Raw genomic sequence first — 56198 nt, forward strand, 5'->3', positions numbered from 1 at the left:
CACAACGCTTCGGCCTGGGTCGCAGAGGCGCCGGGCGACGAAAGCCGTGCCTTTACCGACATGTTCAGCGTGCACATGCTTGCGCCGTACCTGATCAACCTGCATTGTTCACCCTTGCTGCAACGCTCGACACCTGCCGACATCGTGCACATCAGCGATGACGTGGTGCGCAAGGGCAGCCGCCAGCACATCGCCTACTGCGCCACCAAGGCCGGGCTCGAGAGCCTCACGCTGTCGTTCGCCACGCAGTTTGCGCCGCTGATCAAGGTCAACGGCATCGCCCCGGCGATGGTGATGTTCAACGAAGGCGACGACGCGGCCTATCGCACCAAGGTGCTGGCCAAGTCGGCCCTGGGCATCGAGCCTGGTCCCGAGGTGATCTACCAGAGTGTGCGTTACCTGCTGGACAACCCCTATGTCACCGGTACCACCCTGACCGTCAACGGCGGGCGGCATATCAAGTAAGCCGTTTGTGAGGATGTTGTATGACCTTATCTCTGCCCCACCATTACCGCGAGATCCTCAAGGGCCTGGGCGAAGACCCGGAACGCGAAGGCTTGCTCGACACCCCCAAGCGTGCCGCCAAGGCCATGCAGTACCTGTGTCATGGCTATGAACAGAACCTCGAGGAAATCGTCAATGGCGCACTGTTCGCCTCCGACAACGACGAGATGGTGATCCTCAAGGACATCGAGCTGTATTCGCTGTGCGAGCATCACCTGCTGCCCTTTATCGGCAAGGCCCACGTGGCCTATATTCCGACCGGCAAGGTGCTGGGCCTGTCGAAGCTGGCGCGTATCGTCGACATGTTCGCCCGGCGCCTGCAGATCCAGGAAAACCTCACCCGGCAAATCGCCGACGCCATCCAGGACGTGACCCAGGCCGCCGGTGTGGCCGTGGTGATCGAAGCCAAGCACATGTGCATGATGATGCGCGGCGTGGAAAAACAGAATTCAACCATGAACACCTCGGTGATGCTCGGCGCGTTCCGCGAGTCGAACACCACGCGCATGGAGTTCCTGCAACTGATTGGACGGAGCAAGTAGCAATGCCACAACTTCAACCAGGCATGGCGCGCATCCGGGTCAAGGACCTGTGCCTGCGCACCTTCATCGGTATCAATGAGGACGAAATCCTCAACAAGCAGGATGTGCTGATCAACCTGACCATCCTGTATGCCGCCCAGGAAGCCGTGCGCGACAACGACATCGACCACGCGCTGAACTACCGCACCATCACCAAGGCCATCATCGCCCACGTGGAAGGCAACCGCTTTGCCTTGCTGGAGCGCCTGACCCAGGAACTGCTGGACCTGGTGATGAGCAACGAATCGGTGCTGTACGCCGAAGTCGAAGTGGACAAGCCCCATGCGCTGCGCTTTGCCGAGTCGGTGTCGATTACCCTGGCGGCCAGCCGCTAACCCCTGAATTGTCAGTGAGCCCTATGAACGATCAACAACGCCTCGAACTCGAAGCCGCCGCCTTCCGCCGGCTGGTGGCGCATCTGGACAGCCGCAAGGATGTGCAGAACATCGACCTGATGAACCTCGCCGGTTTCTGCCGTAACTGCCTGTCCAAGTGGTACAAGGCCGAGGCCGACGAGCGCCAGATCGAGCTGAGCCTCGATGACGCCCGTGAAGTGGTGTACGGCATGCCGTACGCCGAGTGGAAAGCCCAATACCAGCAAGAAGCCAGCGCCGAACAACAGGCGGCGTTCGCCAAAGGAAAGACCCATGACTGATTTGAACACCCTGCGCGCCAGCCTCGACAGCGGCGCACACGTTTTTGCCGACACCCTGGCGTTTGTCGCTGCCGGTTACGATTACCAGCCGCAGGCCTTCACCAACGGCGATGTGGAAAACGCTGCCGGGCAGAACGAAGGTTCGTGCAAGACCTTGGGCCTGGCGCTGCTGGAAGGCTTGAGCGACCAGGAAGCGCTGCTGGCGTTTGGCGAGCATTACCGCTCGGTGGTGGCCACGCCTGAGGGCAGTGACCATGGCAATATCCGCGCGTTGATTGCCCATGGGTTGGCAGGTGTGAAATTCGCCGCCCAGCCACTGACCCGCAAATCCTGAGTCAGATGCAAATGTGAGAGAGGGCTTGTCCCTCCCAGATTTAAATTGCACCCATAAAAAAACCGGCCTCGCAGCCGGTTTTTTTATTTCAACAATTTAGAACGCAGCGTCCTTCAAACCGTCGAGGTAACGCTCGGCGTCCAGGGCCGCCATGCAACCAGCGCCGGCCGAGGTGATGGCCTGGCGGTAGACGTGGTCGGCCACGTCGCCGGCAGCGAAGATGCCTTCGATGTTGGTCGCGGTGGCGTTGCCTTCACGACCGCCTTGCACCACCAGGTAACCGTCTTTGGCTTCCAGCACGCCTTCGAACAACGATGTGTTCGGGGTGTGGCCGATGGCGATGAACACGCCGTCGACTTTCAGCTCGTCGAAGCTGCCGTCGTTGTTTTTCAGGCGAGCACCGGTCACACCCATGTTGTCGCCCAGGACTTCATCCAGGGTGGCGTTGAGCTTGAGGATGATCTTGCCTTCGGCGACACGGGCGTGCAGCTTGTCGATCAGGATCTTCTCGGCGCGGAACGTCTCGCGACGGTGAACCAGGGTCACGGTGCTGGCGATGTTGGCCAGGTACAGCGCCTCTTCCACGGCCGTGTTGCCGCCACCGACCACGGCGACCGGCTTGTTGCGGTAGAAGAACCCGTCACAGGTGGCGCAAGCGGAAACGCCCTTGCCCATGAACGCTTCTTCCGATGGCAAGCCCAGGTAACGAGCGCTGGCGCCAGTGGCGATGATCAGTGCGTCGCAGGTGTAGACGCCGCTGTCGCCGGTCAGGCTGTAAGGTTTTTTCGAGAAGTCGACCTTGTTGATGTGATCAAACACGATCTCGGTTTCAAAGCGCTCGGCGTGTTCTTTCATACGTTCCATCAGCACCGGACCGGTCAGGCCGTGGACATCGCCCGGCCAGTTGTCGACTTCAGTGGTGGTGGTCAACTGACCGCCCGCCTGCATGCCGGTTATCAGCAGCGGCTTGAGGTTGGCCCGGGCAGCGTAGACGGCAGCGCTGTAACCGGCAGGGCCGGAACCGAGAATAATCACTCGCGAATGACGGGTATCAGACATGACTCACTCCTATCGACCGCCCGGACTACAAGACGGCTGGAATAAAAAAGGGACCACGAAGCACTTGGGGAAGGCTTTAACTCGCAGGCCCTGAAAAATAATGGGTGCAGCGTATCGAGGGGGGCAAGATTAAGGAAATACGGAATAACAATCCAGCTCATAGGCGGTCTCTATGCAGTCAGGCCGATTAATCGACGCCTTTGTTACCGTTGATGTCGTCACACCGACCACGCTTTCGCCTTGAAGGCAAAGCCGGTAAGGTCGGCGCGTTCGTCATCCTGCTCGGAGTTCTCCATGCCCGCCCCTGTTCTTTCCGGCCCGCAATACCTGCGTGAAGGCCTCAAACTGGTGCTGAGCCCCGGCCTGCGCCTGTTTGTGTTGCTGCCGCTGGCGATCAACCTGGTGCTGTTCGTCGGCTTGATCTACTTTGCCGGCCATCAGTTCAGCCTGTGGGTCGACCACTTGATGCCGACCCTGCCCGGCTGGCTGAGCTTTCTGAATTACCTGCTATGGCCGCTGTTTGTGGTGCTGGTGGTGCTGATGGTGTTTTTCACCTTCACCATGCTCGCCAATATCATCGCGGCACCGTTCAACGGCTTTCTTTCCGAGAAAGTCGAAGTGGTGGTACGGGGTACCGATGACTTCCCGGCCTTCAGCTGGGGCGAACTGATTGAAATGGTTCCGCGTACCCTGGCCCGGGAAATGCGCAAGCTGGGCTACTTCCTGCCACGGGCCATCGGCCTGTTTATCCTGTCGCTCATTCCGGTGGTCAACCTGATCGCCGCGCCACTGTGGTTGCTGTTCGGCGTGTGGATGATGGCGATCCAATACATCGACTACCCGGCCGATAACCACAAGCTGGGCTGGAACGAAATGCTCGCCTGGCTGCGCCAGAAGCGCTGGCAGAGCATGAGCTTCGGCGGCATCGTCTACCTGGTGCTGCTGGTGCCGGTGGTCAACCTGTTGATGATGCCGGCGGCAGTGGCCGGGGCGACGTTGTTCTGGGTGCGCGAACAGGGCGCCGAGGCCATGGCGACGCCGAAAGTGGTCAAGTCATAAATCCATCATCTGCATGACACAATGGCGACATGGCCCACGGCGACACTGTGGGTCATGACGACAGCTTCGCTCCACATCACTCTCATCACCGAAACCTTCCCGCCAGAGATCAACGGGGTGGCCAATACCCTTGGCCGCCTGTGCGAAGGTTTGCGCGCGCGTGGCCATCAAGTTGAACTGGTTCGCCCGCGCCAGGGCGCCGATGCAAGCCGGCCCAGCGATGATGGCTTGCTGCTCTGCCGTGGCTGGCCGCTGCCGGGTTACCCAGGCCTGCAATGGGGCCAGTCGTCGATGCACAAGTTGCTGCGCCGCTGGACACGCCAGCGCCCCGACGTGCTCTACATCGCCACCGAGGGCCCGCTGGGGCTGTCGGCGCTGCGGGCGGCGCGGCGCCTGGGAATCAGCGTGGTCAGCGGTTTTCACACCAATTTCCAGCAGTACTCCAACCAGTACGGCCTAAGCCTGTTAAGCCGCATGGTTACGCACTACCTGCGTTGGTTTCATAACCGTTCGACCTTGACCCTGGTGCCCAGCGCCAGCCAACGCCTGGAACTGGAGCGCCGGCATTTCGAGCGACTGGGGATGCTGGCGCGCGGGGTGGACAGCCAATTATTCCACCCGGCCAAGCGTGACAACGCACTACGGGAAAGCTGGGGCCTGGAAAACGACGATATTGCCGTACTGCACGTGGGGCGCCTGGCCCAGGAGAAAAACCTCGGGCTGCTCAAGCGCTGCTTTGACGCGCTGCAGGCAACTTATCCACAGCGTCGGCTGAAACTGATCATCGTCGGCGATGGCCCGCAACGCCCGATGCTCGAGCGCGACCTGCCCGACGCGGTGTTCTGTGGCACCCAGCGCGGCGAAGAACTGGCGCGGCATTACGCATCCGGGGATGTGTTCCTGTTCCCCAGCCTGACCGAAACCTTCGGCAATGTGGTGCTCGAGGCCATGGCCTCCGGGCTGGGTGTGGTGGCGTACGACCAGGCGGCGGCGACCCAGCATATCCGCCATGGTTACAACGGTGTGCTGGCCATGCCGGGTGATGAGGACGCGTTTTGCGATGCGGCCAGATGGTTGCTGGAAGACAGCGAACATTTGCGCAGGGCCCGCCTCAATGCACGCCAACATGCGAGCCGCCAGGGCTGGCCGGCGATTATCGAGCAGTTCGAGAACCAGTTACGCGATGTGTGCGCAGAACATTTGGCAGCTTCAACACTGCCTGACATTCGTTGAACCCTCTACGAATGACGTAGGCCAATTCCCGGTCCTGCCTGCCTACCCCTTGAATATTGGTTTCAACGGTAGGAATCCCTGCTTGGGACTGCCTGAATCGGCACGCCACAACAGGATATTTCCGGAACGTCGAACGAATTATCACCACTGATATGACACCTGCCGTAAGAGGGGGTGTGTCCCTGTGAAACACACTCGAACGAGGCAGGTCATTCATGCTGAAAAACTAATAGAGAGCACTATGTCGACACTGATAAATGGATCAATGGCGCTGAGATTCCAACCATTCAACCCCTCCGCATGGGCATCCCCATCCGGAAGCGGTCAAAACCACCAGAACCACGCAAACACTGGCTGGAACCGCCCGCAACCTTCGCGCCCGCAAAACAACTGGCAAACGGCGCAGAATGACTGGCAACGCCCATCGCACAACCATGACAACCGCCCGCAGTCCACACGCCCGCAAAACGCCTGGCGGCCGGCGCAGAACGACTGGCAACGCCCACCGCACAACCATGACAACCGCCCACAGTCCACACACTCGCAAAACGCCTGGCAGCCGGCGCAGAACGACTGGCAACGCCCGCAGCCCACTGACCGCCTTCCACTACCTGGGGGTACGCGCCCAAACCAGGAGCAATGTTCCGTCAGGCCACCTCAATGGGCACGTTCCGACCAGACGGACAGCACTTCTAGCTTTAATCCATATGGACCAAGGACAAGGCAATAAGCATTGAGGCGAATGATGGCCTGAACACAAGCGGAAGGCCGGGTATTCAATACCCAGCCTTTCGCCTGAAACAGCTAAACCCTCACGCTCAGCCGTCGATAGTGAACGCAGGCCTGGGCTCCCCCCTACACCAGGGTCGTCAACGCCTCGCGACTGAACGGCAGAATGTCGACTTCACGACCTTCACGCACCTTCACGGCCCAATCCGGATCCACCAGCAGCGCACGGCCAACAGCGACCAGGTCGAACTCGTCGTTGTTCAAGCGCTCCAGCAGCTTTTCCAGACTGGCCGGTTGGGCAACCTTGTCGGTGTTGACCATGAACTGCAGGAATTCGCCATCCAGGCCGACACTGCCCACGGTGATCGTCGGTTTGCCCGTGAGTTGGCGGGTCCAGCCGGCGAGGTTGAGGTCGGAACCTTCGAACTCCGGCTCCCAGAAACGACGGGTGGAGCAGTGGAAAATATCCACACCGGCATCAGACAACGGCTTGAGGAATTCACCCAAGGCCTCGGGGGTTTGCACCAGGCGTGCGGTGTAGTCCTGCTGCTTCCACTGGGAGAAACGCAAGATGATCGGGAAGTCCGGGCCGACGGCGGCGCGGGTGGCCTGGATCAACTCGATGGCAAAGCGCGAACGGTTGGCCAGGCTGCCGCCGTATTCGTCGGTGCGCTGGTTGCTGCCTTCCCAGAAGAACTGGTCGACCAGATAGCCGTGGGCGCCATGGATTTCCACGCCGTCCATGCCGATGCCCTGGGCATCCTTGGCGGCTTGGGCGAACGCGGCAATGACATCCTTGATGTCCTGGGTGGTCATGCCGTGGACGACCACGTTGCCATCCTTGAGTTTTTCCATCGGGCCGTAGGCCGGCACACTGGCGTCAGGCTCGGTACCGATGCGGCGCACACTGCCCACGTGCCAGAGCTGCGGGACAATCTTGCCACCTTCGGCGTGCACGGCATCGACGACCTTCTTCCAGCCGGCCAGCGCCGCCTCGCCGTAGAAATGCGGGACATTCGGGTAGCCATTGGAGGCTGGGTGACCAACCACGGTGCCTTCGGTAATGATCAGGCCCACGCCGGCAGCGGCACGGCGGCGGTAGTACTCGATGACCTTGGAATCAGGCACGCCACCTGGGGAAAACGAACGGGTCATCGGCGCCATGACCACACGGGTCGACAGCTGCAGTGCACCGAGCTGGAACGGTTTGAACAAGGCTTGGACAGGCATGGGAGCACTCCGCGGAAGACGAGGTTTATGATGCGGATAATATGAGGAGTGCAGCGTGCCGAATAGCACTATTGATTTGGGTGATTAAGGGGTATGAAAGCAGCGGCCAGCTGCAAGCTTAAAGCTGCAAGAGCCGCGCATGTGCTTCTACTTGCAGCTTCAAGCTTACAACCTGAAGCTGCACCGACAGGTGCTCAATTCAGGGCTTTTTCGATAGCCTGCACGACCGTTGGATCATCCGGTGCGGTGCGCGGCGAGAAACGCGCGAGGACCCGGCCATCCTTGCCCAGCAGGAATTTCTCGAAATTCCAGGTGATATCCCCTGGAAACTCGGCGCCCTCGCCCGCCAGCAAACGGTACAGTTGGTGACGCTCAGGGCCGTTCACATCGAGCTTGCTGCCCAGGGGGAAGGTCACGCCGTAGTTCAGGCTACAGAACTCGCGGATTTCTTCCTCGGTACCCGGTTCCTGGCCTGCAAACTGGTTGCACGGCAGGCCAAGCACGGTAAATCCCTGGTCCTTGTACTGCTGATAAAGGTTTTCCAGCGCAGCGTATTGCGGGGTCAGGCCACACTTGGAGGCTACGTTGACCACCAGCACAACGTGCCCCTTGAAGGGCGCCAGCGGCAGCTCTTGTCCGTCCAAAGCTTTGAGTTTCAGGTCGTGGAAAGCACTCATGACGAACTCCAGATTTCCCATGTTCTTAGCAAAGCAGCGCTTCGAGATTACAACCCGCAAGCCTGCAATCATAGACGCCGATTGCAAAACTTGCCTGCGGATTACTGAGCGGTCGGCCACGGCAGAATAGGAATCGCCGTCACCGCGTTCTGCGGGCTGCCTTCGATCAAGCGGTCACTGTAGACCAGGTACACCAGGGTATTGCGCTTCTTGTCGAGGAAACGCACCACCTGCATGGTCTTGAACACCAGCGAGGTGCGCTCCTTGAACACTTCGTCGCCGTCCTTGAGCTCGCCCTTGAAGCGAATCGGGCCGACCTGACGGCAGGCGATCGAGGCTTCGGCACGGTCTTCGGCCAAGCCCAGGCCACCTTTCACGCCGCCGGTCTTGGCGCGTGACAAATAGCAGGTCACGCCGTCGACCTTGGGGTCATCGAACGCTTCGACCACAATCCGGTCGTTGGGGCCGACGAACTTGAACACCGTCGACACCTGGCCAACTTCTTCGGCCGAAGCCAGCAGCGGCAGGGCCAGCAGCAGGCCGAGCAATCCCTTCATCACGCGCATCGTGTATTCCCTTTGTTTAGACCAGAATCAGGTTATCGCGGTGAACCAGTTCCGGTTCCGCCATGTAACCCAAGAGTCCGACAATCGCGTCAGACGATTGTCCAATGATTTTCTGCGCTTCCAGGGCGCTGTAGTTGGCCAGGCCACGGGCGATCTCACGACCGTCGGGCGCCACGCACACCACCATCTCGCCACGGCGGAAGCTGCCCTGCACCAACTTGACGCCCACCGGCAGCAGGCTCTTGTGGCCCTGAGACAACGCCGACACCGCACCATCGTCGAGCACCAGGGTGCCGCGGGTTTGCAGGTGCCCGGCCAGCCATTGCTTGCGCGCCGCCAGCATGCCGCGTTCGGGCGACAGCAACGTACCGATGCGCTCACCCGCCTTGAGGCGATCCAGCACACGCTCCAGGCGCCCACCGACGATGATGGTGTGGGCCCCGGAACGTGCTGCCAGGCGTGCTGCGCGCAACTTGGTCTGCATGCCGCCACGCCCCAGGGCGCCGCCGACGCTGCCGGCCACGGCGTCGAGCGCCGGGTCATCGGCGCGCGCTTCGTAGATCAGTTGGGCATCGGGGTTGTGGCGCGGGTCGGCGTCGAACATGCCGTCGCGGTCGGTGAGGATCACCAGCAGGTCGGCCTCCACCAGGTTGGCCACCAGCGCGGCCAGGGTGTCGTTATCACCGAAACGGATCTCGTCGGTGACCACGGTGTCGTTCTCGTTGATCACCGGGATGACCTTAAGCTCCACCAACGCACGCAAGGTGCTGCGGGCGTTGAGGTAACGCTTGCGGTCGGACAGGTCATCGTGGGTCAGCAGGATCTGCGCCGTGTGGCGGCCATGCTCGGCAAAGCTGGATTCCCAGGCTTGCACCAGGCCCATCTGGCCGATGGCGGCGGCGGCTTGCAGTTCGTGCATCGCGCTGGGTCGCGCGGTCCAGCCGAGGCGGCTCATCCCGGCGGCAACCGCCCCGGACGACACCAGCACCAACTCGACACCCGCCTCATGCAAGGCCACCATCTGCTCGACCCAGACGCTCATGGCTGCACGATCCAGGCCTTTGCCATCTGCCGTCAGCAGCGCACTTCCGATCTTTACGACCCAGCGCTGCGCACCTGTCACTTTGCTCCGCATCATCTTCAACCTTAGATAGAGGGCCGCGCGACCCAGCGCTGGCCATAACGTTATACCCGGATACCAAAACGCCGCTCCAGGGAGCGGCGTTCGAGTTTATCGCAACCTATCAGTCGCGCACGTAAATGATTTCCGGACCGTCTTCATCATCCACGTCTTCTTCGTCCCAATCATCGTCGCCGATATCATGGACCGACTTCACGCCGCTGCGACGCAAGGCACGCTGGTCGTCCAGGGCCTGCAACTGGGCACGGGCCTCGTCTTCGATCTGCTGATCGAGTTCGGCGAGTTCGGCCTTGAATACCGGGTCGGCCGCCAGACGGTCGGCACGGTCTTCCAGGTAGCGCATGATGTCGCGGGTCAGGCGCTCGGTGCCTTCTTTGGCGATCGCCGAGATCACGTAGACCGGACCTGTCCATTCCAGGCGATCGACGATTTCCTTGACGCGCTCCTCGTGCTCTTCCTCGAGGATCTGGTCGCACTTGTTCAGCACCAACCAGCGATCACGCTCGGCCAGGGCCGGGCTGAACTTGGTCAGTTCGCTGACGATCACTTCGGCGGCGTCCGGTGCACTGGTGTCATCCAATGGCGCCATGTCGACGAGGTGCAGCAGCAAACGGGTGCGGGACAAATGCTTGAGAAAGCGAATCCCCAGGCCAGCACCGTCGGAAGCCCCTTCGATCAGGCCAGGAATGTCGGCGATCACGAAGCTTTTCCAGCGGTCGACGCTGACCACGCCCAGGTTTGGCACCAGGGTGGTGAACGGGTAGTCGGCGACTTTCGGCTTGGCGGCCGACACCGAGCGGATGAAGGTACTTTTGCCGGCGTTCGGCAGGCCCAGCAGGCCCACGTCAGCCAGTACTTTCATTTCCAGCTTCAGGTCGCGCTGCTCGCCCGGCTTGCCCGGCGTGGTCTGGCGCGGTGCACGGTTGGTACTGGACTTGAATCGGGTGTTACCCAGACCGTGCCAGCCGCCCTGTACAACCATCAGTTTCTGGCCGGCCTTGGTCAGGTCGCCAATCACTTCCTGGGTCGCGGAGTCGATGATCGTGGTGCCGACCGGTACACGCAGTACCAGGTCTTCGCCTTTTTTACCGGTGCAGTCGGTGCTGCCGCCGTTGGAGCCACGCTCGGCATCGAAGTGCCGGGTGTAACGGTAGTCCACCAAGGTGTTGAGGTTTTCGTCGGCCATCATGTAGATGGAACCGCCGTCACCGCCGTCACCGCCGTTAGGGCCACCGTTTTCGATGAATTTTTCGCGACGGAAACTCATGCAACCGTTACCGCCGTCGCCTGCTTTTACTCGGATGGAAACTTCATCAACGAACTTCATAACAAAACGCCTCTCGCCGCATGGACGAGCTTAAGAAACCAAGACATAAGACTCTTGCAAAAATGAGCGCAGGGACCTCAATCAACAGCCGCAAATCCAGCTGCTCGAGCCCATTACAAACAGCTTTGCAAGAGACTCACTCCACAAACGAAAAAGCCCCGTCGCAAGACAGGGCTTTTCCAGCGATCGCGCAATTAAGCGGCGACAACGCTCACGTAACGGCGGTTGAACGCGCCTTTTACTTCAAACTTGATCACGCCTTCGATTTTCGCGAAGAGGGTGTGATCTTTACCCATGCCAACACCGTAACCGGCGTGGAATTGGGTGCCGCGCTGACGCACGATGATGTTGCCCGGAATGATTTTCTGGCCGCCATACATCTTAACGCCAAGGCGTTTGGCTTCTGAGTCGCGACCGTTACGGGTACTACCACCAGCTTTTTTGTGTGCCATGAGTCAATTCTCCTAGTGAGGAATTAGGCTGAAATTAAGCCTGAATACCGGTGATTTTGATCTCGGTGTACCACTGGCGGTGGCCCATACGCTTCATGTGGTGCTTACGACGACGGAACTTGATGATGCGGACTTTATCGTGACGACCTTGGGAGATCACTTCAGCCACAACGGTAGCGCCAGCAACAACTGGAGCGCCGATGTTCACGTCATCGCCATTGGCGACCAACAGAACGCGATCAAAGGTAACGGATTCGCCGGTAGCGATTTCCAGTTTTTCGATCTTCAGGTATTCACCTGGGGCGACCTTGTATTGCTTGCCACCAGTAACAATTACTGCGTACGACATGGTATTTCTCCGATAATCCTGCTCACCCAGCGCTTTATAAGAAGAGGTATTGGCTGGCATGGCTGCATGGGATGGACGTCCCGAATGCAATTGCGTAAGGCAGGTGCTGCCCAGGAAGTTCAGGGTGCGCGATTGTACGCAAGGTAAATGGGTGTTGCAAGTGGCCGTCTATCGCGCCTTGACACCCGGGGGTCAGGGTCCTAGCATGCCGCGCAACCCTTCTGGAGCGACTGTCGCTGATGCAACCCCAAGCTTTCTACCGCGCGGTCGCGGACGATTTTAGCGCCGTCGACGGCATCATCAAGCAGCAGCTGACGTCTAAAGTGCCGCTGGTCTCCAAAATTGGCGACTATATTACGTCGGCGGGCGGTAAACGCCTGCGTCCTTTATTAGTGCTGCTGTGTGGCAAGGCCCTGGGCCGCGAAGGCGATGACCTGCGCCTGCTGGCCGCCACCATCGAGTTCCTGCACACCGCGACCCTGCTGCATGACGACGTGGTCGACATGTCCGGCATGCGCCGTGGCCGCGAGACCGCCAATGCGATGTGGGGCAATGCCCCGAGCGTGCTGGTGGGCGACTTCCTGTACTCGCGCTCGTTCGAAATGATGGTCGAGCTGGGCTCGATGCCGGTGATGAAGATTCTTTCCCAGGCCACGCGCATCATCGCTGAAGGCGAAGTGCTGCAGCTGTCCAAGGTTCGCGACGCCAGCACCACCGAAGAAACCTATATGGAAGTGATTCGCGGCAAGACCGCGATGCTCTTCGAAGCCTCCACACACAGTGCCGCCGCGCTCTGTGGCGCGACCGCCGAGCAGGCCGAAGCCCTGCGTACCTTTGGCGACCATCTGGGCGTGGCATTCCAGCTGGTGGACGACCTGCTCGACTACCGTGGCGATGCAGAAACCCTGGGCAAGAACGTCGGCGACGACCTGGCCGAAGGCAAACCGACCTTGCCGCTGATCTACACCATGCGCGAAGGCACGCCGGAACAGGCGGCACTCGTGCGCAAGGCGATCCAGAAAGGCGGGATAGAAGACCTGGAGGCCATCCGCGCTGCCGTGGAAGCTTCCGGTTCCCTGGAGTACACCGCGCAACTGGCGCGTGACTACGTAGCCCGTGCGATCCAGTGCCTGCAAGCCCTGCCGGCCAGCGAGTACCGGGATGCCCTGGTTGAGCTGAGTGAGTTTGCGGTCGCCCGTACTCACTAAGCCATACCTACAATGTGGGAGGGGGCTTGCTCCCGATCGCGGTGGATCAGCCAGTCGATATATCGGCTGGAACACCGTCATCGGGGCAAGCCCCCTCCCACATTTGGATTTCATACAGCCTGCAACATCACAAAACCCTATATAATGTGCGACTTTTAGTCATCCCTGAATCTCAAGGAGCTTTAGTGAGCACGTTGCCACCCTGCCCGAAATGCAATTCCGAATACACCTATGAAGACGGCGCCCAGCTGATCTGCCCGGAATGCGCCCATGAGTGGTCCGCCAATGGCGAGGCCGAAGCAGCCGGCGATGAAACCGTGAAGAAAGACTCTGTGGGCAACGTCCTGCAGGACGGCGACACCATCACCGTGATCAAAGACCTCAAGGTCAAGGGTACGTCCCTGGTCGTGAAGGTCGGCACCAAGGTCAAGAACATCCGCCTGTGCGATGGCGACCACGATATCGATTGCAAGATCGACGGTATCGGCCCGATGAAACTCAAGTCCGAGTTCGTGCGCAAAGTCTGAACCTGCTGCATCCATCCCGCGCCCGCGCGGGATGGCGTTTTGCCCTCCCTGTTGACCCCTCGCAATATCCGCACAGAAAAACCAGGAAACTGCCAATAGGCACTTGCTATTCTACGAATAAGAATTATTCTCATTGAAACCCATCAAGGAGATGTACCCATGACTTATTTGATAGATGCCTGGCTCGACCGCCCACACCCTTACCTGCGCATCCTTCATCGGGAAACCGGCGAAGTCTGTGCGGTGCTGGAAGAAGAAGCGCTGAATGAATTGCAGGATCAGGGTGACCTGGACGTCAACGGCCTGAGTTCGAGTGAACCAGGAGTGCTCAAGGAAGTGGTGCGTAATCTGTTTCTGTTCTGCTATGCCCGAGCGTTGCGCCCGGCGACGGAGCTCAATGGCAAATTTCATCCATGAGGAAACCAGCAAAACACTGTAGGAGCGAGCTTGCTCGCGAAGACCGCATAAACAACGCGCTCATCCAGGATGCCCGCGTCATCGTTGACGTTTTTCGCGAGCAAGCTCGCTCCTACAGGTAATCAAAAGCAGGTCTTACAGAACGTCGAGCAGTTCGACGTCGAATACCAGCACGCTGTGCGGCGGAATGCTGCCAACGCCTTGAGCGCCGTAAGCCAATTCGCTCGGCACGTACAGGCGCCATTTGCTGCCGGCATTCATCAGTTGCAGGGCTTCGGTCCAGCCGGCGATCACGCCGCCTACCGGGAATTCTGCAGGCTGGCCACGCTCGTAGGAGCTGTCGAACACCGTGCCGTCGATCAAGGTGCCGTGGTAGTGAGTACGAACCTGGTCTTCACGGGTCGGCTTGGCGCCGTCACCGGCGGTCAGCACTTCAAATTGCAGACCGGAAGCCAGGGTGGTGATGCCATCACGCTTGGCGTTTTCAGCCAGGAACGCCAGGCCAGCGCCTGCGGCGGCTTCAGCCTTGGCAGCAGCCTCGGCTTGCATGATTTCGCGGATGACCTTGAAGCTGGCGGCCATTTGCTCCTGGTCAACACGGCTTGGTTTGCCGGCGAATGCATCGGTCAGGCCAGCCAGGATCGCGTCCAGGCTCACACCCGGTGGTGGGTTGTCGCGCAGTTGGTCGCCCAACTGACGGCCGATACCGTAGCTGACGCGGGTTTCGTCGGTGGACAGATTAACTTCGGACATGAAGAGGCTCCGCTGTAGGGCAGCACTGGAAACAGTGATGTGCGCGCCGCCCTGAACTAAAAGGGCCAGCAGACTAGCACACAAGACCCGCTCGTGATGAGCCCTGCACGGCAGAGCGGCACCGGGATCGCGACGCTTCGTCGCACGCACGATAAAAGCGCTTCAGATTCAAACCCTTTCGCCGATACAGGCCTACACACCTTGGCTGGCTCAAACAACAACACCGTCCAGCAGACAAAAAATCACCTTCGCGGAGCATTCGATGAACAGCTGGTTCGGTAACATCAGCGTCAACCTCAAACTGGGCCTGGGCTTTGGCCTGGTACTGGTCCTCACCTCAATCCTGGCCTTCACCGGCTGGACCAGCCTCGGCAGCCTGATCGACCGTAGTAACTGGATGAGCGATATCACCCAGCTCAACGCGTCGCTGACCAAACTGCGCATCGTGCGCCTGCAATACATGCTCGCTAACGGCGACGAAGCCGTGGCGCAGAACGTGCAGACCAGCCTGGACACCTTCGCTGCCCAGCAACAGAAACTCCTGGACAGCTTCAAGAGCCCGGAAAACGTCAAGCTGCTCAACGAGCAGAAAGCCATCATCACGGCTTATCAGCAATCCCTGAACAAAATGCGTGAGGCTTACCGTAACGGTAATACCTCTCGCCAAATGATGGGCGACAAGGCCGATATCGCCAACGCCCAAATCGACGCGCTGGAAGCCAGTGTGAAGCAAATGCCCGACAGCGCGGAGCACCTTGCACAGTTCCAGGCCGTGGCCGACGCCAAGATGCAGTTCCAGTTGGCCCGCTATGAAGTACGTGGCTACACCGGCAACGTCAACCCGGATACCGAAGCCCGCGCTGCCGCACAAATCGAAAAAGCCATCAGTGGCTTGAAAGACCTCAGCGCCGCCTTCGGCGCCAGCCAGCAAAGCGCACTGACCTCTTTGGAAACCGCCCTTGGCGCCTATCGCAGCGCCGTGCAGAACTACAAGGCCGCCAACGCCAACATTGTCGCCGCCCGTGCTGAAATGACCACCCAGGGTGCCGACATCGTCACCATCAGTGACAAGCTCTACGACATCCAGTTGAACCGCCGTGACGCCGAAAGTGCACAAGCCCGTAGCCTGCAATTGATCAGCACCTTGCTTGCACTGCTGGTCGGCATCATTGCTGCCTGGGTGATCACCCGCCAGATCACCCGCCCGATCCAGGAAACCCTGGCCGTGGTTGAGCGCATCGCCTCCGGCGACCTGAGCCACAATATCCAGGTCACCCGTCGCGATGAGCTGGGCGTACTGCAACAAGGCATCCAGCGCATGGGCACCACCTTGCGTGAACTGATCAGCGGGATTCGCGACGGCGTGACCCAGATCGCCAGCGCCGCCGAAGAACTGTCGGCCGTCACCGAGCAGACCAGCGCCGGTGTGAACAGCCAGAAGATCGAGACCGATCAGGTCGCCACGGCAATGCACGAAATGACCGCCACCGTGCAGGAAGTCGCACGCAACGCCGAGCAAGCTTCTCTGGCCGCCGCCGACGCTGACGGCCAGGCCCGCGCAGGCGATAAAGTGGTGGCCGAGGCCATCGCCCAGATCGAACGCCTGGCCGCCGAAGTGGAGCGCTCCACCGACGCCATGGCGCACCTGCAACAAGAGAGCAACAAGATCGGCAGCGTGATGGACGTGATCAAGGCTGTGGCCGAACAGACCAACTTGCTGGCCCTCAACGCAGCGATCGAAGCGGCGCGTGCCGGTGAAGCCGGTCGCGGCTTTGCCGTGGTCGCCGACGAAGTGCGCGGCCTGGCCCAGCGCACGCAGAAATCCACCGAGGAAATCGAAGGCCTGGTCGCCGGTTTGCAGAACGGCACCCAGCAAGTCGCCAACGTGATGAACAACAGCCGCAGCCTCACCGACAGCAGTGTCGAACTGACGCGCAAGGCCGGTGTGTCACTGGAAAACATTACCCGCACGGTGTCGAACATCCAGTCGATGAACCAGCAGATCGCCGCCGCTGCCGAACAACAAAGCGCCGTGGCCGAAGAGATCAGCCGCAGCATCGTGAATGTGCGTGACGTGTCCGAGCAGACCGCCACCGCGAGCGATGAGACGGCAAAATCGAGCGTGGAACTGGCACGTTTGGGTAGCCAGTTGCAGCAGATGGTCAGTCACTTCCGGGTTTAAGAAACCAAAAAGCCGCTTCGGTATTACCCGAAGCGGCTCCACTTCTCAGACGTTAGCGGTCATCGAAGCTGTCCCGCAGGAACTTCCATACGTGATAAGCACGTAGGCAGTTCACTACGAGGTTCCATGTACGTCGTGCAAACTTAGACATACTCAGCCCTCCGTAAGTTGGCCCTTACCTCCAGCACACTTACCGGAACATGTGGGCCTTAGGATGCTGGTCATAGCTTCCGATGAGGCGGCCGGGCTTTGGTTCCTCCCGCATAAATCCGGCACGGATTACTAGCCCGTGGCGTTCGGTCCATAATTCCGCGCGCATACCCAGCCACCTACAAACGACATACTTGGAACGGGGGTGATACTAACCAACATCTTCATCGAAGGTGTGACGGGCGATGAGAAAACCCTCCGCAGAGCTCCGCTAATTTATTGCCAATTCTTGCCACCGTTTTTTTTAAACATTCAGTGAAATGCGTGAAAATCGTCGGCCTTGGCCAGTCCTTGCGGGGCGCGACAATCGGCAGTAGTATTCTTCTCGCTGGTCATAGCTTCCGCTGAATATGCAACCCCAGCTACTAACCGGGATTGCAATAAAAAACCGCCCTACTAAGGCGGTTTTTTATTGTCTGCGATTTGCCTCTCAGCCCTCACCTTCCTCAACAAACACCACCCGATTCCCAAACGGATCCTTGATGCTCATCTCCCGCGATCCCCAAGGCGTTTCCTCAACCCCAGGCTTGGCGTAACGGTAATCCTTGCCTGCCAACTGCTGCTGGTACGTGTCCACCCCTTGCGCCTGAATCCGCACCGCCGCGCCCGGCGAAGCATCGCCATGATGTTCGGACAGGTGCAGCACACAATCGCCCAGCGACACTTGCAGATAGAGTGGATAATTCGCCTCAAAGCGATGCTGCCAATCGACCTTGAACCCCAGGAAGTCGACGTAGAACTCCAAGGCCTTGGCCTCATCGAAAATCCGCAGGATGGGGGTAACTTTTCCTAAGTGCATGGCAACCGCTCCGTGTATGAAAGCGCCCACTATAGAGTCGAAAACCCACCACGCAAATCCCCACTGCGCGCCAGGAATCGCCCCGATCGCTGACCGTTCGCCCGACCATCGCTGTAGCTCAATACGCCGTTGACCCACACGCCATCAATGCCTTGCGCTGCACGCTGAGGTTCATTGAAGTCCGCCACATCCCGTACCCGCAACGGGTCGAACAACACAAGGTCGGCCCAGTGCCCTTCACGAATTTCACCACGCTCGGATAACCCAAAACGCGCTGCCGACAAGCCGGTCATCTTGTGCACGGCGGTATGCAACGGGAACAACCCGACATCCCGGCTGAAATGCCCCAGCACCCGTGGAAACGCCCCCCACAAGCGTGGGTGTGGAAACGGATCTTCGGGCAACCCATCAGACCCCACCATCGACAATGGATGCGCAAGGATGCGTCGCACATCCGCTTCATCCATCCCGTAGTACACCGCCCCCGCAGGCTGCAGACGACGGGCGGCGTCCATCAGGGAGACGTCCCATTCGCCGGCAATGTCCTGCAAGTCGCGCCCACCCACTTCCGGGTGCGGCGTCGACCAGGTAATCGTGATGCGAAACGCGTCGGTCACCTGCTTGAGGTCCAGGGTCGAGGAACTGGCCGCATAGGGATAACAATCACACCCCACCGGATGGGTTTTAGCCGCTGATTCCAACGCTGCCAACAGCTGCGGACTACGCCCCCAGTTCCCCGCTCCCGCACATTTGAGGTGGGAAATGATCACCGGTACCTGTGCGTGCCGGCCAATCAGAAAAGCCTCGTCCATCGCCTCCAGCACCGGTTCGAATTCGCTGCGCAAATGGGTGGTGTACACCGCACCGAAGGACGTGAGTTCTTCACTCAGTTGCAGCACTTCATCGGTCTCGGCACTGAACGCGCTGGCGTAGGCCAGGCCTGTGGATAAACCGAGGGCGCCGGCCTCGAGACTCTCGTGCAACTGCACGCGCATGGCGGCGATTTCATCCGGTGTGGCAGTGCGATGCAGGTCGTCCATGTGGTTACTGCGCAGCGCCGTGTGACCGATCAATGCCGCAACGTTGACCGCTGGATGAGCGCTTTCAACGGCGCTGCGATAGTCGCTGAAACGGGGATAAACAAACGCTGCAGCGCTGCCCAACAAGTTCATCGGGTCCGGCGGATCGCTGCGCAAACTCACCGGTGAGGCGCTGATGCCACAGTTGCCGACAATCACCGTGGTCACGCCCTGGCTGAGCTTGGGCAGCATCTGTGGCTGGCGGATGACCACCGTGTCGTCATGGGTGTGGACATCGATAAAGCCCGGCGCCAGCACACGGCCAGTCGCATCGATTTCATGCGCGGCCACCGCCGTCGATAAGTCGCCAATGGTCTCGATGCGCCCGTCACGCAGCCCCACATCGGCGACAAACCCTTCGGTGTTGCTGCCATCGATGATCAGCGCCTGGCGAATCAGCGTGTCGTACGTCATATCAATCTCCAAGCGGCAGGCTGTCAGGGCCGCCGCGATAATCGTCGAGGGCCAGCTTGATCCGGCGCAAACGTTCCTGGTTGTCGTCGGGCAGGGCCAGCGCCAGCTCGGTGGCGAGCAGGTCGATGGCCAGCAGCATGCCGTAGCGCGCCGCCGTGGGTTTGTAGATAAAACTGGTTTCGGCCGGTTGCAGCGGCAGCAGCACATCCGCCAACTGCGCCAGGGGCGAGTCGGCCAGGGTGATGGCGACGATGCGCGCGTCGTAGTTGCGCGCCAGCGCCACCACATCAAGCAACTCGGGGGTGAGGCCGGTGAGCGAGCAGACGATCAGCGCGTGTTCCGGCCCCAGGGTTGCCGCCGTGACACGCATCATCACCGGGTCGTGGCTGGCGGCAATCGGGTAGCCCAGGCGAACCAGGCGCACCTGCAATTCATCGCTGCACAAACTCGACGGCCCGCCCATGCCGAACGCGTGGATCATCCGCGCCTTCCCCAGCAGGTTGACCGCATCGACAAAACTCGCCTGGTTGAAACCCGACAAATGCTGGCGCAGCGTCGCCTCGATATCGCCAAGAATCTGCCGATGAAACGCCGACTGCTCAGGCAACCCCGCCGGGTCCAGGAAGCGGCTGCCGACGCCGCTGGCCTGGGCCAGTTGCAGGCGCAGGTCGCGCAAGTCCCGGCAACCGACACTGCGGGCAAACCGCGATAAGGTCGCGGTACTGACCTCGGCCCGTTGGGACAGCTCTTCCAGGCTGGCCGAGGCGGCAAAGCCCACATCCTCCAGCATCAGCCTGGCGATACGCCCTTCGCCGGCGCTGAAGGAATCCTGGCGGGCGCGGATCTGGTAGAGGATGTCCATGGAGGCTCCGGGTTACAAAATGCAGGACAGACCGTAAGTCAGACCGAAGGCAACCACAGAGATCAGGGTCTCCAATACGGTCCAGGTCTTGAAGGTCTGGATCACCGTCATATTGAAGTATTCCTTGATCAGCCAGAAGCCGCCGTCGTTAACGTGGGAAAAGATCACCGAACCCGCGCCAGTAGCCAACACCAGCAATTCCGGGTGTGGATAACCCAGGCCCAGGGCGACCGGGGCTACCACGCCCGAAGCCGTAGTCATGGCTACCGTGGCTGAGCCCGTCGCAATCCGCATCAACGCCGCGAACAGCCAGCCCATCACCAGCGGCGACAAGTGGAAGGCATGGGCTAGGCCGAGGATCTCATGAGTGACGCCTGCATCCACGAGGATCCGGTTCAGGCCACCGCCCGCGCCCACCAGCAAGGTGATACTCGCGGTCGGCGCCAGGCATTCATTGGTGAACCTGAGGATCGACTCGCGGTTGAAGCCCTGCGCCAGGCCCAGGGTCCAGAAACTCACCAGGGTCGCCACCAGCAGCGCGATCACCGAGTTGCCGATAAACAGCAGGAACTGGTTGAAGCCCGTACCCGGGGTGGAAATCACGTTGGCCCAACCGCCGATCATCATCAGCACCACCGGCAACAGGATGGTGCCCATGGTCAGTGCAAAGCTCGGCAAACGCTCACGGGGTTCGCGCTCGATGAACTGGCGTTCCAGCGGGTTTTCCGCCGGCAGGTGAATACGCGGCACGATGAATTTGGCGTACACCGGGCCGGCGATGATCGCCGTCGGGATACCGATGAGGATCGCATAGAGCACGGTCTGCCCCACCGACGCGTTATACGCCAGCACGGCCATCATCGCCGCCGGGTGCGGCGGCACCAGCGCATGCACCACCGACAAGCCGGCAACCATTGGCAGGCCGACCATCAGGATCGACACCCCCACGCGCCGCGCCACGGTAAAGGCGATCGGCACCAGCAATACAAAGCCCACTTCGAAAAACAGCGGCAGCCCCACCAGGAAGGCGATGCACACCATGGCCCAATGGGCATTACGTTCGCCGAAACGGTTGATCAGCGTGCGCGCCACCTGCTCGGCGCCACCGGACTCGGCCATCATCTTGCCGAGCATGGTGCCCAGCGCCACGACCAGGGCGATATGCCCCAGGGTTTTGCCGACGCCCGCCTCGTAGGAACCCATGATGGTGTCCGCCGGCATCCCGGCCATCAGCGCCAGGCCGATGGACACCAGGGTGATGACGATAAACGGGTTGAGCCGGTAACGTGCGATCAGCACGATCAAAGCAATGATGGCGATGGCAGCGTATGCCAACAGCCCGAAGCCCGGTGATGCGGCCATGCGGTACTCCTCGGAAAGGGTCACGTCGAGTTGGTTGTGAAACTCATAAATCATTACCGAGGAGCATTTTCAAATTTTATGAAAGTAACTTTCGCCCACAGATAAGCGCTGTCGCGTTGGGGTATGCCCAAGGGCCGCGCATGAAAATTCGGGGGGTGTTCTTACATGAAGTTCAGAGAAGGCTGGAAACTCAACGAAGAGGCTTGAGTCATAGAATGCACATCCACCGATGCCAGGAAAATCGAGCATGATTCGCACCACACTCGCCGCCGGCGCCCTGCTTCTCGCCGTGTGCGGCACTGCCGCCGCTGCCGACAACCCGGCGCTGAAAAAATGCATGGACGGCGCCAATACCACTGCCGACATGGTCAGCTGCAACGTCAAGGAAACCAAGGTGCAAGACACGCGCCTGAACAAAGCCTACAAAACCGCCCTCGCCGCCCAGGAAGGCAACCGCAGGCAGCAACTGCAGGACCTGCAGCGCCTGTGGATCAAGTACCGTGACGCCAATTGTGCCTTCGTCGGCTCGGCTACCGGCGGCACCATCGACCAGGTCAACGGCACCGGCTGCGTGCTGGACATGACCCAGACCCGCGCCCAGGAACTGGAAGACCTGGTCGGGCCGTAATGCAAGGCTGCATCGCCCTCTGTAGGAGCGAGCTTGCTCGCGAAGATCGCCAACGACAACGCGGGCTTTCTGGATGCCCGCGGCGCTCTCTGGTTTTTCGCGAGCAAGCTCGCTCCTACAGGGGTATGTGATCAGTCGTGGTGAACCTTGGCACGCTTGAGCAGCTTCTTGCAGCGTTCGGACAAATGCAGCACGCGCAAATGCTTGCCGGCCTTGCTGTAGCGCTCGCGCAGGGTCATCAGTGCGGCAATCGCCGAGTAGTCGACAAAGCTCAGGTGACGACAATCCAGCGTCACCTGGGCGGGGTCGTTGGCCGGGTCGAACTGGTTCAGGAACGGCGTCGTCGAGGCAAAGAACAGCGTACCGTGCAGGCGATAGAGCTTGCTGCCATCCGCTTCCAGATGCTCATCGGCGTACAGCTCACGGGCCTGTTGCCAGGCAAAGTTCAGTGCTGCGATCACGATGCCGCACAGCACGGCGGTGGCCAGGTCGGTGAACACCGTGATCACTGTTACCGCGATAATCACCAGCACATCATTGAGCGGCACCTTGTTGATCACCCGCAGGGACGCCCAGGCGAAGGTCTGCTGGGACACCACGAACATCACCCCCACCAGCGCCGCCAGCGGGATCCGCTCGATCAGCGGTGACAGAAACAAAATAAACAGCAGGATCATCACCCCGGCGAACACCCCGGAGAAACGTCCACGCCCGCCAGAGCTGAGGTTGATCACGGTTTGCCCGATCATCGCGCAACCGCCCATCCCGCCGAACAGGCCCGAGAGCATATTCGCCGCGCCCAGGGCCACGCTTTCGCGGTCGGGGTAGCCACGGGTCTCGGTGATTTCGTCGGTGAGGTTCAGGGTCAGCAGGGTTTCCAGCAGGCCGACCATGGCCATCAGGAACGCATAGGGGGCGATGATGCCGAGGGTTTCCAGGGTCCAGGGGATCTGCGGCAGCGCGAAGCTCGGCAGGCCGCCGGCGATGTGGGCCATGTCGCCGAGGGTACGGGTCGGCAGGCCGAGCAGGTACACGGCCAGGCCCACGCCAAGGATCGCCACCAGGGCCGGCGGCACCGCACGGGTGATGCGCGGCAGCAGGTAGACGATGGCCATGGTCACCAGCACCAGGCCCGTCATCACGTACAACGGCGTACCGCTGAGCCAGCGTTCACCGTTCTTGAAATGTTCCAACTGGGCCAGGGCAATGATGATCGCCAGGCCGTTGACGAACCCCAGCATCACCGGGTGCGGCACCATGCGCACCAGCTTGCCCAGGCGCAACAGGCCGAACGCGACCATGATCAGCCCGCCCAGCAGTACCGTAGCCAGCAGGTATTCCACGCCGTGCTGCACCACCAGCGCGACGATCACCACCGCCATCGAGCCTGCCGCCCCGGACACCATGCCGGGCCGGCCGCCGAACAACGCCGTGAGGGTGCAGATGATAAAGGCGCCGTACAGCCCCATCAGCGGGTTGAGGTGAGCCACCAGGGCAAAGGCGATGCATTCGGGCAGCAGCGCAAAGGACGTGGTGAGGCCGGCCAGGGCATCGGCGCGCAGACGAGTGAGGTTCATGAGGTACCAAAAAGTATAAGTCAGTAAAAACTTCAGCCATCAATGATGACAAACGCGATCCTGACTGATCGCCTTTTTTGAAGGGTGTGAAAATCGCGGGAATCTTAACAGCCGACGAAGACTACACAGCTCTGACATCCTGATCAAAGACATCGGCCTGGGTGCAAAGCTGACATACCCGCTTCCATCTACTCTGGACTAAAGGGGCTCTCAATATGTAGTCAGCTCGCTTGTTGATCCGGGACGCCTTGGGCAACTGAGCCAATACCGTTTTCATATTAAAATTGCATTCGATATCTGTAAGCGCAGTTGCAGTGGCCGGGAGGATGGCGGCCGCCAACCAAGACTCAATAGCCTTGGAGGGAATACAAATCACTGTCTTGCTTGTGGGAACAGGACTGCCTAGCCAGGACAGCAGGACGGTACGCAAAGCGGTAACCGAATCCTGTGCAACAGGACACGGCATCTGACACGGCAACGCGCCCCAACTGTGTTGCTGAGCAAGCTCTTCAAGCCTGGCATGCGCATACGTCATGCCAGCCACATCAGCGTCCAAATGAATGATGTAAAAGTCATACAAAAAAAGTGTTGGATCATCATGCAATACGCCCTCACCGCGCTCGACACTTTGATGACACCACTTGGCAACACCACCCCAGCCCTCACCCAGTTCACGTGAAGATGCTTCTGGTTGTATCAGTTTGAGAACAAACGGCTCTAATAAAATCGCCTTAAGAGCAGCCTCCACCACCACCAGGTCGGTTTTTCCTTCGGCGATCAACGCGATGCGCAAGTCAGACATTGGGCAGCGCCCCTAGGTGCCCCATCATCCATAGCCGGGACAGCGGATATTCTTTGTTCATTTTCAGTAGCTTTTCGGTTGGCTCTATCCGAATAACACTGGTATGGCCTTCACTATTGCGATCAACCGCAAATAAACGAATTTCATCATCCGAAAGGTCAAGTCCATCAAGTACGGCAGGGTTATGAGTTGTAAACAGTAGCTGTCTGCGGGCATCGTTTTTCTTCAACCAATAAGACAGTTTTTCAGTCAGCCGCATGGCAAGACGCGGGTTCAAGGCTTGGTCCAGATTGTCAATCGCAAGCACCATCGGCGCGGCAGGAGATAAACATAGAATTGCACTGAACAATACGTACAAAGCGCCCTCACTGGCGTCGTATGCCGTGAGAGAGTTGCGCCCACTTTTCATATATCGATCAGTAAGCTTTAGAACGCTTTGGCCAGTACGGGATACCGAGGGTGACAATAAAGAATTTGCCGTTGATACGGCGTCAATATCGACAACCCAGTCGATTAACTCCAGTACGGAGTCCATCAATTGCGGATCAGCGTCCAAAGCACTCTTGAGTTCAGCAAATGCGTCAGCCAGCCGCCCGCCCGACAACCCCAGCGGTGAACGCGTTTGCGGGTCAGCCACCATTGCCCGTAGGGTGGGTGTATTCGGGCTATAAATCGCGTAGTCCTGCAACTGCTGCATCAATTTGGCAGCCGGGTTATCCGGTGAAAGATCCACCAACTTAAGTGCCGCCAATCCAGCAGTAGGTTTCAAATTTTTCAAACTTCTGACACCGGCAGTCAGAATCTCAGTATTCGAATCTCGTAGATACTCTGTCTTGAACTCCCAAGCCGGCTCAGGCTTATCAATAGGGTTCAAAATTGAAGTTCGATATTCCTCACTTTGAGCACCTATGGCACTCAATCGAATTTCTGGCGGCGTTCTTCCGCCGGTGAACGACGTTTTGTAAAGTCTCGGCAAACCAGGTCTGACGCCACGTCGCAGAAGAGACTCCGAATCAACTACGCCGTTTGCTGCTGCGCCCAAAACACCAATGGCCTCCAAGATATTACTTTTACCGACACCGTTGGCGCCGATAAAGCAATTAACTCGTCCTAACTCTAGCGTCAACTCTGGAATAGACTTGAAGCCTTTAATCACTATGGTTTTTATCATTCGAGACTCCAAGTCTTTCATCGCCAAAAACCGCAGGCGGGCATAAGCCTGATAACAGAATCCTTGCATTCTCTAGGCTGGAAGCCTTTCACGCAATCCATGTACACGTTCATTCAGTCCATAAACACAAACGGCCGCCCAATGGCGACCGCTTAAGCTGCATACCCTCCGTGTCCCACCTCTGTTAAACCATCTCGTGGCGAATCCACTCGACTACGGACGTACGCTTCGGCGCCCAGCCCAGCAACTCGCGGGCATGCCTGCCGCGCACGCGGCTGTTGGAGCCCAGGCCATAGTTGGCCATTTCATAGCCCCACTCGGCCTCGGCCTCAGCCTCGGCCAACGGCCAATCCTGCGGCCGGCCCAGGTTCAGGGCTTGGGCAATCGCCGTGGTCATGTCGATAAACGAGGCCTCGCCGCTTTCCACAAAGTAGAACGTACCCGGCACGTTGCGGGTCAGTGCCAGCAGGTACAGCGCCACCACGTCTTCAATGTGCACGTTGGACCAGATGTTCTGCCCGGTGCCGACATGGCGCACCACACCGCTCTTGCGTGCCTGCTTGAGCAAGCGCGGCAGTTGCACGCTGTCGCGCTTCACACCGAGACTGTGGCCGTAGATCAGCGTGTTGCAGATCACTGCTGAGTTCACGCCGTCTTTTGCGGCCGCCAGGATCAGGTTGTCGATGGCCACGCGGGCAGCCTTGTCGACGGTCGGTTCCGGCAGGCTGTCTTCGAAATAGATGACATCGCTGGACTTACCGCCCGACGCATCCCCCACGATGCTCGAACCGCTGGTGTGCAGGAATGGCTTGTCCGAACCTTTCAGTGCGGCCAGCAGGGTTTCCACCGCAGCACGATGGTCGCTGCTCGCGGCATTGATCACTGCATCGGCTTTGTGCGCTTGCTCGGTCACCACAGCAGCATCGTCGAGGGTGCCGATCACCGGGTTGATGCCCAGGGCGGTCATTTCAGCCGCTTGCTCGGCGCTACGTACCAGGCCGGTGACCGTGTGACCGGCCTTGACCAGGCCGGTGGCGATGGAACCGCCGATAAAACCGGCTGCGCCGGTAATGAATACGTGCATGGAGAGTGCTCCTGACGGGGTAAGTGATGGGTCCATTGTTACGGACTCATCCCTGACGAATAAGCCCGCACCGCCCAATTCACTCTTGCGTGAGGGTCACGAATCAGCAGGCATACCGCGCCAGCTTGGCCTGGATAAAGTCCAGGAAGCACTGGATGCGCAGCGCCAATTGCGAGTTGCGGTAGAACACCGCGTGGATCGGTTGGCGATACCCGCTGTTGAACGCCTCCAGCACCGGCACCAGGCGCCCGGCATTGATGTCTTCGACGGTCATGAAGTTCGACAGGCAACAAATGCCCTGCCCTTCCAACGCCAACTGGCGCAGGGTTTCACCACTGGACGCGGCCACGCTGGGCTCGATCAGCCAGCGGTCACCTTCCACATGGCGCAGCGGCCAGTGGTTGAGGGTTTCGGTCTGGGTAAAGCCCAGCAGGGTGTGGTCAGCCAACTCGGCGACCGTCGTCGGCGTGCCGTACTGTTTGAGGTAATCAGGGCTGGCGAGGATATGCAGCGGCGTACAGCCCAGGGATCGCGCATGCAGGGTTGAGTCGGCCAGGGCACCGATGCGAATCGCAATATCGGTGCTCTGTTCCAGCAGGTCGATGATCAGGTCATCGCTGTTCAACTCCAGCTGGATCTGCGGGTACAAACGGCGGAATTCGGCGATGTAGGGCACGATCCCATGCAGCATGAACGGCACGGCGGCATTGATGCGCAGGCGCCCGGCGGGGTTCTTCTGACGTGACGACAGGCGCTCTTCCAGCTCGTCCATCTGCGCCAGGATGAGCTTGGCCTGCTCGAAGAAGTACTTGCCCTCCTCGGTCAGGTCCATGCGCCGCGTGGTGCGGTTGATCAGCGTGGTCTCAAGCTTGGCTTCCAGGCGCGACAGGGTGCGACTGACCGCCGATGGCGTCTGCCCGACCTGCTCCGCGGCGGCGGAAATCGAGCCGCACTCAATCACGCTGACGAAGATCTGTAGCTCATCGGATCGGGCTTTCACGGGCGGTCCTCGTTATCGGTGTACCGCAGCTTACACCGAGAGGTTGAACACCCGCGCCAGATGCTGTTCGTAGCGCGCCACATCCACCTCGATGGCCGGGCGTTTCATCACGTCCACGCACAGGAAGGTCGGCAGGCCGGTCATGCCGAGGAACTCGTTGGCTTTGTGGAACGGGAAGTACACCGCATCCACGCCCTTGGCTTCGAAGAAATCGGTCGGATCGTCGAAGGCTTGCTGCGGTGCATTCCAGGTCAGTGACAGCATGTAGTGCTTGCCCTGGACCAGGCCACCGCTGCCGTATTTCTGCGAGGCGTCGGAACGGGTGCGGCCATCGCTGGCGTACAGGCTGCCGTGGCCCTCGGTGAAGACTTCGTCGATGTACTTCTTGACGATCCACGGCGCGCCCATCCACCAGCCGGGCATCTGGTAGATGATCACGTCTGCCCAGAGGAATTTGGCGACTTCTTCGGCCACGTCGTAGCCTTCGTCGATATGGGTGACCTTGACGTCGATACCGCCTCGGTCCAACACCGCCAAGGCGGTGTCATGCAGGGTGGTGTTGTAGCGGCCATCGGAGTGGGCGAACTTTTTACCGCCGTTGAGCAGGAGTACTTTTTTCATGGGAGGCATCCAGAAGGTTGAAAATGTCTGGACGCAGACTATCCACCTCGGCCCTTCGGAATAAGCCGCCACCGGGCAAAATACTTTTGACCACAAGGCACGAATGGATCGCTAATTGTTAACCGCCGATCAGCAAATGCCCGCCCAGCAGTGCCATGCCGATAAAAAATACCCGCTTGAACAGCACCGCACTGATGCGCTGGCGCACCACCTGGCCCAGCCACATGCCCAGCAGCGCCGGCACCAAGGCCAGCAACGAGGCGTTGATTGCGCCAGCGCCCAACGTCCCGCGCCAGGCCAGACCGGCGGCCAGGGCCAGGGTCGATACCGTGAACGACAGCCCCAACGCCTGCACCAGTTGATCGCGATTCAAACCCAGTGCCTGCAGGTACGGTACGGCAGGAATCACAAACACACCGGTGGCCGAGGTGATGAGGCCGGTGATCAGCCCGCACACCGGGCCCAGCCAACGCTCGGTCCGGGCCTTGACCTTGAACGTGGGCAGGAACAGTCCGCTCAGTGCATACGCCAGCAACGCCGCGCCCAGTGCGCGCACCACCCATTGCCCGCCGTCCATCCCCAGCGACACCGTGCCCAGCCCAGTGCCGAGGAAAATCAGCAGCAACATCGGCCACAGCCGCCGGAGCAACGCACTCAGGTGCCCGCCGAATGCCAATTGCCACAGGTTGGTGACGGTCGAAGGGATGATCAGTAATGCCGCAGCCTGCGCCGGTAACATAGCCAGGCCGAGCATGCCCATGGCGACAGTGGGCAGGCCCAGGCCGATGATACCCTTGACCGTACCGGCCAGCAGGAAGGTGCCGATCACCAGCAAGGTAAGGGCGGGGCCGAGGTTCTGGTAAAACGCGAGGAAGGTATTCATGGGCAGAGTGTGCGACTTTTCGATGCGCTCTAAAATTCGCCATATACTGAGGCAGCCTCTTGTTTTGCGTGAGCCTGAGGCCCGTCTACTCCCTCGAGCCATCAGCCATGCACTTTGACCTGATCGACCTGCGCCTCTACCTGCACACCCTCGACACCGGCAACATCACCGCCGGCGCGGCCCGCAGCCATTTATCCCTGGCCGCCGCCAGTGCCCGCATCCGGGCGATGGAGGCGTCGTTGGGCATCGAGTTTCTCCAGCGTGGACGTCGCGGCGTCACCCCCACACCGGCAGGCAAGGCCCTGGCCCGTCACGCCCGCCTGTTGTTGCAACAGGCCGAGCACCTGCAACAGGACCTGGCGGAATATGCCAAGGGCGTCAAAGGCCAGGTGCGCCTGCTGTGCAACACCACTGCGCTCAGCGAATACCTGCCGGAACTGCTCGCGGACTTTCTGCGCGAACACCCCAACCTCGATATCGACCTGCAGGAATTGCCCAGCCTGCGCATCACCCAGGCCTTGCGCCAGGGCACGGCGGAGCTGGGGATCATCTCCGACGCCGTGGACACCCATGGCTTGCAGACTTTGCCCTTTCGCGACGACCCGCTGGCGCTGATCATGCCGCACGACCATCCCCTGGCGGGCGGCACGGTGAGCTTTGTCGACAGCCTGCAATACGACTACGTGGGTCTGGCCGCCGCCAGCGCCCTCGCGGTGTACCTGGAAGAACAGGCACTGCACGCGGGCTTTCGTGTGCAGACGCGCATCCGCGCCGAGGGTTTTGACGGGCTGATTCGCATGGTGGCCCGCGGCGCCGGCCTGGGCATCGTGCCCCAGGCGGCGCTGGCGCGCTGGCCAGCGCCGCGCCGCTTCATCGCCCAGCCGTTGCAGGAAGAGTGGGCTTGCCGCACGTTGCTGTTATGCGCGCGCTCGTTCGAACAATTGCCGGGTTACGCCAAGGCCTTGTTCGATGCCTTGGCCCTGCCCTTGCGGAAAAACCCGTAATACACCGCGGACAGAATCAGCAGGAACGGCACGCCAAACACCAGGGTCATCTTGAACGCTTCGGTGAAGTACGTGGTGATCATCACCGCGCCCATCAGCATCAGCCCCAATAACGTGCTGTAGGGAAACAGGCGCAACTGGAACGACAGCTTCGCGCCGCCATGACGCTTGCGATAGCGCCGGAAGAACAGGTGCGTGAGGAAGATCATGAACCAGGTGAAGATCGCGCCAAACATCGAGATCGCCATCATCAGGGTGAACGAACTTTCCGGGTGCACCAGGTTCAACAGCGTCGCCAGGGCGATGCCCGAGCTGGACAACAGCAAGGCATTCAGCGGAATGCCGCTCTTGCTCAACGCCCCCATGGACCTGGGCGCAAAGCCGGCGCGGGACAGGCTGAACATCATGCGCGTGGTGATGTAGAGCTGGCTGTTCATCGCCGACAAGGCCGCAATCAGGATCACGAAATTCATCACCCCGGTGGCGCCGGGAATGCCGATGGTCTGCATCACCGTGACGAACGGGCTCTGGGCCTGGCCGGCCTGGTTCCATGGCACGATGGCGAGCATCAGCGCCAGGGTCAGCAGGTAAAACACCACCAGCCGCACGATGGTCGCGCGAAAGGCTTTCTTCACGGCCTGCTCCGGGTCCGCCGCCTCACCGGCAGCCACGGCAATCATCTCGACGCTCAGGTAGCTGAAGATCGACACGATCACGGCGATCCACATGCCGCTCAAGCCATGGGGGAAAAACCCGTCGTGGGCCGTGTAGTTCTGCACCCCGTATTGCGGGTTGCCGGAGCCGAATACCACGTACACCGCGAGGATGATGAAGCCGACGATGGCGCTGATCTTGATCGTCGAAAACCAGTATTCGAAGTTGCCGAAAGTCTTGACGCTGATGGCGTTGAGCAGGATCAGCACGCTGGAAAACGACACGATCCACACCCATTCCGGCACGTGGGCGAACCAGTACTTCATGTACATCGCCACCGCCGTGACCTCGGCCCCCACCGCCAGCACAATCGCCGCCCAGTAGGCATAACGCACCAGGAACCCGGCCAGCGGGCTGATGTAGAACTCGGCATAGGCGCCGAAAGAGCCCGAGGTGGAATGGGCCACCGTCATCTCGGCCAGGCAGCCCATCAGCAGCAAGGTGATCAACGCGCCGATCGCGTAGCTCACCAGCACGCTGGGCCCGGCGTAGCCGATGGCATAGGCGCTGCCCATGAACAGCCCGGTGCCGATGGCGCCACCGATGGCGATCATGCTCATCTGGCCGGAAGTGAGCTGGCGCCTCAGGCCCAGTTCGCGGTGGGTGATCTCGGCAAAGCCGTTGTCGGGTGTGCTCACGTGGTGTGCCCCTTTATTATTGTGGTTGCACTATTTGGATATTGACGCAAATCCCCTGTTGGAGGGGCAAGTCGAATCGTCGCACCGCCCCTCCCACATTTTGATCTGCATTATCTTCAGGTGACGCTGTGGCGGACCTTGAATTGCGGCTGGTCCCAGGTGCCGTTGTCGAGAATCTCACCGAGGATTTCCACCGCATCCCACACCTCGGTAAAACTCGTGTACAGCGGCGTAAACCCAAAACGCATGATGCGCGGCTCGCGGTAATCACCGATCACGCCACGTGCGATCAGGGCCTGGATCACCGCATATCCCTCCGGGTGTTCGAAGCTCACATGGCTGCCACGCCGAGCGTGTTCACGGGGAGTGATCAGCACAAGGTTGTGGGCGGCGCAGCGGCTTTCGACCAACTCGATAAACAGGTCGGTCAGCGCCAGGGATTTGCTGCGCAGGCGGGCCATGTCGGTCTGTTCGAAAATCTCCAGGCCGCATTCCACCATCGCCAGCGACGTGATCGGCTGGGTGCCGCACAGGTAGCGGGCGATGCCGGCGCTCGGCGCATAGCTGGATTCCATGGCGAACTGCCGGGTATGCCCGAACCAGCCCGACAGCGGCTGGTGCACCAGGTCTACCAACGCCGGGTTGACCCACACGAACGCCTGGGAGCCGGGGCCGCCGTTGAGGTATTTGTAAGTGCAGCCAATCGCATAGTCAGCACCGGCCCCGTGCAGGTCGATGGGCACTGCGCCCGCCGAATGCGCCAGGTCCCAGATGCTCAGCGCGCCGCATTCATGGCTCAAGGCGGTGAGCGCCTGCATGTCGTACATGTAGCCGGTCTTGTAGTTGACGTGGGTGAGCATCACCACCGCCACGTCGCCGTCGATGGCCCTGGGCAGTTCATCCGGGCTGTTGACCAGGCGCAGGGAATAGCCCTGTTGCAGCAACTCGGCGAGGCCCTGGGCGATGTACAAATCGGTGGGGAAGTTGCTCGCTTCGCTGACGATCACCTTGCGCGCCGGCTCACGTTGGCGCTGCACGCTCAAGGCGGCGCTGAGCACCTTGAACAGGTTGATCGAGGTAGTGTCGGTGATCACCACCTCACCGTCCCGCGCACCGATCAGCGGCGCCAGGCGGTTGCCCAGGCGCTGGGACAAGTCGGCCCAGCCGGCGCTGTTCCAACTGCGGATCAAGCCATTGCCCCACTCTTGCGCGATGACCGCCTGCGCCCGCGCCAACGCCGCCACCGGACGCGCACCGAGGGAGTTGCCGTCCAAGTAGATAACGTCCTGCGGCAAGGCGAACTGCTGACGTAGCGGCGCCAGCGGGTCCTGGGTGTCGAGGGCTTGGCAATGGCTGCGAGGGGTCATGGGTTGTCCTGGTTTTTGTCAGTGAGGATGCAGCAAATAATGAACGAAGATTTAGAGAATTTTCGTGCAAAGTGGTGGGTAACAGGCTAATTAAGCTGTAGGAAATTCGAATTTAACCCCTAAATACGCGGATTTATTCTAACCATGATCCTTGACGCCACCGACCTGCGCCTCCTGCATTTCCTGCAACAGGATGGCCGTATCAGCAACCAGGAACTGGCGGAAAAAGTCGCGTTGTCGCCCTCTGCCTGCCTGCGTCGTCTACGCCTGCTGGAGAGCGAAGGGATTATCAGCGGCTACCGTGCAGTGTTAAATGCCGAGCAGTTGGGGATTGAACTGGAGGCCATCGTCCACCTGTCATTGCGCCAGGATGTGGAGGATTGGCATGAGACGTTTATCAAGAAGGTGCAAGGCTGGCCGGAAGTGGCCAGCGCCTACGTGATCACCGGCGCCAGCAACTATGTGCTGCGGGTGCAGGCACGCAACCTCAAGCACTTTTCGGACTTTATCGTGAACCACCTGAACCGCACGGCGGGGGTGATGGATATCCGCTCGGAGATTGTGTTGCAGAAGATCAAGGATCGGGATGAGGTGCTTGATCTGGTCGTTCGCAAATAGTCAGCCACGACACCGATCAAATGTGGGAGGGGCGGTGCGACGACTCGACTTGCCCCCTCCCACATTTTTGACCGCATTTAGTCTTCGAGGGCACGAACCCGCTGCATGCGTTTCTGCTCTAACGGCGCGTCAGCGGTTTGCAACTCAAAGTCAAAATCAATCTGCGCAAACCGCCCTTCCACGCCAAACTCCCGCGCCAGTTGCTGATCGTCGCTGAAGCGAATCTCGGCAATCAATTCGTCCCGCGTCGCGTAGGCAAAATCATCGTGCAGGTACGGGTCATCCGACAGGTTGATCTGGGTGGTCAGGTGCCGATACCCCGGCGCCGAGATGAAGAAGTGGATATGCGCCGGGCGCTGCCCGTGACGCCCCAGTTGATCGAGCAACTGCTGGGTCGGCCCGGTCGGCGGGCAGCCGTAGCCCGACGGCACGATGCTGCGAAAGCGGTAGTTGCCCTGGGCGTCGGTCTCGATACGGCGGCGCAGGTTGAATTCGGATTGCGTCGGGTCGAACCACGAATACGTACCGCCGGTATTGGCCTGCCACACATCGACAATCGCCCCCGCCAACGGCTTGCCGTCGGTGTCGCGCACCTGCCCGCGCATAAACAGCGGCACAGCGTCGTCCTTGCCATCGTCCAGCCGCGCCTCGTACTTCGACAGCGGCGCGCCGGCCACATACAGCGGACCTTCGATGGTGCGCGGGGTACCACCGGACTTGCCGGCTTCCTCGTCGGCGGCGTCCATCAGCATATCCAGGTAATGCTCCAGGCCGAGCCCGGCGGCGAGCAGTCCGGCCTCCTGGTGCTTGCCCAGTTCGTTGAGGTAGTTGACCGCCTTCCAGAACTCTTCCGGGGTCACGTCCAGGTCTTCGATGATGTTTACCGTATCGCGCAGGATCCGGTAGATCAGCGCCTTGGTGCGCGGGTTGCCGCCGTCAGTGAGGTTGCCGCTGGCTTCTTCGAGAAACCGTTGGGCCTGGGCAGTCTGGGACAGTCGGATGGACATGGTGCGTTCCTCATCTTGTAGTTATCAGGGTGAAAACCGGCCTAGCGGTCGTCTTCATGGATCGACGAAGGGTGCCGGCACAAGGCATTCACTTCGATGGCCATGTAGGGGTAAAGCGGCAGTTGCATCAGCAGGTCATGCAGTTCTTGCACGCTGTCGACGTCGAACACGCTGTAGTTGGCGTAGAGCCCGGCGATGCGCCATAAGTGGCGCCATTTGCCCTGGTGCTGCAGACGCTGGGCAAAGGCCTTTTCGTCGGCCTTGAGGCTGGCGGCGCGCTCGGGGTGCATGTCGACGGGCAGGTTCACGGTCATTTTTACGTGGAACAACATGGGCGGCGCCTCTTAGTGTTTGTCACGACGGAAGAACGCCAGGCGCTCCTCATCGATGGCCAGGCCCAGGCCCGGCATGTGGGAGACATGCAGCTGGAAATCGCGGTACAGCGGCGGCTCGGCAAGAATGTCTTCGGTCAGCAACAGCGGGCCGAACAACTCGGTGCCCCACGCCAGTTTGTTCAGCGTGAGGAAGGCATGCGCCGACGCCAGGGTGCCGATCCCCCCTTCCAGCATGGTGCCGCCGTACAGGCCGATACCAGCGGCCTCGGCAATCGCGGCGGTGCGCAATACCGCGCGGGGGCCGCCGTTCTTGGCGATCTTCAGGGCGAACACCGAGGCCGCGCCTTCACGGGCCAGGTTGAAGGCATCTTCCACACACTCGATGGATTCGTCGGCCATGATCGGCGCCGGGCTCGACAGGTTGAGCCGGGCCATGCCGCCACGGTTGTTACGCGAGATCGGCTGTTCGACCAGGTCGACGCCGTGGTCGCCGAGCACCTTGCACGCACGCAGGGCCACGGCTTCGTCCCAGGCCTGGTTGACGTCGACGCGCACGCTGGCACGCTCGCCCAGGGCCTGTTTGATCGCGATGACATGGGCCAGGTCCTCGCCAACTTCACCGGCACCGATCTTCAATTTGAAGATGCGGTGGCGGCGCAGGTCGAGCATCTTTTCGGCCTCGGCAATGTCCTGGGCGGTATTGCCGCTGGCGAGGGTCCAGGCCACCGGCAGTGCATCGCGCACACGCCCACCGAGCAGTTCGCTGACCGGCAGGTTAAGGCGCTTGCCGAGGGCGTCGAGCAAAGCGCTTTCGATACCGGATTTGGCAAAGGTGTTGCCGCGAATGCGGCGTTCCAGGCGCAACATGGCCGCGTTGATATTGCTGGCGTCCTGGCCGATCAGCAGTGGGGCGAAGTGACGGTCGATGTTGACCTTGATGCTCTCGGGGCTCTCGTTGCCGTAGCTCAGGCCGCCGATGGTGGTGGATTCACCGATGCCTTCGATGCCGTCGGCGCAGCGCACGCGGATGATTACCAACGTCTGGTTTTGCAGGGTGTGCATCGCCAGCTTGTGCGGGCGAAGGGTGGGAAGGTCGACGATAATGGTCTCGATCGACTCGATGGCGCAAATCGGCATGGCAATACCCGTTGGGTTCTTTATAGATTTACGTCGATTCTGTGCCGCATTTTTCCTGGCTTCCAATATAGAATTAGTCTCGAGCAATACCCTTAAGGTATGAAAGGAGCCGTTATGGAACTGCGTCATCTGCGCTACTTCCAGGTGTTGGGGCAGACCCTCAACTTCACCCGCGCGGCCGAACGCCTGCACATCGCCCAGCCACCGTTGAGCCGGCAGATCCAACAATTGGAAGAGGAATTGGGCGTGATTCTGCTGGAGCGTGGCCGACCGCTGCGGCTGACCGAAGCCGGGCGGTTTTTCTATGAGCACGCCAATGTGTTGCTCGAACAATTGGCCAAGGTCTGCGACAACACCCGCCGCATCGGCCAGGGCGAGAAGACCTGGCTGGGCATCGGCTTTGCGCCGTCGACCTTGTATGGCGTGCTGCCGGAATTGATCCGGCGGTTGCGCAGCCATGAGGCGTTGGAACTGGAGTTGGGGCTGTCGGAGATGACCACCTTGCAGCAGGTCGAGGCGCTCAAGGCCGGACGTATCGACGTGGGCTTCGGGCGCATTCGTATCGACGACCCGGCCATCGTCCAGCGCGTGCTGGTGGAGGATCGGTTGGTCGCCGTGCTGCCCGCCGGCCACCCATTGCTCGATGCACCCGCGACCCTCGCCCAACTGGCCGCCGAGCCGTTTGTGCTCTACCCCGGTAACCCGCGCCCCAGCTATGCCGACCATGTGATTGCACTGTTCGACGCCCACGGCCTGAGCCTCAAGGTGGCGCAGTGGACCAACGAACTGCAGACCGCCATCGGCCTGGTCGGTGCGGGCATGGGCGTGACACTGGTGCCGGCGTCGGTGCAGGTGCTGCATCGCGCGGATATCGGCTACACGCCGGTTGTGGAAGCGACGGCGACCTCGCCGATCATTCTCAGCCGACGGGTGAATGATCAGTCGCCGGGGCTTAGTCATTGCCTGCAGTTGGTTGAAGAACTGATCTGAAATCGCCCAGGTACCGCCCCTCCCACAGGTTGATCTTCATCAGGTTCAAGTACTGCGCATACGCATGCGTTGCAGCGTCTGGCTGGGGGATTCATCGAACAGTTTTCGATACTCCGCCGAGAACCGCCCCAGGTGGGTAAAGCCCCAGCCGAAGGCGATCTCGGAGATGGTGCGGATCGATCCGTGCTCGAGGATTTCCTGGCGCACCGCACTCAGCCGGTGCTTCTTCAGGTAGGCCATGGGTGACAGGGCAAAGTACTTGCGAAACGCATCGAACAGCTTGAACCGCGACACCCCGGCAGCGGTTTCCAGGTCTTCCAGGTGCAGCGCCTCGCGGGCGTTGTCGTGAATGTACTGGCGCGCACGGATCAGGTAATGGGGCAGTTTCACCCCCAGTACGGCGCGCAGTTCTTCCGAGTAATTGTTCGGCTGGGCGAGGATCAGGCCCTTGATCAATGAGCTTTCCAGGTCACGGGTGAACGCCGCCTGTTCATACAATTCGCTACGGCACTCCAATTCGGCGATGAAGTAGCGCGCCATGCGCCACCACGACGCCGACGCCCCCTCCACCGCATCCATCACCGGTTCAAATTGCAGTGGCGCGTCAACCGGCCGTTGCAGCAAGCCCTCCAGCGACTCGCTCATCGCCGCCCGCGTGATCACCACCTGCAACTTGCGGCAGTCACCGGATATGGCCAGCACCTGGTGTTCATTGGGCGCAATGATCACGCCCTGATCACGGTTGGAACTCAGGCGTTGGCCGTTCTTGCTCAGCTCCTGCTCACCCACCAACGGCAGCGTGAGGCTGTAGCTGCTGAAGTGCTCGGCGTCTTCGATATCGATGGTCACGTCGGTGCCGTATTCGATCACGCCCAGGGTGGTGGCCCGGGACTTGAACACGTTGGCACTGTGATGAAAGCGCAGGCGCTCGGGCGTGCTCGTCGCCAGGCGGTGCGGCCCGCAAATGCCGGACATCCAGCTGCGGGCGCCTTCGAGGTCGAAGCGTTGGACATGGATATCGCGTGTAGGACTATTCATCAGTGTGCACCCACGGCGGTCAGGCGGTTGCGCGCTCTGGCGGCGCGTCGTTGTGGCTCCACAGCAAGTTCTACGCCACGCCGGCCCGATTGCAACCGGGTGGATAGCAACCGTCCACTATGTGGATAAACCGCAGGTGTTGACGCCCCTTGCCTCGCCAGACGGTAGCGCGTCGCGTCACCGCCCTGCACCACCGTGGGTATTTGCTGCCCAACTTTGCGGCCCACCTTCCCCCATTAAGCGGATAGCCCGCCACCTTGCCGCAGCCTCTTAATGGCTCACCTGTTCAGCCATTATCAAAAGGTGCCTCCCATGAGTGGTGCAAGAAGCGTCGAGCAATGGAAAAGCTTTATCGAGAGCTGCCTGGATTTTCGCCCGGCAGACGCCGTATTCCGCATCGCCCGCGACATGTTCACCGAGCCGGAGCTGTTTGATCTTGAGATGGAGTTGATCTTCGAGAAGAACTGGATCTACGCCTGCCATGAAAGCGAACTGGCCAATCATCATGACTTCGTGACGATGCGCGCCGGGCGCCAGCCGATGATCATTACCCGTGATGGCGAGGGCCGGCTCAATGCGCTGGTCAACGCCTGCCAGCATCGCGGCACCACCCTGACCCGGGTCGGCAAAGGCAACCAGTCCACCTTCACCTGTCCGTTCCACGCCTGGTGCTACAAGAGCGATGGCCGGCTGGTGAAGGTCAAGGCGCCGGGGGAATATCCGGAAAGTTTCGACAAGGCAACGCGCGGCCTGAAAAAGGCCCGCATCGAGAGCTACAAGGGTTTTGTCTTCATCAGCCTGGATGTGAATGGCCGTGACAGCCTGGAAGACTTCCTCGGCGACGCCAAAGTGTTCTTCGACATGATGGTCGCGCAGTCCGCCACTGGTGAGTTGGAGGTGCTGCCGGGCAAGTCGGCCTACACCTACGACGGCAACTGGAAACTGCAAAACGAAAACGGCCTGGACGGGTATCACGTCAGCACCGTGCACTACAACTACGTGGCCACGGTGCAGCATCGCCAGCAGGTGAATACCGAGAGCGGCAGCGGGTCCGCCAGCACCCTGGACTACAGCAAGCTCGGCGCCGGCGACGCCAACACCGATGACGGCTGGTTCGCCTTCAACAATGGCCACAGCGTGCTGTTCAGCGACATGCCCAACCCCAGCGTGCGCTCCGGCTACGCCACCATCATGCCGCGCCTGGTACAAGAACATGGCCAGCAGAAGGCCGAGTGGATGATGCACCGCCTGCGTAACCTGAATATCTACCCGAGCCTGTTCTTCCTCGACCAGATCAGCTCGCAGCTGCGCATCATTCGTCCGGTGGCGTGGAACAAGACCGAGATCATCAGCCAGTGCCTGGGGGTGAAAGGCGAATCCGACGCCGACCGTGAAAACCGTATTCGCCAGTTCGAAGACTTCTTCAACGTCTCGGGCATGGGCACACCGGACGACCTGGTGGAGTTCCGCGAAGCCCAGCGTGGTTTCCAGGGCCGCCTGGAACGCTGGAGCGATATTTCACGCGGCAGCCATCGCTGGGAAACCGGGCCAACGCCGAACAGCGAAGCCATCGGCATCTCGCCGGCCATGACCGGCACCGAATTCACCCACGAAGGCCTGTACGTCAACCAGCACCGCAACTGGCAGCAGTTCCTGCTCAAGGGCCTGGACCAACACGCGCTGACACTGCGGGAGGTGGAATGATGAATGCGCCATTGCAGTATCGGATCGAGCAGTTTTTCTACCTTAAGTCCGAGCTGTGCGACGCCCAGGACTGGGACGCCTACGTGCAGTTGTTCGACCCCCAGAGCGAATTCCACCTGCCGCAATGGGACTCGGAGCACGTCTACACCCGCGACCCCAAGCGCGAGATGTCGCTGATCTACTACGCCAACCGTTCGGGCCTGGAAGACCGCGTGTTCCGCCTGCGCACCGGCAAGGCGGCGTCCGCTACACCGATGCCGCGCACCTTGCACCTGATCAACAACGTACGCATCGCCGAGCAGGCGGACGGCACGCTGGAGGTCCGGTTGAACTGGCACACGCTGTTCTATCGGCTGGCCACATCGGAGCAGTTCTACGGGCATGCCACCTATCGCCTCAAGCCCCATGGCGACAGTTGGCTGATCACTCGCAAGCATGCGCTGCTGCTTAACGACACCATCAATTCGGTGCTGGATTTCTATCACCTCTAAAGCACCCTTGTTGTTGTGGTGAGCGGGCTTTTTGTGGTGAACGGGCTTGCCCCGCGCTGGGTCGCGCAGCGGCCCTTGGTGCAAGCACTGCGGTTTGGCGGGAAAAATGCGGCGACTCTCATGGGGCTGCTTCGCAGCCCAGCGCGGGGCAAGCCCGCTCACCACAACAGGCCGTACGTACGTCATAAATATGCAGAGAACAACACATGAATCACAAAGTGGCCTTCAGTTTTGCCGACGGCAAGACCCTGTTTTTCCCGGTGGGCGCAAATGAAATCCTGTTGGATGCGGCGCTGCGCAATGGCATCAAGATCCCCCTGGACTGCCGCGAAGGCGTGTGCGGCACCTGCCAGGGGCGGTGCGAGTCGGGTGACTACACCCAGGACTATGTGGACGAGGAAGCCCTCTCTAGGCTCGACCTGCAACAGCGCAAGATGCTCAGTTGCCAGACGCGGGTGAAGTCCGACGCCACCTTCTACTTCGACTTTGACTCAAGCCTGTGCAATGCGCCGGGGCCGGTGCAAGTGCGCGGGACGGTCAGCGAGGTGCAACAGGTGTCGACCAGCACGGCGATCCTGAAGGTGCAGTTGGATGCGCCGCTGGATTTTCTACCGGGCCAATATGCGCGCCTTGCGGTACCGGGCACAGGCCATTGGCGTTCCTACTCCTTCGCCAACCTGGCGGGCAATCAATTGCAGTTCCTGATCCGCTTGCTGCCCGATGGGGTGATGAACAACTACCTGCGTGAGCGCTGCCAAGTCGGCGATGAACTGCGGATGGAAGCACCGCTGGGTGCGTTCTACCTGCGCCATGTGACCCAACCGCTGGTGCTGGTCGCCGGCGGCACCGGGCTGTCGGCGCTGCTGGGCATGCTCGATCAACTGGCCGCCACCGGCTGCAACCAGCCGGTGCATCTCTACTATGGCGTACGGGGCGCCGAGGACTTATGCGAAGCCCCACGCATCGCGGCCTATGCGGCGAAACTGCCGGGTTTTCGCTACACCGAAGTCCTCAGCGATGCCGCCCCCGACTGGGCCGGCAAGCGCGGCTACCTCACCGAGCATTTCGACCTGGCCGAATTGCGCGACGGATTGGCGGATATGTACGTGTGCGGCCCTCCGCCAATGGTCGAATCCATCCAACAATGGCTGGCGGATCAGGCACTTGATGGCGTTCAGCTGTATTACGAAAAGTTTACGCAGAGTAATATCTGACTCCTCAGCACTTCTGAGGGGTTCTACCCCGAGAAAAACAAGTAGAAGGGAACGTTAATGGCGGATGACATGGTTAACCCGGCAGGCCTCAAGCGTGGCCTTAAGAACCGGCATATTCAGTTGATCGCCTTGGGCGGGGCGATAGGCACGGGGCTGTTCCTCGGTTCGGCCGGGGTACTCAAGTCGGCAGGGCCGTCGATGATCCTGGGCTACGCGATCGCCGGTTTCATCGCGTTCCTGATCATGCGCCAGCTCGGCGAGATGATCGTCGAAGAACCGGTGGCCGGCTCGTTCAGCCACTTCGCGCACAAATACTGGGGCGGTTACGCGGGCTTCCTGGCCGGCTGGAACTACTGGGTGCTCTACGTGCTGGTGGGCATGGCCGAGCTGACTGCGGTGGGCAAGTACATCCAGTTCTGGTGGCCGCAGATCCCGACCTGGGTCAGCGCCCTGGTGTTCTTTGTCGCGGTGAACCTGATCAACACCCTGAACGTGAAGTTCTTCGGTGAAGCGGAGTTCTGGTTCGCGATCATCAAGGTGGTGGCGATTGTCGGCATGATCGTGCTCGGCTGTTACCTGCTGTTCAGCGGCACCGGCGGCCCGCAAGCGTCGGTCAGCAACCTGTGGAGCCACGGCGGATTCTTCCCGAATGGCGGCATGGGGCTGTTGATGTCCATGGCCTTCATCATGTTCTCGTTCGGCGGCCTGGAGCTGGTGGGTATCACCGCTGCCGAGGCCAGTGAGCCCCGCAAGGTGATCCCCAAGGCGATCAACCAGGTGGTGTACCGGATCCTGATTTTCTACGTCGGCGCATTGACCGTACTGCTGTCGCTGTACCCATGGGATCAACTGCTGCAAACCCTCGGCGCGTCAGGCGATGCCTACAGCGGCAGCCCGTTTGTGCAGATCTTCTCGCTGATCGGCAACGACACCGCCGCCCACATCCTCAACTTCGTGGTGCTGACCGCGGCGCTGTCGGTGTACAACAGCGGCGTGTACTGCAACAGCCGCATGCTGTTCGGCCTGGCCGAGCAAGGCGATGCGCCGAAAGCGCTGATGAAGCTCAACAAGCAAGGCGTACCGCTGCGAGCCCTGGCGATCTCGGCGCTGGTGACGATGCTGTGCGTGGTGGTCAACTACGTGGCACCGCAAAGTGCCCTGGAGCTGCTGTTCGCGCTGGTGGTTGCCTCGCTGATGATCAACTGGGCGCTGATCAGCATCACCCACATCAAGTTCCGCAAAGCTATGGGTGAGCAAGGGGTAACACCGTCGTTCAAGACCTTCTGGTTCCCGTTCAGCAACTACCTGTGCCTGGCGTTCATGCTGATGATCATCAGCGTGATGCTGGCGATCCCGGGGATTCGCGAGTCGGTGTATGCGATGCCGGTTTGGGTGGGGGTTATCTATGTGGCCTACCGGTTGCGAATGAGCAAGACGAAAGCGGTCGCCGCCTCCCGCGTTTGATTGCATTGCAAATGAAAAGCCCCGGTGATCCGGGGCTTTTTGTTTACAGCGTGGAGCGCACTCGCCACAGCTCGGGGAACAGCACGGTGTCGAGCATCTTGCGCAGGTAACCCACGCCCTCGGTGCCGCCGGTGCCGGGCTGGAAGCCGATAATCCGCTCCACTGTGGTCACATGCCGGAAGCGCCATTGGCGGAACGAATCCTCCAGGTCGATAAACTTCTCGGCCAACTGATACAAGTCCCAATACCGGCTCGGATCGCGATACACCTCGCGCCACGCCGCCTCCACCGACTCATCGTGAACGGTCGCCGCCGTCGGATCGCGCTCGGCACGCTTGGGGTCAATCGCCAGCCCCGCCTTGACCATCAGGTTGATCGCCTCGTCATACAGCGACGGCGTGGCAATCGCCACCTGCAACGCCTGCAACAACTCAGGCCGATGGGCATGGGGGCGCAACAGCGCCGGGCTCTTGTTGCCGAGGATAAATTCGATCTCGCGGTACTGGAACGACTGGAACCCGGACGATTGCCCCAGGAACGGGCGAATCGCCTTGTATTCCGACGGCGTCATGGTCGCCAGCACAGCCCAGGCGTGCACCAGTTGATCGAAGATCCGCGACACCCGCGCCAGCATCTTGAATGCCGGCGGCAACTCGCCCAGGCGCACGTGTTCGCGGGCGGCCTTGAGTTCGTGGAGCATCAGCTTCATCCACAGCTCGGAGGTCTGGTGCTGGATGATGAAGAGCATTTCGTTGTGGTCCGGCGACAGCGGGTGCTGGGCGCTGAGCACTTTGCCCAGGTCCAGGTAGTCGCCGTAGCTCATGGACTCGGAAAAATTCAGTTCGGCGTTATGCCATTCTTCCGGTGGCTGGTAGTCGGCAGAGAAAGGACATTGGCTCATCGCGTGGGCTCCTTGAGCGGGCGGAGAATGGCACGGACCGGGCTGGCGTCCAGGTTGGCGAAACGCAGCGGCAGGGCGATCAGTTCGTAGTCGCCCTCCGGTACGTCGTCGAGCACGATGCCTTCAAGGATCGCCATGCCATGCCGCGCCACGGCGTTGTGGGCATCCATGGTCTTGGACTGTTGCGGGTCCAGGGAGGGCGTGTCGATACCGATCAGGCGCACACCCAGGCCGGCCAGCAGTTCAATGGTCTGCGGGGCGATGGCGGTGAAGTTCGAATCCCATTCGGTCAGCGGTGCTTGTGGATAAGTACGCAGCAGCACGCGCTCCGGCAGGTTATCCACACGCCCTTGCAACTGATGGGGCTGGACCAGCGCACCGCTGTCCAGGCAATGCAGCACCCGGCACGGGCCCATGTACACCTCCAGCGACACCTCGCCAATCGGCGCTCCGTCGGCGCTGTAATGCAGCGGCGCATCCACATGGGCGCCGGTGTGCGGCGACAGGGTGATGCGTCCGACATTCACCGGGCACTCCGGGCCGAACTGCCACACACGCTCTTCCTGGAACGGCGTATCGCCCGGCCAGGTAGGGGTTGCCGTGCTCAAGGGCGGGCTGATATCCCACCACGTTTTTATTGAGGTCATTTGAAGGCTCTCGGCGGTTACTGGGGTGAATGATACGAGGGCCAGACGTGAATTTTCTTGCGAATTCGTGCGCCGTGAGTGACTTCTTTCGCACTTACTGCGAGGAAATGACTGATTCACGCTCAAAAGTGTCGGCTGACCCGGCGCCATCGGGGGCAAGCCCCCTCCCACATTGACTGCACATGGCTTGAGGAGTCGTGTTCACCTGCGCTTCTGGGCATCCCGATGTCGAGTTCAGACCACTGGCGCAACGTCCCAGGCCTTAGGGTGCATCTTTCCATTCCCTGCCTCGGAGTCATCATGTCCAAGCCCATCACCGTACTGCGCGACACCCACCCCCTGCCGGTCCTGGATGCCTGCAAATGGGAAAAGCTCGAAGGCGACCCGCACACCGTCAACCTCAACGCCTACACCAGCGAAGACGGCAGCAAGATCATGGGCACCTGGATCTGCACGCCGGGCAAGTGGTATGTCGAATATGTGAAATGGGAATACTGCCATTTCCAGGAAGGCTACTGCGTGATCACGCCTGAGGGGATGGAACCGATTCACTTGCGGGCTGGGGATATCTTTGTGGTGGAGCCAGGGATGAAGGGAACGTGGGAAGTGGTCGAGACGGTACGTAAGTATTTTGTGTTTGCTTGAGTTTTTTGTGGTGCAGTCGCCTTCTGTGGTGAGCGGGCTTGCCCCGCGCTGGGCTGCAAAGCAGCCCCAATAAAAAACGCCGCATTCTCTCAGAAAGAATGCGGCGTCTGGTTTCAGGGCCGCTTCGCGCCCCAGCGCGGGGCAAGCCCGCTCACCACAATGCTCGTCCCTGAATGCCCTTATTTGGGCTTGCGGTAGCTGTTGATAATCGCCGAGAAGTCTTGGCCCCCTTCCCCACGCTGACTCATCGATTGGTACAACTGCTGAGCCACAGCCCCCAGAATCACCGGCTGTTTCGCCTGGCGCGCCGCCTCGGTAGCCAGGCCCAAATCCTTGAGCATCAAATCGGCGCCGAACCCGCCGGTATAGCCACGGGACGACGGCGCGGTTTCGATCACGCCCGGCCATGGGTTGTAGGTGTCGGAACTCCAGCAGCGCCCGGTGGAGCTGTTGATGATCCCGGCCAGCACCTGGGTATCGATGCCCAGCGCGTCGCCCAAGGCCATGGCTTCGCTGACGCCGACCATGCTGATGCCGAGCAGCAGGTTGTTGCAGATCTTGGCGATTTGCCCGGTGCCCACATCGCCGCAGTGCACGATGTTGCGGCCCATCTGTGCCAGCACCGGTTGCAGGGTGGCGAACAGTTCCGGGGTGGCGCCGACCATGAAGGTCAGGGTCCCGGCCTGCGCCCCGCCGGTGCCGCCGGAGACCGGTGCGTCGGCCATCACCACGCCTTGCTTGGCGGCAGCAGCGGCGACGTCGCGCGCGGTCTGTGGGTCGATGGTGCTGCAATCCACCGCGGGCACGCCGTTGCCGATCCCCGCCAGCACACCGTCTTCATTCAACCAGACACTGCGCACATGGGCGGCGGCGGGCAGCATGGTGATCACCAGCTCGGCGCCGCGGGCAGCGTCACGCGGCGAGTCGCTGATGTTGCCGCCCAATTCGGCGAGTTCCTTGAGCACCGTCTGGTTCAGGTCGAACAGGTTCAGCCCATGGCCGGCCTTGATCAGGTTGCGGGCCATCGGTGCGCCCATGTTGCCCAAGCCGATAAATGCAATCTTCATGGTCGTCTCCCGAATCAGCGCAGGTTGATGGTGGTATTGACGCCATCGTTGACCGTGTCGTCGTCAAACCAACGGCTGGTGACGGTCTTGGTCTGGGTGTAGAACTGCACCACTTGCTTGCCGTACGGGCCGAGGTCGCCGAGCTTGGAGCCACGGGAACCGGTGAAGCTGAAGAACGGCACGGGCACCGGGATCGGGATGTTGATACCGACCTGGCCCACATCGATTTCGCTCTGGAATTTACGCGCCGCCGCCCCGCTCTGGGTGAACAGGCCGGTGCCGTTGCCGAACGGGTTGGCGTTGACCAGCGCAATGGCCTGATCGAGGGTGTCGACTTCCAGCACCACCAGCACCGGGCCGAAGATTTCCTGGGTGTAGATCTGCATATCGGTGGTCACGCCCGAGAACAGGGTCGGACCGACGAAGTTGCCTTGCTCGAAGCCCGGCACCTTGATGTCGCGGCCATCCAGCTCGAGCTTGGCGCCTTCTTTCACGCCGCTTTCGATCAATTCCAGGATACGGGCCTTGGCGCGCTTGGAGATCACCGGGCCGACATCCGTGCCGGCTTCGCTGCCGGCGTTGACCTTGAGCTTTTGCGCCAGCGCTTTCAGATCCGGCAGCCATTGCTTGGCCGCGCCCACCAGCACCACCACCGAGGTGGCCATGCAACGCTGGCCCGCCGCGCCGAAACCGGCACCGACGAGGGCATTGAGGGTGTGCTCGCGGTTGGCATCCGGCAGCACCACGGCGTGGTTCTTGGCGCCCATCATCGATTGCACGCGCTTGCCGTGCTTGCCGGCCAGGTCGTAGACATGAGTGCCGACGGCAGTCGAACCGACAAAGGACACAGCCTTGATGTCTTTATGGGTGCACAGCGCATCCACCACGTCCTTGCCGCCGTGCACCACGTTGAGCACACCCGCCGGTACGCCGGCTTCCAGCGCCAGCTCCACCAACAGCAGGGTCGAAAGTGGGTCTTGTTCGGACGGCTTGAGGACGAAGGTGTTGCCGCAGGCGATGGCCATCGGGAACATCCACAGCGGAATCATCGCCGGGAAGTTGAACGGGGTAATGCCGGCACACACGCCAATGGGTTGGCGCAGGGTGTAGGTATCGACGCCACCGGCGACGTTCTCGGCGAACTCGCCCATTTGCAGGGTGCCGATGGAGCAGGCGTGCTCCACCACTTCCAGGCCACGAAAAATATCGCCCTCGGCATCGGCAATGGTCTTGCCCTGCTCGGCGCTGAGGACCACCGCGATGCGCTTGGAGTGTTCGCGGATCAGGGCTTGCAGCTTGAGCATGATGCGCATGCGCGCGCCGATCGGCGTCAGCTTCCAGGTCTGGAAGGCTTGATGGGCGGCGTCGATGGCGGCATTGACTTCATCGGCCGTGGCGAACGGGACTTTGGCCAGCACTTGCTGGGTGGCCGGGTTGACGATGTCTTGCCAATGGGTGGTCTTGGACTCGACCCACTCACCATTGATGAGCAACTTGACCTGTTGCACGGAAATATCGGCAGATGCGTTCATGTGGTCTCCAACTCTTATATTTATGCAGAGACAAGGCGCTTGAATCGCCTTGAAGAATGAGGCGTTCGGACTGTTTTTGGAGTATAGATGTGCAAATCTCTAATAAGAACGCACATAAAAGCCGGTCCAATATGCAAAAAAACATCACATCACTGGGTTCCCTGAATTGGGATGACCTGAAGTTTTTCCTCGAAGTGGCCCGCACCCGCAAGGCCAGCGTCGCCGCCAAGCGCCTGGCGGTGGACTACACCACCGTGTCGCGGCGCATCAGCTCATTGGAAGTGTCCCTCGGTACGCTGCTGTTCGAAAAATCCCGGACCAACGGCTTCGTCCTCACCCCCGAAGGCCAGCGTTTGCTGGGCTACGCCGAGTCCATCGAAAGCACCCTGCACATGGCCTGCGAGCAAGTGTCCGGCTCCGGCGTGGCGCTGTCCGGCCATGTGCGCATGGGCTGCACCGAAGGCTTCGGCAGCTTCTTCGTCACCCCGCAGTTGAGCCACTTCGTCGACACCTACCCCGCCATCTCGGTCGACATCCTGCCCCTGCCCCACTTCATCAGCCTGTCCAAGCGCGAAGCCGACATCGTCATCGCCCTGGAACGCCCGGAACACGGGCCCTACGTGTGCTGCAAACTGTGCGACTACAAACTGCAGCTGTACGCGACCCAGGAATACCTCGACCAACACCCGCCTATCCACAAACCGGCAGATTTGGCCGAGCATCCGTTTATCAGCTATGTGGATGATCTGGCCTTCAGCTCGGAGCTGCTGTACCTGGCCAACGTCGTGCCCGGCGCCAGCGCCAGCCTGCGCAGTACCAGCGTGATTGCGCAGTACGTGGCGGCGCAGCAAGGGCGGTCGATGGCGATCTTGCCGTGCTTTCTCGCGGCGCAGGATCCACGGCTGCTGCCGGTGCTAGGGGAGCAGATTGCGATTACCCGGCAGTTCTGGATGTATTGCCGGGAGGACCTGAGGAAGTTGAAGCGGATTACTCTGCTGTGGGATTACATCAGGGAAGTGACGGAGCAGAACCAGGGGTTGTTGATGGGGGAGACAAGGGAGATGCGGTTTGCGGATTAAGGGCCAGCAACGATAACTCCCCTTAAATTGCAGGAATGTGGGAGGTGGCAAGCCCTCTCCCACATTTTGATTGGATTTCAGATTGAAATCGGACTGCCGGCTCAGTCCGCGATCACCACAATCGACACCCGCCGATTCTCGGTACGCCCTTCCGCTGTGTCGTTGGTGTCCACCGGTTTACTGCTGCCCAGCCCACGCAGCTGGATGTTTTCCTCTTTCATGCCCACGCCCTGCAGCACCGTCGCCACGCTTTTCGCGCGGCGCAGGGACAGTTGCTGGTTGTAGGTTTCCTTGCCCGAGCCGTCGGTGTGGCCATCGACGCGTACGCGCTCGATGCCTACACCCAGCAGGGCCTTGCCGATGCGCTGGACGATGTCGGTGCTGGGTTGGTTAAGGGTTTCGACGTCACTGCCAAACAGCACTTTGCCGGACAGACCGAACGCCCAGCCGTCATCGGTAAGCTCGAAGCCCTGTTGCTTGAGGACGGCGACTTGCGCCGGGGTCAGGCCTTTGGGAGGCGCCGTCTGGCAGCCGCCAAGGGCGAGCAGTGTCACCAGCAGGGTGATAAACATAAGACGCGCGGTCGAGAACAAGGGATCAACTCCTGTGTTGAACGTTGACGACGGGGCTCTCCGACTCCGCCGTTTGCTGGCCACCCGAGGACAAACGCTTGGCCTGGTACATCGCCGCATCGGCGGCATTGAGCAAGGTGCCGGGTGTGACGCCATGTTCGGGGTAGATGGCGATACCAATACTGAGGGAGGTCAACACCTGGGTGTCGCCAGGCACGGCAATCGGCATGTCCATGCTGGCGATGATTTTTTCGGCAATGCGCTGGGCGTCTTCCACCTTGTGCAGCGGCGCCAGCAGGATGGCGAACTCGTCACCGCCCAGGCGCGCTACCAAGTCATCTTCACGCAATTGCGCACGCACCCGTTCGGCGACGGCCACCAGCACGGCATCACCGGCGGCATGGCCGAAGCTGTCATTGATCTCTTTGAACCGGTCGCTGTCGAGGTACAGCACGGCCACCTGCTCCTTGGCTTTGGCGGCGCTGCGCAGCGCACGAATCAGGCGGCCTTCGAAGTACGCGCGGTTGGGCAGACCGGTAAGGCTGTCGTGGTTGGCCTTGTGGGCGAGAGTTTCGTTTTCGCTTTGCAGATGGTTTTGCCAGGCTTCCATCTCGCCAAGCAAGGCATTGAAGTCGCTGCCCAGGCTGTCGAGTTCGGCGATGCGGGCCGGCGGCACGCGGCGGTCGAAGTCACGCTCGCTGCGGGCGGCGTGGGCCACGGCGGCGAGGCTTTGCAGCGGCTGCGTAATGCCACGCAACAGACGCCGCGCCAAGTGCAGGGCGACCCAGGCACTGAGGACGGTGCAGATCAGGATCCCCGCCAGGCCGCTGAGCAGGAAGCGCAGCAGGCTACCGCCGTGGCCGGTCAGGTGAATGCTGCCGATGGTGCGCCCCTGGTGGAGGATCGGTTGGCTGATGGGCTGCTCGAGCAGGGTATGCGCCAGCGCCAGTTCAACCCGGGAGAGCATGCCGGTTTCCGGACGTTCCCAGTGCGCCAACAGCCGGCCACTGCTATCGAACACGTCAGCCTGGGCGACTTCTTCGGTGGAGGCAATCAGGCTGAGGGCTTCGGTGGCCGCGCCGCGGTCGTTGAACACCACGGCCGCTTCCACGGTGTAGTTGATGGACCGGGCGATCAGGTGCAGGTTGTGTTCGGCGTAGACCCGCAGCGCCAACACGCCGAGCAGGGTGAGGGAAACACTGGCCAGCGTCACCGCCACCAGCGCCAGGATCATGTGCCCTCGGCCGATGACGGAACGCAGGGTAGGTCGTACGTTCGCCACTTTCATGTGGCGGGCGCCCGGCGCCGGGACAGTTGCAACACGCTGGGATGAATGCGCACGCCGCTGCGCGCCACCGAGTCGAGGTTGACCTCAAACGACACTTGCTCATCGCCCACCCGCAGGCAGAACAGACTGCCCACGGTGCACTGGTCGCCGCCTTCGCTGATGCTGAGCACGGGGTGGCCGATCAACGAGGCAAACAGGCGGTTGCGTTCGTCATTGCTGAGTTTGCCGATGTACACGGCGTCGCAGGCGTTGACCACATCGGGGTGGTCGACCAGCAGGCGCCGCACCACGACCGGACGACCGGTAGCCTGGGTGGTGCCTTTGATCAGGTCGTCGGTGTATTGGGTCGGGCCGACGATGCACAGGCGCAGTTGCTCCGGCTCTACCGGCCAGCGGGCATAGCTGAGGATACCGAGTACCACTTGCGTGACCGCCTGGGCGCGCTGGTCCGCCGGGCCTGGGCCCTCGGCAAATACGCGGGGCGCCAGCAGGCATAGAACCGCCACCAGCAGCAGGCGCCTCCAGCTCAAACTACGCTCTGTGGGCGAGACGGCCACGTTCATGCAGCGATACTCTCAGGTGTTTTCGGGGTGATGCCGCAACGATAGCACAGCATCAGATAGTTCTGACTCCTGACCCAACGCCAGCATCAACCCACTCAAGCGTTTGACCTTGCGTCGCACGGCCTCTTCAAACACCCCGCCCCGGGGTTCGATCAGGCTGAACCAGCGCTTGGCGCGGGTGATGCCGGTGTAGATCAACTCTTTGGTGAGCACCGGGTTCAGCGCGTCCGGCAGGATCAGCGCGGTGTGGGTGAACTCCGAGCCCTGGGATTTGTGCACGGTCATGGCGTACACGGTTTCCACATCATTGAGACGGCTGGGCAGGACAAAGCGCACGCCACCCTGGCCATCGTTACGTGGGAAAGCCACCCGCAGCACCTGGGGGCCGCCGTCGCTTTCAGGCAGTTTGAGGGCAATGCCGATATCGCCGTTCATCAAGCCCAGGCCGTAATCGTTGCGGGTCATCAGCACCGGGCGGCCTTCGTACCATTGCTCGTCCCCCTCGATCAGCCGCACTTTGCGCAAGGCGGCCGTGATGCGTAGGTTCAGTCCCTCCACCCCCCAAGGGCCCTTGCGCACGGCGCAGAGCAGTTGGAACGCATCGAAGGCTTGCAGCAGTTGCTGGGCCCAGTGGGTCCAGGCGAGGTCATCGCGCGGGGTGTCGACGGCGGGGCGTGCGCTGTGCAGCAGGTTGAGGTAATAGCGATAACCCTGGGCGCCGTCGCCCTGCCCGTCCAGCACCAGGCGCTCCAGGGCGTGGTCGTGCTCGCCTTTGAGGCTTACGCAGAACAAGTCGCTGTGGCTGCGCGCGGCCAGCAGCTTGCGGGCCTCTTCGGCGTTTTGCTGGTTGATCCAGCGCGCCAGTTGGCCGATGCCGCTGCCTTCGCCGAAACGCCGTGAGTAGCGCAACATCACCACTTGCTGGGCCAAGGGATGGCTGCCATCGAGGTCTTCGTGCAGGCCACTGGCGCTGAGGTCTTCGCCGCTGACGGTTTGCAGCCATTGGCGGGTGTGGGGGCTGTACCAACCAGCTTCGGCGTCGCGGCACAAATCACCGAGTACGGCGCCGGCCTCTACCGAGGCAAGCTGGTCCTTGTCGCCCAACAACACCAGGCGAGCATGGGGCGGTAACGCATCCAGCAGGTTAGCCATCATTTCCAGGTCGATCATCGAGGCTTCGTCCACCACCAGCACATCCAGGGGCAGCGGGTTGCCAAGGTGATGGCGGAAGTGCCGAGTGCCCGGGCGACTGCCCAGCAAGCGGTGGACCGTGGTGACCTGGGTCGGGATCTTTTCCTTCACGCTTTGCGCCACTGTCAGCGACAGCACTTGCTGGCTGATGGATTCGGTCAAACGCGCGGCGGCCTTACCGGTCGGCGCGGCCAAGCGGATACGCAGCGGGCTGCCGGACTCAACGGCCGGCGCCTGCAACAGCGCGAGCAGGCGCACCACGGTGGTGGTCTTGCCGGTGCCGGGGCCGCCGGTGACGATGCTGAATGCACCGCGGGTGGCCAGGGCGCAGGCGAGTTTTTGCCAGTCGATCACGCCATCGGGCGCCGGCTGGTCAAACAAGCCATTCAAGCGCTGGGGCAAATCGGCGGCGACGTTTTCCTGGGTGGCGAGACGCAGGCGCAAGGCGCTGTCGATACGTCGTTCGTAAGTCCAGTAGCGGCGCAGGTACAGGCGTTTGCCCGACAGTACCAGGGGACGACTGTGTGCCGATTCGCTGCCGTCCACCGCCAGGGCGACCAACGGGCTGGCGGCCAGTGCATGGCACCAGTGGGCGCCGTCGAGGCCGTCGAGCAATTGCGACGGCAGCAGCATGGCGCCGCTTTGCAGGTCGCCTTCGGGCGGCAGGGACAGGGCAAAATCCGGCGCGTTGAGGGTTTCGAACAGGTCCAGGCACACATGGCCGTGGCCGAGTTGATGGCTGGTCAGCGCCGCCGCCAGGAGGACCAAGGGGTCGGCGTGTGGATCGAGCTCGTGCAGGAAGCCCACGAACGCCTTGTCCAACGCCCGCAGCCACCCCCTGTCAACCCAACGCTCCAGCAGGTGCACCAGGTCGGCGGCGCGGCTCAAGGGCGCTAACGCCTCAAGCGGTAACGGCGACAGGCTCATAACAACACTCCTTGTTCCCAGGCAGGCTCAGCCTTGGGCGGGATGGGCTTGCCCTGGAACAGCAGGTCCAGGCTTTCGATCAGTTCCCGTGGCGGCCGGGTGAAAAACGCCCCTCGGCTGACGGCCTGAGTGCCGCGCAGGAACAGGTACAGCGCGCCACCCACATGACGGTCGTAGTCGTAGTCCGGCAGGCGCGCCTTGAGTTGACGATGCAGCGCGAGCAGGTAAAGCACGTATTGCAGGTCGTAGCGGTGCTCGAGGATCGACTGTTCCATGGTGTCCTGGGTGTAGGCCGAATCGTCAGGGCCGAGCCAGTTGGATTTGTAGTCGGCCACGTAGTAACGGCCGTCATGTTCGAAGGTGAGGTCGATAAAACCCTTGAACATGCCGTTGAGCAGCACCGGTTCGGCGGCGACGCGGGACACACCGTTGTGGGTGTACTGGCACACCAGCTTGTCGAGGGCGAGCACGTCGACTTTATGGCTGGCGAACCAGAACTCCATTTCGATCTGGTAGTGCTGCAGGTCGCTCAGGGCGACCTGGTCGTTATCCACCGGCAGCGGCGTGTGCAGCAGATGGCCCAGCCAATCGCTGAGGGTGACGATCCAGCCTTCCCAGTTGCGGCGATTGCAGCGCGCGCCTACGGCGTGTTCGATGGCTTGCGAGGTCACGTTGAAGCCTTCTTCCCCGGCCCACTCCAGCAGGCCGTGAAGGAAGGTGCCGGGGTTCGGACCGCGTGGGAAACGGTGAATGTCTGCGCCGGACGCCGCCACTTCACGCGGTGCATCGGGATCGAGACGTTCGTCATCGAAAAGCTTTTGCGCCTGTGGGCTTTCGGGCGCTTCAAGGTGGGCGACGCTCATGCTGTCGCCAATGCGCAAGGCACTGTAGGACGCGATCCACCAGTTCTCGGCGGCCTTGCGCTTGGGTAACAAGGGCGCGAGCAAGTGGGCGGTGTTGCGCGGCGGGTGGAACAGGATGTCCTGGGCGTCGGGCACAGGGGCGTAGTGGATGGCCGGGCAGCCGTCCTGCAGATCCAGCAGCCAACGCGCGAGGCCGGCAGACTCACTCAACGACGCACCGGCGCCGAGCAAGTAACCCAGCGCCGACAGGTGCAGTACCGAGCTGCTGCTGTTGCCACGTTTGAGGTCGGCAACGCCGAGCCAGCAGGCATGTTTGGCGCGGGTCAGGGCCACGTAGAACAAACGCAGGTCTTCGGCCAGGCGCTCATCGTCGGCCTGGGCGATCAACTCGGCGGTCGGGCGCAGGCTGACGTGGGATTTGCCGTGTTCATCGTGGTAATGCAGCGGCAGGCGACTGCCGTCGACCGGCTTGGCCGAGCAGATGAAAGGCAGGAAGACCAGGTCGTACTCCAGGCCCTTGGATTTGTGAATGGTCACCACCTTGACCAGTTGCTCGTCACTTTCCAGGCGCAGGATTTGCTCTTCGCCGGCCTGGCCGGACAACGCCAGGTGCTCGGCCAGGTGGCGGATCAACGCCTGTTCGCCGTCCAGTTCCGACGCGGCTTGTTGCAACAACTCGCTGAGGTGCAACAGGTTGGTCAGCACACGTTCGCCGTCGCTGCGGGCGATCAGGGTTTGCGGCAGTTTGAAGTCGTGCAGCAGGCGACGCAGCATCGGCAACACGCCTTGGGTGCGCCAGATCGTGCGGTAGCCTCGGAACTGCATCACGCGGCTTTCCCACGCCAGTTCGTCCTGGTTCAGACGCTCCAGTTCCGGCAGTGACAGGTTCAAGGTGACGCAAGCCAGGGCGGCCCGCAGCGGCCGCTCGACGTCCGGCTCGGCACAGGCCTTGAGCCAGGCGAGCAGGTCGTGGGCTTCCTGGGCGGCGAAGACAGAGTCCTTGTCGGACAGGTACACGCTGCGCACGCCACGGGCGGCCAACTCGGCGCGCACGGCCTGGGCTTCCTTGCCGTCGCGCACGAGGATGGCGATGTCCGACGGCAGTACGCCTTGGAAGCTGTCGTCCGGCTGCAGGAAACCGGCCGTACCTTGCTGCCCGCCGTTGAGCAATTCGACAATCCGGGTGGCGCAGGCACCGGCCAGTTGTTGGCGGTACACCGCGTTGGAAACCGGCTGGTCGGTGGGCAGGTGCCACAGGTTCATTGCCGGCAACGTTTGGCCGTCTACCTGCAGCTTTTCCTTGCGGCCTTGGGATAGCACCGGGTGGAACGGCACCGGGTTGTCGCCATTCGACTCCCGGAACAGGAACGCGCCGCGGCCGGTTTCCGCCCGCTGGAACACGTGGTTCACTGCCTCGACCATCGCATGGCTGGAACGGAAGTTGGTGCCCAGGGTGTGATGACGGCCGAGCGTGGATTTGCGCGCACGCAGATAGGTGTAGATATCGGCGCCGCGGAAGGCGTAGATGGCTTGCTTGGGGTCGCCAATCAGGAACAGGCCGCTGTCGAGGTGGTTCTCTTCGATACGGTAGATGCTGTCGAAGATGCTGTACTGCACTGGGTCGGTGTCCTGGAACTCGTCGATCAGGGCCACCGGGAACTGCTCGCGGATCACACTGGCCAGACGCTCGCCGCCATCGGCTCGCAGGGCAGCGTTGAGGCGGATCA

Annotated in this window: 55 protein-coding genes and 3 pseudogenes (2 of these 58 cut by a window edge); 23 read left to right on the top strand and 35 right to left on the bottom strand. The window is 61.1% G+C overall.

Annotated elements, in window-relative coordinates; translation table 11 throughout:
• The 5 genes in view from folM to F6S08_RS26435 are tightly spaced (at most 23 nt apart) and all read left to right on the top strand, a layout consistent with a single transcriptional unit that may run on beyond the window.
• A protein-coding gene (folM, locus tag F6S08_RS26415) for a dihydromonapterin reductase (RefSeq protein WP_065925977.1) crosses the window boundary here: on the top strand, positions 1 to 465 show its 3' portion. Its footprint begins 246 nt before the window's first position; 465 of the gene's 711 nt are visible here — the last part of the coding sequence; its start codon lies off the left edge, out of view; its stop codon occupies positions 463 to 465.
• A gap of 20 nt (positions 466 to 485) precedes the next feature.
• Positions 486 to 1046 carry a GTP cyclohydrolase I FolE gene (gene folE / locus F6S08_RS26420; protein ID WP_025858052.1) on the top strand — a complete coding sequence of 187 codons (561 nt, stop codon included), beginning with the start codon at positions 486 to 488 and terminating at the stop codon, positions 1044 to 1046.
• A gap of 2 nt (positions 1047 to 1048) precedes the next feature.
• Positions 1049 to 1420: a dihydroneopterin triphosphate 2'-epimerase gene (folX, locus tag F6S08_RS26425; protein ID WP_003194073.1), complete on the top strand. Its 372-nt coding sequence runs from the start codon at positions 1049 to 1051 to the stop codon at positions 1418 to 1420.
• Between the two features lie 23 nt (positions 1421 to 1443).
• Positions 1444 to 1740 (top strand): DUF1244 domain-containing protein, encoded by a 297-nt coding sequence (locus F6S08_RS26430; RefSeq protein WP_027607644.1) that lies wholly within the window; start codon positions 1444 to 1446, stop codon positions 1738 to 1740.
• Positions 1733 to 2074 carry a HopJ type III effector protein gene (locus F6S08_RS26435; RefSeq protein ID WP_065925976.1) on the top strand — a complete coding sequence of 114 codons (342 nt, stop codon included), beginning with the start codon at positions 1733 to 1735 and terminating at the stop codon, positions 2072 to 2074. The genes F6S08_RS26430 and F6S08_RS26435 overlap by 8 nt, the downstream gene beginning before the upstream one ends.
• Before the next feature lie 96 nt (positions 2075 to 2170).
• Here F6S08_RS26435 and trxB read toward each other — a convergent pair whose 3' ends face one another.
• A complete protein-coding gene (gene trxB / locus F6S08_RS26440) occupies positions 2171 to 3133 on the bottom strand; it encodes a thioredoxin-disulfide reductase (protein ID WP_025858049.1) in 963 nt (320 codons plus the stop codon).
• Positions 3134 to 3427: 294 nt separating this feature from the next.
• On the opposite strand from trxB, the gene cysZ reads away from it, so the two are divergent.
• Together cysZ and F6S08_RS26450 are read left to right on the top strand one after the other, a co-directional pair.
• A complete protein-coding gene (gene cysZ, locus F6S08_RS26445) occupies positions 3428 to 4192 on the top strand; it encodes a sulfate transporter CysZ (protein ID WP_315872547.1) in 765 nt (254 codons plus the stop codon).
• A 54-nt stretch (positions 4193 to 4246) separates the two neighbouring features.
• A complete protein-coding gene (locus F6S08_RS26450; protein ID WP_315872548.1) occupies positions 4247 to 5425 on the top strand; it encodes a glycosyltransferase family 1 protein in 1179 nt (392 codons plus the stop codon).
• Between the two features lie 855 nt (positions 5426 to 6280).
• Here the strand turns inward: F6S08_RS26450 and F6S08_RS26455 are convergent.
• The 7 genes from F6S08_RS26455 to rplU all read right to left on the bottom strand — a co-directional run bounded on the left by F6S08_RS26455 (position 6281) and on the right by rplU (position 11896).
• Positions 6281 to 7384 (bottom strand): NADH:flavin oxidoreductase, encoded by a 1104-nt coding sequence (locus F6S08_RS26455; RefSeq protein WP_315872549.1) that lies wholly within the window; start codon positions 7382 to 7384, stop codon positions 6281 to 6283.
• 194 nt (positions 7385 to 7578) lie between these two features.
• Entirely contained in the window at positions 7579 to 8061 is a 483-nt protein-coding gene (locus F6S08_RS26460; RefSeq protein ID WP_065925972.1) for a glutathione peroxidase, read from the bottom strand.
• 101 nt (positions 8062 to 8162) lie between these two features.
• Entirely contained in the window at positions 8163 to 8627 is a 465-nt protein-coding gene (locus F6S08_RS26465; RefSeq protein ID WP_027607650.1) for a CreA family protein, read from the bottom strand.
• 16 nt (positions 8628 to 8643) lie between these two features.
• A complete protein-coding gene (proB, locus tag F6S08_RS26470; protein WP_065925971.1) occupies positions 8644 to 9762 on the bottom strand; it encodes a glutamate 5-kinase in 1119 nt (372 codons plus the stop codon).
• Positions 9763 to 9871: 109 nt separating this feature from the next.
• Entirely contained in the window at positions 9872 to 11095 is a 1224-nt protein-coding gene (gene cgtA / locus F6S08_RS26475; protein WP_015885843.1) for an Obg family GTPase CgtA, read from the bottom strand.
• Positions 11096 to 11289: 194 nt separating this feature from the next.
• Entirely contained in the window at positions 11290 to 11547 is a 258-nt protein-coding gene (gene rpmA / locus F6S08_RS26480; RefSeq protein WP_003176049.1) for a 50S ribosomal protein L27, read from the bottom strand.
• A 34-nt stretch (positions 11548 to 11581) separates the two neighbouring features.
• A complete protein-coding gene (gene rplU / locus F6S08_RS26485; protein ID WP_003176051.1) occupies positions 11582 to 11896 on the bottom strand; it encodes a 50S ribosomal protein L21 in 315 nt (104 codons plus the stop codon).
• Positions 11897 to 12135: 239 nt separating this feature from the next.
• Here rplU and F6S08_RS26490 point away from each other — a divergent pair, with 239 nt between their 5' ends.
• The 3 genes from F6S08_RS26490 to F6S08_RS26500 all read left to right on the top strand — a co-directional run bounded on the left by F6S08_RS26490 (position 12136) and on the right by F6S08_RS26500 (position 14048).
• Positions 12136 to 13104, top strand: a complete 969-nt coding sequence (locus F6S08_RS26490) for a polyprenyl synthetase family protein (protein ID WP_027607652.1) — start codon at positions 12136 to 12138, stop codon at positions 13102 to 13104.
• Between the two features lie 185 nt (positions 13105 to 13289).
• A complete protein-coding gene (locus F6S08_RS26495; RefSeq protein WP_017254008.1) occupies positions 13290 to 13631 on the top strand; it encodes a zinc ribbon domain-containing protein YjdM in 342 nt (113 codons plus the stop codon).
• A gap of 159 nt (positions 13632 to 13790) precedes the next feature.
• Positions 13791 to 14048: a hypothetical protein gene (locus tag F6S08_RS26500; protein ID WP_003194088.1), complete on the top strand. Its 258-nt coding sequence runs from the start codon at positions 13791 to 13793 to the stop codon at positions 14046 to 14048.
• 135 nt (positions 14049 to 14183) lie between these two features.
• Here F6S08_RS26500 and F6S08_RS26505 read toward each other — a convergent pair whose 3' ends face one another.
• On the bottom strand, positions 14184 to 14801 hold the full coding sequence (locus F6S08_RS26505; protein ID WP_003176055.1) for an FKBP-type peptidyl-prolyl cis-trans isomerase: 618 nt from the start codon (positions 14799 to 14801) through the stop codon (positions 14184 to 14186).
• Positions 14802 to 15063: 262 nt separating this feature from the next.
• Here F6S08_RS26505 and F6S08_RS31615 point away from each other — a divergent pair.
• From F6S08_RS31615 to F6S08_RS31625, 3 pseudogenes are all read left to right on the top strand, one after another.
• Positions 15064 to 15861, top strand: a pseudogene (locus F6S08_RS31615) (methyl-accepting chemotaxis protein); the annotation flags it as partial.
• Positions 15862 to 16026: 165 nt separating this feature from the next.
• Positions 16027 to 16080: pseudogene (locus tag F6S08_RS31620) on the top strand (hypothetical protein); the annotation flags it as partial.
• 309 nt (positions 16081 to 16389) lie between these two features.
• A pseudogene (locus F6S08_RS31625) lies at positions 16390 to 16983 on the top strand (methyl-accepting chemotaxis protein); the annotation flags it as partial.
• 640 nt (positions 16984 to 17623) lie between these two features.
• Here the strand turns inward: F6S08_RS31625 and F6S08_RS26515 are convergent.
• The 4 genes from F6S08_RS26515 to F6S08_RS26530 are packed head-to-tail and all read right to left on the bottom strand — an operon-like array spanning position 17624 to position 21709.
• Positions 17624 to 17992: a glyoxalase superfamily protein gene (locus F6S08_RS26515; protein WP_027607654.1), complete on the bottom strand. Its 369-nt coding sequence runs from the start codon at positions 17990 to 17992 to the stop codon at positions 17624 to 17626.
• A gap of 29 nt (positions 17993 to 18021) precedes the next feature.
• On the bottom strand, positions 18022 to 19485 hold the full coding sequence (locus tag F6S08_RS26520; RefSeq protein ID WP_315872550.1) for a D-aminoacylase: 1464 nt from the start codon (positions 19483 to 19485) through the stop codon (positions 18022 to 18024).
• A gap of 1 nt (position 19486) precedes the next feature.
• The gene (locus F6S08_RS26525; RefSeq protein ID WP_065925967.1) at positions 19487 to 20347 is read right to left on the bottom strand and encodes a MurR/RpiR family transcriptional regulator; all 861 of its coding nucleotides are present in this window, start codon (positions 20345 to 20347) and stop codon (positions 19487 to 19489) included.
• A gap of 12 nt (positions 20348 to 20359) precedes the next feature.
• Complete coding sequence (locus F6S08_RS26530) at positions 20360 to 21709, bottom strand: gluconate:H+ symporter (RefSeq protein ID WP_235865606.1); 1350 nt, start codon at positions 21707 to 21709, stop codon at positions 20360 to 20362.
• 247 nt (positions 21710 to 21956) lie between these two features.
• Between F6S08_RS26530 and F6S08_RS26535 the strand changes: the two genes are divergently transcribed.
• Positions 21957 to 22337: a lysozyme inhibitor LprI family protein gene (locus F6S08_RS26535; RefSeq protein ID WP_065925965.1), complete on the top strand. Its 381-nt coding sequence runs from the start codon at positions 21957 to 21959 to the stop codon at positions 22335 to 22337.
• 131 nt (positions 22338 to 22468) lie between these two features.
• Here F6S08_RS26535 and F6S08_RS26545 read toward each other — a convergent pair whose 3' ends face one another.
• From F6S08_RS26545 to F6S08_RS26575, 7 genes are all read right to left on the bottom strand, one after another.
• Positions 22469 to 23914, bottom strand: a complete 1446-nt coding sequence (locus F6S08_RS26545) for a SulP family inorganic anion transporter (protein ID WP_065925964.1) — start codon at positions 23912 to 23914, stop codon at positions 22469 to 22471.
• Positions 23915 to 24035: 121 nt separating this feature from the next.
• Positions 24036 to 24716 carry a hypothetical protein gene (locus F6S08_RS26550; protein WP_137212843.1) on the bottom strand — a complete coding sequence of 227 codons (681 nt, stop codon included), beginning with the start codon at positions 24714 to 24716 and terminating at the stop codon, positions 24036 to 24038.
• Positions 24709 to 25887, bottom strand: a complete 1179-nt coding sequence (locus F6S08_RS26555) for an AAA family ATPase (RefSeq protein WP_074848241.1) — start codon at positions 25885 to 25887, stop codon at positions 24709 to 24711. Before F6S08_RS26555 ends, F6S08_RS26550 begins: the two co-directional genes overlap by 8 nt.
• 184 nt (positions 25888 to 26071) lie before the next feature.
• Positions 26072 to 26971 (bottom strand): NAD-dependent epimerase/dehydratase family protein, encoded by a 900-nt coding sequence (locus tag F6S08_RS26560; protein ID WP_315872551.1) that lies wholly within the window; start codon positions 26969 to 26971, stop codon positions 26072 to 26074.
• 103 nt (positions 26972 to 27074) lie between these two features.
• Complete coding sequence (locus F6S08_RS26565) at positions 27075 to 27971, bottom strand: LysR family transcriptional regulator (RefSeq protein ID WP_065947220.1); 897 nt, start codon at positions 27969 to 27971, stop codon at positions 27075 to 27077.
• A 30-nt stretch (positions 27972 to 28001) separates the two neighbouring features.
• On the bottom strand, positions 28002 to 28592 hold the full coding sequence (locus F6S08_RS26570) for an NAD(P)H-dependent oxidoreductase (protein ID WP_065925960.1): 591 nt from the start codon (positions 28590 to 28592) through the stop codon (positions 28002 to 28004).
• Positions 28593 to 28710: 118 nt separating this feature from the next.
• Entirely contained in the window at positions 28711 to 29475 is a 765-nt protein-coding gene (locus F6S08_RS26575; RefSeq protein WP_315872552.1) for a sulfite exporter TauE/SafE family protein, read from the bottom strand.
• A gap of 107 nt (positions 29476 to 29582) precedes the next feature.
• Here F6S08_RS26575 and F6S08_RS26580 point away from each other — a divergent pair, with 107 nt between their 5' ends.
• Positions 29583 to 30479 carry a LysR substrate-binding domain-containing protein gene (locus F6S08_RS26580; RefSeq protein WP_074847611.1) on the top strand — a complete coding sequence of 299 codons (897 nt, stop codon included), beginning with the start codon at positions 29583 to 29585 and terminating at the stop codon, positions 30477 to 30479.
• Here the strand turns inward: F6S08_RS26580 and F6S08_RS26585 are convergent.
• Complete coding sequence (locus F6S08_RS26585) at positions 30425 to 31831, bottom strand: amino acid permease (protein ID WP_315872553.1); 1407 nt, start codon at positions 31829 to 31831, stop codon at positions 30425 to 30427. The two genes, F6S08_RS26580 and F6S08_RS26585, sit on opposite strands and share 55 nt — an antisense overlap.
• Before the next feature lie 116 nt (positions 31832 to 31947).
• Positions 31948 to 33198, bottom strand: a complete 1251-nt coding sequence (gene kynU, locus F6S08_RS26590; protein WP_074847613.1) for a kynureninase — start codon at positions 33196 to 33198, stop codon at positions 31948 to 31950.
• A 144-nt stretch (positions 33199 to 33342) separates the two neighbouring features.
• On the opposite strand from kynU, the gene F6S08_RS26595 reads away from it, so the two are divergent.
• A complete protein-coding gene (locus F6S08_RS26595; protein WP_003176072.1) occupies positions 33343 to 33816 on the top strand; it encodes an Lrp/AsnC family transcriptional regulator in 474 nt (157 codons plus the stop codon).
• 77 nt (positions 33817 to 33893) lie between these two features.
• Here F6S08_RS26595 and catA read toward each other — a convergent pair whose 3' ends face one another.
• The 3 genes from catA to F6S08_RS26610 are packed head-to-tail and all read right to left on the bottom strand — an operon-like array spanning position 33894 to position 36295.
• Entirely contained in the window at positions 33894 to 34823 is a 930-nt protein-coding gene (gene catA, locus F6S08_RS26600; RefSeq protein ID WP_315872554.1) for a catechol 1,2-dioxygenase, read from the bottom strand.
• Positions 34824 to 34864: 41 nt separating this feature from the next.
• Positions 34865 to 35155, bottom strand: coding sequence for a muconolactone Delta-isomerase (catC, locus tag F6S08_RS26605; RefSeq protein ID WP_027607668.1), 291 nt, complete (start codon positions 35153 to 35155; stop codon positions 34865 to 34867).
• Between the two features lie 12 nt (positions 35156 to 35167).
• Positions 35168 to 36295, bottom strand: coding sequence for a muconate cycloisomerase family protein (locus F6S08_RS26610; protein ID WP_315872555.1), 1128 nt, complete (start codon positions 36293 to 36295; stop codon positions 35168 to 35170).
• A gap of 114 nt (positions 36296 to 36409) precedes the next feature.
• Between F6S08_RS26610 and F6S08_RS26615 the strand changes: the two genes are divergently transcribed.
• Positions 36410 to 37285, top strand: a complete 876-nt coding sequence (locus F6S08_RS26615) for a LysR family transcriptional regulator (protein WP_065925953.1) — start codon at positions 36410 to 36412, stop codon at positions 37283 to 37285.
• A gap of 45 nt (positions 37286 to 37330) precedes the next feature.
• Here the strand turns inward: F6S08_RS26615 and F6S08_RS26620 are convergent, their stop codons facing one another.
• Positions 37331 to 38323 (bottom strand): AraC family transcriptional regulator, encoded by a 993-nt coding sequence (locus tag F6S08_RS26620; RefSeq protein ID WP_065925952.1) that lies wholly within the window; start codon positions 38321 to 38323, stop codon positions 37331 to 37333.
• A gap of 312 nt (positions 38324 to 38635) precedes the next feature.
• Between F6S08_RS26620 and antA the strand changes: the two genes are divergently transcribed.
• From antA to F6S08_RS26640, 4 genes are all read left to right on the top strand, one after another.
• Entirely contained in the window at positions 38636 to 40027 is a 1392-nt protein-coding gene (antA, locus tag F6S08_RS26625) for an anthranilate 1,2-dioxygenase large subunit (protein ID WP_065947227.1), read from the top strand.
• Positions 40027 to 40518 (top strand): anthranilate 1,2-dioxygenase small subunit, encoded by a 492-nt coding sequence (gene antB, locus F6S08_RS26630; protein ID WP_065925950.1) that lies wholly within the window; start codon positions 40027 to 40029, stop codon positions 40516 to 40518. The genes antA and antB overlap by 1 nt, the downstream gene beginning before the upstream one ends.
• A 206-nt stretch (positions 40519 to 40724) precedes the next feature.
• A complete protein-coding gene (gene antC, locus F6S08_RS26635; protein ID WP_065947228.1) occupies positions 40725 to 41732 on the top strand; it encodes an anthranilate 1,2-dioxygenase electron transfer component AntC in 1008 nt (335 codons plus the stop codon).
• Between the two features lie 57 nt (positions 41733 to 41789).
• Positions 41790 to 43196, top strand: coding sequence for an amino acid permease (locus F6S08_RS26640; RefSeq protein WP_315872556.1), 1407 nt, complete (start codon positions 41790 to 41792; stop codon positions 43194 to 43196).
• A gap of 43 nt (positions 43197 to 43239) precedes the next feature.
• Here F6S08_RS26640 and kynA read toward each other — a convergent pair whose 3' ends face one another.
• Together kynA and kynB are read right to left on the bottom strand one after the other, a co-directional pair.
• Complete coding sequence (gene kynA, locus F6S08_RS26645; RefSeq protein ID WP_027607676.1) at positions 43240 to 44097, bottom strand: tryptophan 2,3-dioxygenase; 858 nt, start codon at positions 44095 to 44097, stop codon at positions 43240 to 43242.
• Positions 44094 to 44744 (bottom strand): arylformamidase, encoded by a 651-nt coding sequence (kynB, locus tag F6S08_RS26650; RefSeq protein WP_065925947.1) that lies wholly within the window; start codon positions 44742 to 44744, stop codon positions 44094 to 44096. The genes kynA and kynB overlap by 4 nt, the downstream gene beginning before the upstream one ends.
• 300 nt (positions 44745 to 45044) lie before the next feature.
• On the opposite strand from kynB, the gene F6S08_RS26655 reads away from it, so the two are divergent.
• On the top strand, positions 45045 to 45389 hold the full coding sequence (locus tag F6S08_RS26655; RefSeq protein ID WP_003230905.1) for a cupin domain-containing protein: 345 nt from the start codon (positions 45045 to 45047) through the stop codon (positions 45387 to 45389).
• Positions 45390 to 45568: 179 nt separating this feature from the next.
• On the opposite strand, the gene mmsB is transcribed toward F6S08_RS26655, so the two are convergent.
• Together mmsB and F6S08_RS26665 are read right to left on the bottom strand one after the other, a co-directional pair.
• Entirely contained in the window at positions 45569 to 46456 is an 888-nt protein-coding gene (gene mmsB / locus F6S08_RS26660; protein WP_065925946.1) for a 3-hydroxyisobutyrate dehydrogenase, read from the bottom strand.
• Between the two features lie 14 nt (positions 46457 to 46470).
• Positions 46471 to 47988, bottom strand: coding sequence for a CoA-acylating methylmalonate-semialdehyde dehydrogenase (locus tag F6S08_RS26665; RefSeq protein WP_065925945.1), 1518 nt, complete (start codon positions 47986 to 47988; stop codon positions 46471 to 46473).
• A 131-nt stretch (positions 47989 to 48119) separates the two neighbouring features.
• Between F6S08_RS26665 and F6S08_RS26670 the strand changes: the two genes are divergently transcribed.
• Positions 48120 to 49067, top strand: coding sequence for a LysR family transcriptional regulator (locus F6S08_RS26670; RefSeq protein WP_065925944.1), 948 nt, complete (start codon positions 48120 to 48122; stop codon positions 49065 to 49067).
• Between the two features lie 101 nt (positions 49068 to 49168).
• Here the strand turns inward: F6S08_RS26670 and F6S08_RS26675 are convergent, their stop codons facing one another.
• The 5 genes in view from F6S08_RS26675 to recB are tightly spaced (at most 12 nt apart) and all read right to left on the bottom strand, a layout consistent with a single transcriptional unit that may run on beyond the window.
• Positions 49169 to 49660 carry an OmpA family protein gene (locus tag F6S08_RS26675; RefSeq protein WP_065925943.1) on the bottom strand — a complete coding sequence of 164 codons (492 nt, stop codon included), beginning with the start codon at positions 49658 to 49660 and terminating at the stop codon, positions 49169 to 49171.
• Between the two features lie 4 nt (positions 49661 to 49664).
• Positions 49665 to 50927: a diguanylate cyclase domain-containing protein gene (locus F6S08_RS26680; protein ID WP_065925942.1), complete on the bottom strand. Its 1263-nt coding sequence runs from the start codon at positions 50925 to 50927 to the stop codon at positions 49665 to 49667.
• Complete coding sequence (locus F6S08_RS26685) at positions 50924 to 51490, bottom strand: YfiR family protein (RefSeq protein ID WP_065925941.1); 567 nt, start codon at positions 51488 to 51490, stop codon at positions 50924 to 50926. Before F6S08_RS26685 ends, F6S08_RS26680 begins: the two co-directional genes overlap by 4 nt.
• A 12-nt stretch (positions 51491 to 51502) precedes the next feature.
• Positions 51503 to 53608 carry an exodeoxyribonuclease V subunit alpha gene (gene recD, locus F6S08_RS26690; protein WP_315872557.1) on the bottom strand — a complete coding sequence of 702 codons (2106 nt, stop codon included), beginning with the start codon at positions 53606 to 53608 and terminating at the stop codon, positions 51503 to 51505.
• Positions 53605 to 56198, bottom strand: the 3' portion of a protein-coding gene (gene recB / locus F6S08_RS26695) for an exodeoxyribonuclease V subunit beta (protein WP_315872558.1). 1081 nt of this gene lie beyond the right edge of the window; only the last 2594 of its 3675 coding nucleotides appear in the window; its start codon lies off the right edge, out of view; it ends in the stop codon at positions 53605 to 53607. The genes recD and recB overlap by 4 nt, the downstream gene beginning before the upstream one ends.

It is taken from the genome of Pseudomonas sp. JV449 (genome assembly GCF_032424295.1).
GTDB classification, from domain to species: domain Bacteria; phylum Pseudomonadota; class Gammaproteobacteria; order Pseudomonadales; family Pseudomonadaceae; genus Aquipseudomonas; species Aquipseudomonas marginalis.

Bases quoted from the DNA above. Each gene is read 5' to 3' on its own strand.
- folE (WP_025858052.1), top strand. From the start codon at position 486: ATGACCTTATCTCTGCCCCACCATTACCGCGAGATCCTCAAGGGCCTG.
- folX (WP_003194073.1), top strand. From the start codon at position 1,049: ATGCCACAACTTCAACCAGGCATGGCGCGCATCCGGGTCAAGGACCTG.
- F6S08_RS26430 (WP_027607644.1), top strand. From the start codon at position 1,444: ATGAACGATCAACAACGCCTCGAACTCGAAGCCGCCGCCTTCCGCCGG.
- F6S08_RS26435 (WP_065925976.1), top strand. From the start codon at position 1,733: ATGACTGATTTGAACACCCTGCGCGCCAGCCTCGACAGCGGCGCACAC.
- trxB (WP_025858049.1), bottom strand. From the start codon at position 3,133: ATGTCTGATACCCGTCATTCGCGAGTGATTATTCTCGGTTCCGGCCCT.
- cysZ (WP_315872547.1), top strand. From the start codon at position 3,428: ATGCCCGCCCCTGTTCTTTCCGGCCCGCAATACCTGCGTGAAGGCCTC.
- F6S08_RS26450 (WP_315872548.1), top strand. From the start codon at position 4,247: ATGACGACAGCTTCGCTCCACATCACTCTCATCACCGAAACCTTCCCG.
- F6S08_RS26455 (WP_315872549.1), bottom strand. From the start codon at position 7,384: ATGCCTGTCCAAGCCTTGTTCAAACCGTTCCAGCTCGGTGCACTGCAG.
- F6S08_RS26460 (WP_065925972.1), bottom strand. From the start codon at position 8,061: ATGAGTGCTTTCCACGACCTGAAACTCAAAGCTTTGGACGGACAAGAG.
- F6S08_RS26465 (WP_027607650.1), bottom strand. From the start codon at position 8,627: ATGCGCGTGATGAAGGGATTGCTCGGCCTGCTGCTGGCCCTGCCGCTG.
- proB (WP_065925971.1), bottom strand. From the start codon at position 9,762: ATGCGGAGCAAAGTGACAGGTGCGCAGCGCTGGGTCGTAAAGATCGGA.
- cgtA (WP_015885843.1), bottom strand. From the start codon at position 11,095: ATGAAGTTCGTTGATGAAGTTTCCATCCGAGTAAAAGCAGGCGACGGC.
- rpmA (WP_003176049.1), bottom strand. From the start codon at position 11,547: ATGGCACACAAAAAAGCTGGTGGTAGTACCCGTAACGGTCGCGACTCA.
- rplU (WP_003176051.1), bottom strand. From the start codon at position 11,896: ATGTCGTACGCAGTAATTGTTACTGGTGGCAAGCAATACAAGGTCGCC.
- F6S08_RS26490 (WP_027607652.1), top strand. From the start codon at position 12,136: ATGCAACCCCAAGCTTTCTACCGCGCGGTCGCGGACGATTTTAGCGCC.
- F6S08_RS26500 (WP_003194088.1), top strand. From the start codon at position 13,791: ATGACTTATTTGATAGATGCCTGGCTCGACCGCCCACACCCTTACCTG.
- F6S08_RS26505 (WP_003176055.1), bottom strand. From the start codon at position 14,801: ATGTCCGAAGTTAATCTGTCCACCGACGAAACCCGCGTCAGCTACGGT.
- F6S08_RS26515 (WP_027607654.1), bottom strand. From the start codon at position 17,992: ATGCACTTAGGAAAAGTTACCCCCATCCTGCGGATTTTCGATGAGGCC.
- F6S08_RS26520 (WP_315872550.1), bottom strand. From the start codon at position 19,485: ATGACGTACGACACGCTGATTCGCCAGGCGCTGATCATCGATGGCAGC.
- F6S08_RS26525 (WP_065925967.1), bottom strand. From the start codon at position 20,347: ATGGACATCCTCTACCAGATCCGCGCCCGCCAGGATTCCTTCAGCGCC.
- F6S08_RS26530 (WP_235865606.1), bottom strand. From the start codon at position 21,709: ATGGCCGCATCACCGGGCTTCGGGCTGTTGGCATACGCTGCCATCGCC.
- F6S08_RS26535 (WP_065925965.1), top strand. From the start codon at position 21,957: ATGATTCGCACCACACTCGCCGCCGGCGCCCTGCTTCTCGCCGTGTGC.
- F6S08_RS26545 (WP_065925964.1), bottom strand. From the start codon at position 23,914: ATGAACCTCACTCGTCTGCGCGCCGATGCCCTGGCCGGCCTCACCACG.
- F6S08_RS26550 (WP_137212843.1), bottom strand. From the start codon at position 24,716: ATGTCTGACTTGCGCATCGCGTTGATCGCCGAAGGAAAAACCGACCTG.
- F6S08_RS26555 (WP_074848241.1), bottom strand. From the start codon at position 25,887: ATGATAAAAACCATAGTGATTAAAGGCTTCAAGTCTATTCCAGAGTTG.
- F6S08_RS26560 (WP_315872551.1), bottom strand. From the start codon at position 26,971: ATGCACGTATTCATTACCGGCGCAGCCGGTTTTATCGGCGGTTCCATC.
- F6S08_RS26570 (WP_065925960.1), bottom strand. From the start codon at position 28,592: ATGAAAAAAGTACTCCTGCTCAACGGCGGTAAAAAGTTCGCCCACTCC.
- F6S08_RS26575 (WP_315872552.1), bottom strand. From the start codon at position 29,475: ATGAATACCTTCCTCGCGTTTTACCAGAACCTCGGCCCCGCCCTTACC.
- F6S08_RS26580 (WP_074847611.1), top strand. From the start codon at position 29,583: ATGCACTTTGACCTGATCGACCTGCGCCTCTACCTGCACACCCTCGAC.
- kynU (WP_074847613.1), bottom strand. From the start codon at position 33,198: ATGACCCCTCGCAGCCATTGCCAAGCCCTCGACACCCAGGACCCGCTG.
- F6S08_RS26595 (WP_003176072.1), top strand. From the start codon at position 33,343: ATGATCCTTGACGCCACCGACCTGCGCCTCCTGCATTTCCTGCAACAG.
- catA (WP_315872554.1), bottom strand. From the start codon at position 34,823: ATGTCCATCCGACTGTCCCAGACTGCCCAGGCCCAACGGTTTCTCGAA.
- catC (WP_027607668.1), bottom strand. From the start codon at position 35,155: ATGTTGTTCCACGTAAAAATGACCGTGAACCTGCCCGTCGACATGCAC.
- F6S08_RS26610 (WP_315872555.1), bottom strand. From the start codon at position 36,295: ATGCCGATTTGCGCCATCGAGTCGATCGAGACCATTATCGTCGACCTT.
- F6S08_RS26615 (WP_065925953.1), top strand. From the start codon at position 36,410: ATGGAACTGCGTCATCTGCGCTACTTCCAGGTGTTGGGGCAGACCCTC.
- F6S08_RS26620 (WP_065925952.1), bottom strand. From the start codon at position 38,323: ATGAATAGTCCTACACGCGATATCCATGTCCAACGCTTCGACCTCGAA.
- antA (WP_065947227.1), top strand. From the start codon at position 38,636: ATGAGTGGTGCAAGAAGCGTCGAGCAATGGAAAAGCTTTATCGAGAGC.
- antB (WP_065925950.1), top strand. From the start codon at position 40,027: ATGAATGCGCCATTGCAGTATCGGATCGAGCAGTTTTTCTACCTTAAG.
- antC (WP_065947228.1), top strand. From the start codon at position 40,725: ATGAATCACAAAGTGGCCTTCAGTTTTGCCGACGGCAAGACCCTGTTT.
- F6S08_RS26640 (WP_315872556.1), top strand. From the start codon at position 41,790: ATGGCGGATGACATGGTTAACCCGGCAGGCCTCAAGCGTGGCCTTAAG.
- kynA (WP_027607676.1), bottom strand. From the start codon at position 44,097: ATGAGCCAATGTCCTTTCTCTGCCGACTACCAGCCACCGGAAGAATGG.
- kynB (WP_065925947.1), bottom strand. From the start codon at position 44,744: ATGACCTCAATAAAAACGTGGTGGGATATCAGCCCGCCCTTGAGCACG.
- F6S08_RS26655 (WP_003230905.1), top strand. From the start codon at position 45,045: ATGTCCAAGCCCATCACCGTACTGCGCGACACCCACCCCCTGCCGGTC.
- mmsB (WP_065925946.1), bottom strand. From the start codon at position 46,456: ATGAAGATTGCATTTATCGGCTTGGGCAACATGGGCGCACCGATGGCC.
- F6S08_RS26665 (WP_065925945.1), bottom strand. From the start codon at position 47,988: ATGAACGCATCTGCCGATATTTCCGTGCAACAGGTCAAGTTGCTCATC.
- F6S08_RS26670 (WP_065925944.1), top strand. From the start codon at position 48,120: ATGCAAAAAAACATCACATCACTGGGTTCCCTGAATTGGGATGACCTG.
- F6S08_RS26680 (WP_065925942.1), bottom strand. From the start codon at position 50,927: ATGAAAGTGGCGAACGTACGACCTACCCTGCGTTCCGTCATCGGCCGA.
- F6S08_RS26685 (WP_065925941.1), bottom strand. From the start codon at position 51,490: ATGAACGTGGCCGTCTCGCCCACAGAGCGTAGTTTGAGCTGGAGGCGC.
- recD (WP_315872557.1), bottom strand. From the start codon at position 53,608: ATGAGCCTGTCGCCGTTACCGCTTGAGGCGTTAGCGCCCTTGAGCCGC.